The following is a 49,989-nucleotide window of genomic DNA, read 5'->3' as shown; positions in this document are numbered from 1 at the left end:
AAACGTTGGAAACGCTTGCACGCCAGATACTTAGAGACCGTTTGGAGATAATGCCTTGGCGCTCCCTAGGGGACTCGAACCCCTGTTTTCGCCGTGAGAGGGCGACGTCCTAGACCGCTAGACGAAGGGAGCAGCGCTGGCCGAGGGCGCCTATGTAGTCGGACAACCGCGCCGCCGCAACAGCTTTTTGCATCGTCCGCGCATAAAGATGCCAGACCGGCCTAAAAGCCTCCGAAAGGCCGTGCATAACCTCGAAAACCCCCAAGACTGCCTGGTCCCCGAGGATATCGACGAACGCCGGCCGGCTCTGCCCCCCACACGCAGTGCGCGGATTTCGTCCAAAGATGAACGATCGCCATCGGAAAACGATATCCGATGGCAACCATGCCCCAGGTTGCCCTTCGCCGCATGAAGCCTGATGCTGGCTCGCCCTTGGCCGGAGCAAGCTTGGCCGATGGCGGCGATCGGATAGCGGCGCACCATGGCGGAGTGGCGGATCGACATGCCGGACGACGAGGCCGAGCCCGGCCCCGGGCGCGCCTTGCCCGCGGCCGGCGGAGCCGGAGTCTCGCGATCGGCCGTAGTCTTCCTGCGTGAAACCGCGACACGCGCCCGCCTGACGCTCCGGGCCGGCCTGCGTGGATTGATCGGCATCGTCTATCCGCCGACATGCATCGCCTGCCAGGCTGCAACCGGTGAGGCGCAAGCCCTGTGCCCGGCTTGCTGGCGCGGCATCGGCTTCATCGCACGCCCCTATTGCGAGCGACTCGGCACGCCGTTTCCCGTCGATCTCGGCGCCGGCCTGCTCTCGCCGGCCGCGATCGCCGATCCACCGGTCTTCGCCCGGGCACGCGCCGTCTGCCGCTTCGACGGCACGGCGCGCGAACTCGTCCATCGCCTGAAATATGGCGACCGCGTCGAGCTTTCGCTGACGCTGGGCCGGATGATGGCGCAGGCCGGGCGCGAGCTTGCCGCCGAGGCTGACCTCATCGTGCCGGTTCCGCTGCACCGGACCCGGCTCTGGCGTCGGCGCTTCAACCAGGCTGCGGCGCTAGCCCGAACGGTCTCCCGGGAGACCGGATTGCCGCTCGTGACGACGGCCCTGACCCGGATCAGGCGGACGCGACAGCAGGTCGGGCTCACGCGTGCGCAGCGCGCCGACAATCTTCAAAGCGCGTTCCAGGTCTCCGCGGCCGCGCGCGGGCTGGTCGAAGGCCGGCGCGTCCTGCTCGTCGACGACGTGCTGACCACGGGCGCGACGGTCAATGCCGCCTCGCGCGCCCTGTTGCGGGCCGGCGCGAGCGCCGTCGACGTCCTGACTTTCGCACGGGTCGTGACGGATGGCCGGGAAGTCACTACATGAGGGACATCGCAAACAGAGACACATCCTCATGCCGCCGGTCACGATCTACACCACCTCCTGGTGCCCCTATTGCAAGGCCGCAAAGGCGCTGCTGACGCGCAAGAGCGTGGCCTTCACCGAGATCGATGTCGACGGCAAGCCGGAGCTGCGCCAGGCCATGACTGCCCGCGCCGGCGGGCGCACTTCGGTTCCGCAGATCTTCATCGGCGAGCGGCATGTCGGCGGCTCCGACGACATTCACGCCCTCGACGCCCGTGGCGAGCTCGACAAGCTCCTGGCAGCCTGAGGCGGAGCACTCCGCCCTGCCGCAGCCTCTTTCCTCTGACCCATTTGCCTTGGTGACCCCGCGCCACCATCTATGACGACATGATCCGTTACGCCCTCATCTGCGACAACGCCCACGAATTCGAGAGCTGGTTCGCCTCCTCGGCCGGCTTCGAAGATCAGGTAAGGCGCGGCTTCGTCACCTGCCCCATTTGCAACAGCGCGAAGGTCGAGCGCGCCGTCATGGCGCCCAATGTCGCGCGCACCGATCTCGGATCGAAGGCGCCGGAGCCCGCGGCGGAGGCTTCCGCTCCGGCGGCCGCGGCGCCTGCTCCGGTCGCATTGATGAGCGAGAAGGAAAAGGCCTTCCGCGAGATGGTGACCGCGCTGCACCGTCATGTCAGCGAGAATGCCGAGCATGTCGGCAAGCGCTTCGCCGACGAGGCCCTGAAGATCCATCACGGCGAGGCGGAAGAGCGCGCGATCTATGGCGAGGCGACGCCCGACGATGCCCGGATGCTCCATGAGGAAGGCGTCGATTTCCTGCCTCTGCCGCGCCTGCCGGGCTCGGGGAACTGACGCCCACCTTCATCGGTTCTGATCACGAAACCGCGCTCGCATCGACTTTCGCCGGTGCCGACATGACGGTTTTGTTAGCTCGCGCGAGGCCGCCCGGACGAAAATTTTCGGCGCGGCACCTTGGCCTTTTCCATTTTGGAACAAGGCGCTATCAGCCGGGCGTCTTCCTCGGGTAGGCGCGGCGAGGCCGTCTGCGCCCCCTCCCCCCTTCCGCCCCGGATGAACTTTCTGTTAAGGAATTCGCGGTTCCTTGCCGGCAATCCCGGTTTGCCGCCCTCGGCGATCACGGGTCCGGAACTCTGGAGGTTGCCGCATGAAGCGGACCGCGATCGCTGCGCATGGTCTTCGTTCCGGTGAGAAAATCCGGCATGGCAGCAAGGCGATCCCGCTTCTGATTGTGCTCGCGGCGCCTGTTCTCGGCGCCTGCAGCCTGTCCCCGGTCGAGACCGCCGCCACCTCCGCTGTCGCCGCTCCGGCCGCGAAGGAACCTGCCAGAGCCCGCAAACACGCCGTGGCGCTGGCCAAGGCCGATCCGCGCGAGAAGGAATGCCTCGTCCGCGCGATGTATTTCGAATCGAACCGGTCGAGCGAGTCCGGCCTGCTCGGCGTCGGCACCGTCGTGATGAACCGCGTCGAATCGGCGAAATATCCCGAGACGATCTGCGGCGTGGTCGGCGCACCCCGCCAGTTCGCCGCCGGCGTCCTGACCCGCCCGATGACCGACAAGGTCCTGCCGAAGGTCGAGGCCATCGCCGAGGATATCCTCAACGGCCGCCGCAACGAATCTGTCGGCGCCGCCAAGCATTTCCACATGGCCGGCCTGCGCTTCGGCTACAACAACATGCATTACGTGACGGTGGCGGGCGGCAACGCCTTCTATGTGAGGGGCGAGCGTCCCGAGCGCCGCCGCATCGAGGAGCCGACGATCCAGCTCGCCTCGGCCTCCACCGCCGCCATCCCGCTCACGACCGTGTCTTCGTCGGCAACGACGGCGACCTCCTTCGCCTCGGCGCCGCTCGCCTTCGCGCCCGAGGCGCCCGCGCCGCAGCGGCCGACGCTCGAGAGCCCGATCGCCACGCTGATCAAGAACGCACCGCTGCCGCCTGGTCGGCCGCTTGATCTCGACCTGCCCAAGGCTCCCTTGCGCGCCTTCGTCGCCCCGCCGAAGGACGACCGCCGCGTGGCGCTGCTGCAGGCCTCCGATATCCGTGGCAGCCTACCCTCGCGGTAAGCGTCGGCCCTTCGGGGCCTTACCCGCATCGTCAGCCTAACGTCGCACGGGACATCGCCGAAGCTCTGGCGTTATCTTCGCCGCAGTGCAACATTCAGATTGCTCTGCAATATGGGGAGACGCCATGACCGCGACGGACAAGGGCGGCCGGGAAACGGCCCAGCGCGACAAGCCGTGGATCTTCCGCACCTATGCGGGCCATTCCGACGCGGCCGAATCCAACCGGCTCTACCGGACCAATCTTGCCAAGGGCCAGACGGGCCTGTCCGTCGCCTTCGACCTGCCGACCCAGACCGGCTACGACCCCGACCACGTCCTGGCGCGCGGCGAGGTCGGCAAGGTCGGCGTGCCGATTTCCCATCTCGGCGACATGCGGGCGCTGTTCGACCAGATCCCGCTGGCGCAGATGAACACCTCGATGACGATCAACGCGACGGCGGCCTGGCTGCTCTCGCTCTATATCGCCGTCGCCGACGAGCAGGGCGCCGATCGCAAGCTCCTGCAGGGCACGACCCAGAACGACCTCGTCAAGGAATACCTATCGCGCGGCACCTATGTCTTCCCGCCGCGCCCCTCGATGCAGCTCACCACCGATATCGTCGTGTTCACGGCAAATGAATTGCCGAAATGGAATCCGACCAACGTCTGTTCCTACCACCTGCAGGAGGCCGGGGCCTCCCCGGTGCAGGAACTCTCCTTCGCGTTGGCGACGGCCATCGCCCTGCTCGATTCGATCCGCGCCCGGCCGGAGGTCTCGGCGGAGGAATTCCCCGGCACGGTCGGCCGCATCTCGTTCTTCGTGAATGCCGGGATGCGCTTCGTCACCGAGCTCTGCAAGATGCGGGCTTTCGTCGAGCTTTGGGACGAGATCACGCTCGGCCGTTATGGCATCGCCGATGAAGCGATGCGGCGCTTCCGCTATGGCGTGCAGGTCAACTCGCTGGGCCTGACGGAGCCGCAGCCGGAGAACAACGTCTACCGCATCCTGATCGAGATGCTGGCGGTCACGCTCTCCAAGAAAGCCCGCGCCCGCGCCGTGCAGCTGCCCGCCTGGAACGAGGCGCTGGGCCTGCCGCGCCCCTTCGATCAGCAATGGTCGCTGCGCATGCAGCAGGTTCTCGCCTATGAGACCGACCTGCTCGAATTCGGCGACATCTTCGACGGCTCTACCGTGGTCGATGCCAAGGTGCACGAGCTCAAGGCCGCCGCGCTGGAGGAGCTCGCCAAGATCGACGACATGGGCGGCGCGCTCGCCGCCGTCGAGAGCGGCTACATGAAGATGGCGCTGGTCGAGAACGGCGCGCGACGCATCGAGGCGATCGAGCGCGGCGAGCAGGTCGTCGTCGGCGTCAACAAGTTCACCAATAGCGAGCCCTCCCCGCTCTCGGCCGGCGACGGCGCCGTCGTGACCGTGCCGGATTCGGTCGAGACCGAAGCGATCGCCCGGCTCAAGGCCTGGCGCTCCGCCCGCGATGCCAAGGCGGCCGAGGCGGCGCTCACCGAGCTCGCGGCCAGCGCCCGCGAGAACCGCAACGTCATGCCGGCCTCGATCGCCTGCGCCAAGGCCGGCGTCACCACCGGCGAGTGGGCGCAGACCCTGCGCGAGATCTTCGGCGAGTACCGCGCCCCCACCGGCGTCGATACGACGAAGCTCGGTGATGCCACCGGTCTCGCCACGGCGAAGGCGGCCGTCGAGAGGGCGACCGAGCGCTTGGGCCGCGCGCCGCGCTTCCTCGTCGGCAAGCCCGGCCTCGACGGGCATTCGAATGGCGCCGAGCAGATCGCCGTGCGCGCCCGTGATGCCGGGATGAGCGTCAGCTATGGCGGCATCCGCCAGACGCCGGAGGAGATCGTCAGCGAGGCTCGCGAGCAGCAGGCCGACATCATCGGGCTCTCGATCCTCTCCGGCTCGCATCTGCCGCTGGTGCGCGACGTCACGGCGCGGCTGCGGGTCGCCGGCATGGATGTTCCCGTGGTGGTCGGCGGCATCATCCCACCCGATGACGAAAACGCGCTCCGCAACATGGGTGTCGCGCGGGTCTATACGCCCAAGGATTTCGCACTGGACGGCATCATCGCCGATGTCGCGGGGTTGGCGGCGAAGGGGTAGCGCTCCAAAAGGGGCGGCTGTCATCCCGCACGCGCTGCGGCGCGGAGTGCCGCTGCGCAGATGCGGGACCGTCATCAGGTAAGGCGCCCTCTCGTCACGCGGTCCCGTGTCTGCGTCGCAGCACTACGTGCCGCAACGCGCACGGGAAGACACCTTCCGAGACGCCCTCAGACCATCCCCACACTCTTCAGCTGCTGATAGGCCTTCAGGATCTCCTGAAGCGTACCCTCGCGCGAGCGGTCGCCGCCATTGGCGTCTGGATGGAAGCGCTTCACCAGTTCCTTGTAACGCGCCTTGATCGCGACGGAATCGGCGGTGTCGTCGAGGCCGAGTGTATCCAGCGCCTTGCGCGCCACGATGCCGACGCGCGATTCCGGCTGTGCCGCCTGCTGCTTGTTGCGGGCGCCGAACAGGTTGAAGGCGTCGTGCATGTCGGCGCTGGCCTCGCCGTTCGCCCTGCGGCCGCGCTGCGACATCCGCGCCGCCTTGGAATTGACGCCGAGCTTCCAGGTCGGCCGATGGCCGATCTCTTCCTGCTTCGCGTAGGCGGCCAGCGCATCGTCGTCCATGCCGGCGAAATAATTGTAGGTCGCGTTATAGGCCTTCACATGCTCCATGCAGAACAGGAAGAACTGGCCCTCGCGGCCGCGCCCCTTCGGCGCACGGAACTCGCCCGTGCGCGCGCAGCCCGGATGGCTGCAACGCGGCGCATCGCTCTCGGCCGGCGCTTCCGCCTCGGAAGCTCCGATCCTGATGCTGTCGAAAAGGCGCGAGTTGATGTTCATCGTCGACGGGTTATGAAACGCAGGGCTCAGGGCGGCAAGTGCGATGCAGCGCATCGCCGAACCGACAGAACAATCATGGCAACGGTGGCGCGATCATGACCGCAATCAGTGAAAGAATCACGCACAAGCTGACCGCGGCCTTTGCGCCACAGGCGCTCAGGGTCATCGATGAATCGCACCAGCATCAGGGCCATGGCGGCTGGCGCGAGGGCGGCGAGACTCATTTCAGGGTCGATATCGTGTCGGAAGCCTTCGTCGGCAAGAGCCGGCTCGAACGCCACCGCCTCGTCAACGCGGCTCTGGCACAGGAACTGGCCGACCGCGTCCACGCCCTGGCGATCGCGGCAAAGGCTCCGGGTGAGGCGTAAATCCCTCTAGCGCTTCGGCCGGGCCGGCGACAGCGCGTAGATCGCGACCGAGGCCAGCAGCAGCGCGGCGAAGGCCCAGTGCAGGTTGGCGAAGGTCTTGGCCGCATCGAGCCCTGCGGCACGCTGCTCGGCGATGAACCAGCCGGAGGCCGACTGAACCGCCGCCGCCCCGGCGATGAAGAGGAAGTTCACGAAGGTCATGCCGCGCCCGATCAGATGCTCGGGGAAGAACTGCCGCGCATGCGCCATCAGGATGGCGTAAGTGAAGCCCGCCGCGCCGACGAGCGAGAACAGCGCCACCGCGGTCAGATGCGATTGCTGCCCGCTCAGCGCCAGTGCGACGAAGCCGAGCGCCGTCAGCAGGGTCCCCCAGGTGACGATCGTCTTGGCCCGGCCGGTGCGGCTTTCGAGCCAGCCATAGACGAAGGCGCCGACGATCATCGCAGCCGCCATGATCGAGGCCGCATGGCCGGCCGCGACCGGATCGAAGCCATGGACCTGCGTCATGAACGGCCCGATCCAGAGCCCGCGCGCTGTGGCGACGATGGCATAGCCCGTGATGGTCAAGGGCGCGAGCAGCCAGAGCGGCTTCAGGGCGAGGATGCTGGCGAGCCCCTGCAGCAGCCCCTCGTCGGGCGTGGCGGAAGCCGGTCGCGGCGGCGGGTCGCGCACCAGCGCCACCGCCAGCACGGTCGCGACGAGGAAGCCCACCGCCATCGCCATCATCGCGCCGCGCCAGCCGAAATGTCCGGCGGCGATGGCGAGTGGCGCGGCGCCCGCGATATTGCCGAGCGAGCCCAGCGCGATGAAGAGCGAGGTGAGCAGACCGAAGCGCTGCGGCGCGGCATTGCGCGCGAACAGGAACAGCGAGGACATGAACACCGGCGAGCAGCCGATGCCGATCAGCGCCATAGCAAAACCGGCGGTCGCGGCGCTGCCGGCCTGTGTCAGCAGGAAGGCGCCGACGGTGCCGATCGCCATCGCGAAGGCCACCGTCCGGCGCGGCCCGAGCCGGTCCAGCGCCCAGCCGACCGGGAACTGCGCCAGCGCGAAGGCAATGAACCAGGCGGCGCCGAGCAGGCCGAAGGCGGCCGGGCCGATGCCGAGATCGGCCATGACAGGCCCGGCGATCACGCTCAGGAAGGAGCGGTAGAAGATCGAGAGGACATAGGCCGGCAGCAGCGCAATGAAGACGATCACGTCGGGAGTTCCGCTTCTGCCGGCTGGTAGGAGGCTTACTTGATGCGCTCGAGCACGGAGACGTAGTTGGCGACCGCCGCTCCGCCCATGTTGAAGATGCCGCCAAGGCGCGGGCTGTCGAGCTGCATACCCTCCGGCGCCTCGCCGGTGAGCTGCATGGCCGAGAGCACATGCATGGAGACGCCGGTCGCGCCGATCGGATGACCTTTGGCCTTGAGGCCGCCGGAGACGTTGACCGGCAGCTTGCCGTCCTTCTGCGTCCAGCCTTCCTTGATGGCCCGCGCCCCGTCGCCTTCCTTGGTCAGGCCCATCGCCTCGTATTCGATCAGCTCGGCAACGGTGAAGCAGTCATGCGTCTCGACGAAGGAGAGATCGTCAAGCGTGACGCCGGCATTGGCCAGCGCCTTCTTCCAGGCCAGCGCGCCGCCCTCGAATTTCAGGATGTCGCGCTTCGACATCGGCAGGAAATCCTGGACATGGGCCATGCCGCGGAAGCCGACGGCGCGGCGCATACGCAGCGCCGTCTCCTCGTCGGCCAGCACCAGCGCGGCGGCGCCGTCCGAGACCAGCGAGCAGTCGGTCCGCTTCAGCGTGCCGGCGACATAGGGGTTCTTCTCGCTCTCCTCGCGGCAGAAGGCATAGCCGAGATCCTTGCGCATCTGCGCATAGGGGTTGGCGACGCCGTTCTTGTGGTTCTTCGCCGCGATCATCGCGAGCGCATCGGACTGGTCGCCATGACGCTGGAAATAAGCGGCCGCGATCTTGCCGAAGACGCCGGCGAAGCCGCCCTGAACCTCGCTGTCCTCCGGCAGGTAGGAAGCCTTGAGCAGGTTCTTGCCGATCTCGGGGCCAGGCGTCTTGGTCATCTGCTCGACGCCGACGACGAGCACCACCTTGGCGTCACCCGCCTTGATCGCGCGCACGCCCTGATGCACGGCGGCCGAGCCGGTGGCGCAGGCGTTCTCGACGCGGGTGGTCGGCTTGAAGCGCAGCGCCGGGTCGGCCTGCAGCACCAGCGATGCCGTGAAGTCCTGGGCGGAGAAGCCGGCGTTGTAATGGCCGAGCACGATCTCGTCGACATCGTCGGCGGTGATGCCGGCATCGACAAGGGCCTCGACCGCCACCCGCACGATCAGGCTTTCGACGGTCTCGGCATCCTGCTTGCCGAACGGTGTATGGGCCCAGCCAACGATCGCAGCGCTCATGGCGAAATCTCCCTTACTGTGCAGTTACACGTTATTTTGTCAGCCCGGAGCCATCGGGCAAGCCGGTATCCGCGCATGGTGGCCGTGCACGGATCGGCTGGCGGGCTTCTGCCTCCAGAACTAGCCGGCCCGCCCGCTCATCGCAACGCCAGCGAGAGCAGCAGCCCGACGCCGCCGACGATCATCGCCATGCCCAGCATCTCGCGCCGGCTGGTGCCCTCCGCGAATAGTTTGCGCGAAGCGATCTGCGCCAGCGGCACCTCGATCAGCGCCAGCGTGCGGACATTGGCCGCCGTCGTCAGCGAGAAGCCGATGAACCAGAACTGGGAGGCGGCCGCGCCGAGGAAACCGGCCGAGAGCGAGCGGCGCCAGCTCTTCAGGCTGAGGATGAGCGCCTGTCGGTCGGCGACGAGCATGTAGACGACCAGCAGAATGGTCTGGAGCCCGAGGCCGAGCACGAGAATGGTCGAGGCACGGATCAGGAATGAGCCCTCCGGCAGGGCCTGGATGCCGCCACGGAAGCCGATTGCCGACAACGCGAAGAAGGCGCCGGAGACGATGCCGAACACAGCGGGCCGCAGGCCGGCCCGGGTCAGCTTCTCGCCGGGCTTCCACGACACGACGATCACGCCTGCCGTCGCGATGGCGATCGCCAGGAACTTCATCGGCGTCAGCGCGTCGCCGAGCAGCAAGGCTCCGAACAGCGCGACCTGCACCGGCTCGGTCTTGGTATAGGCTGTGGTCACCGCGAAGGAGCGCTCGCGCATCGCCGCCAACATCAGCGCGGTGGCCGCGATCTGCGTCAGCGCGCCCCAGAGCGTGTAGCCGAGCGAAGCCATGCCTATCTCTGGCGGCAGGCGTTGCAGCCCGAGGCAGGCCAGCGCCAGGAACAGCATCGCGAAGGGCAGGCCGAAGAGGAAGCGCACCTGCGTCGCGCCGACCACGCCGATGATGTCGGTCAGCGAGCGCTGCGCCAGATTGCGCGCGGTCTGCAAGAGCGAGGCGGCGATGGTCGCCGGTATCCAGAGAAGGCCGAAAGCCACGCGACAAGCCTCGGGAAAGCAAGAGAACCCGTCGCTTGTGGACCGGCTGCGGCAGCTAGGCAAATCGCTCCGCAAGGGGTAGGTATGCATTCACGGGCGGGCGATTGTGGCGGCCGTCTCGAAATTGCCGCATGCGTCGCGTTGAACCCTGCGCCGTCGCTATCCGCAAGACGCTACCCGCCCGCTTCGAGCAAGACAGGTTCAGACCCGCCCGATGATCGCTTCCCGCCTCGCAGCCGCCCTCGCCCTCGGCGCCGTCCTGACGGGGCCGGCCCACGCCGGAACGAGCCTCGTCGTCGATGCCTCCAGCGGCGCCGTGCTCTCGAGCGAGAATGCGAACCAGGCCTGGCGCCCGGCCTCCACGACCAAGATGATGACGATCTATCTCGCGCTGAAGGCGGTGCGGGAAGGACGGCTCGGCCTGGAGACGGCGATTCCGGTCTCGAAGCTCGCCGCGAGCCAGCCGCGCGTGAAGGTCTATGCAAGGCCGGGCCAGGAGATCACGCTCGACAACGCCCTGCGCATCATGATGGTGAAGTCGGCCAACGACATCGCCTATGTCGTGGCCGAGGGCGTCGGCGGCGATGTCCCGACCTTCGTCGCCATGATGAATGCGGAAGCGCAACGCCTCGGCATGCGCGACACCCGCTTCGCCAATCCCAATGGCTGGGACCATCCCGACCAGCAGACCAGCGCCCGCGATCTCGCCGTACTCGCCATGGCGCTGATGCATGATTTCTCACAGTACTCCGATTACTGGGGCACCTCGGCCGTACAGCTCGGCAAGCAGGTGATGCAAAACACCAACGGACTGGTCGGGCGCTATTCCGGCGTCAGTGGCATGAAGACGGGCTTCACCTGCGCCTCCGGCTTCAACGTCGTCGCTACCGCAAGCCGCGGCGGGCGCACGCTGATCGCCGTCGTGCTCGGTTCGACCTCGGGCACCGACCGGACGGTGAGAGCAGCCCAGCTCCTCGATGACGGCTTTGCCGCCTGGGGCGGCACCGGCTACAGCGTCGCCTCGATGCCGCCGAGCGGCACCCGCGCGCCCAATATCTGCGACGATGTCCGCCGTCGCGGCGGCGGCGTCGCTCTCGCGGATGATGCCGACATTTCCGGCCCGATCGCAGCCGGCATGTCCACCGGCGACGCCAATTCCCCCGATGGCGGGCGCTTCGCGATCTTCAACGCCCAGTCCGCCCCGCAATCGTCCGGCTCCGTCGCAACCCGCTCGCCGCGCGGGCGTGTCGTGCTCGGCCCTCGCGCCGAGGCCGTTCCGATGCAGGTCTCCTTCGGCCGTAGCCCCGGCTCGGCCTCGGCCCCGCTCGCGGCCAACGCCACGGCGCAGCCGAGTTCGCGCGTCGCGCGCGGCACCCCGACCATCGAGCCGGAAGCCCCGGTCGCCGCCGGCCTCGTCGTGCCCTCGACCCGCCGCACCGCCTCGAACAATGGCGCGATCCCGCGCGGCGCCACCGCCTTCGCGCCGGCGAGCGCGCCGGTCCAGCCCTCGACCGAGGCCTTCGAGGGTGGCCCGCTGCGCCTCCAGGGCTCGGTGCAGTCCGGTGCGGCCAATGCCGCGAGCCTGCGCCCCGGCGCGGCCGCAGGCATCAAGCCGGCCACGCGCACTGCGAAGCCCGAGAAGGCGCAGGCCGCCAAGGTCCAACCGGCAAAGACCCAGCCGGCGAAGGCGCAGCCGCTCAAGACCCCGCCGGCTCGTACGGTGCCAGCGAAGCCCAAGCCCTCCCAGGCTGCCGTGAAGCCGCCGGCGGCCAAGCCCGCCGCCGGAGCCAAGGCCAAGCCCGCCAACGACGCCTGAGGCCTGGTTGGACCTGAGGAGCCCTGACCGGGACCGAACCGGCGAACGCCAGGGCCTCGTCCTCGCGCTCGCCTCGGCCGCTGCTTTCGGCACCAATATCGTCAGCGCCCAAATCGCCGGGCAGGCGGGTCTCAGCGGCCCGCTCCTCGTCTTCTACCGCGTCCTGCTGATGCTCGCCCTCGCCGGCGGCGCCGCTCTCATCTGGCGCGCCTCGCTCGCCCTGAAGCGCGGCGAGCGGCAGCCGGTCCTGCTCTTCGGCCTGGCGACGGCGCTGGTCGGCATCGCCTATCTCTCCTCGGTCGCCTTCATTCCCGTCTCGGTCGCCGCGGTGGTGTTCTACACCTTCCCGGTCCTGATCGTGCTGGCCGAGCCCATCCTGACCCCGGCCCCGTTGCGGGCCGACAGGCTGGCGGGCGCGCTCGCAGCCTTCCTCGGCATCGCCCTCGTCGTCGGCCCCGACCTGCACGGGCTCGATCCGCGCGGCCTCGCGCTCGCCATGCTCGCAAGCGTCAGTGCCGCCGCGCAATTCTTCGCCGCGGCGCGCTGCGCTGAGACGCCGACCCTGCCCAAGCTGTTCTGGTCGCATGTCGTCATCCTGCCGGTGACCGCGCTGGTGCTGCTCGCCACAGGCGGCTTCCTGCCGCCCCAGACCTTCCTGCTCGCGCCGATCGCAGTCGCCATCACCTATGGCGGCTATATCGTCGGCTTCCTCTTCCAGATTCTCGCGCTCGCCCGCGTCGCGCCCGGCCCTGCCGGCCTCGCCTTCTGCGCCGAGCCGGTCTTCGCCGTCATCATCGCCGCCTTCGTGCTCGCCGAGCGGCTGGGCCCGCTGCAATATGCCGGCTGCGCCCTTGTCATCGCGGCCATCGCCACTAATGTAATACTAGAACAAACGAGGCGGAGCGTCGTGCCTGCCTAGATCGTCACGCGCCCTGCCGGGCGCGCAGAAGACGATCTTTCCCACTGATGGGACATCGGATTGACCCGATGTCCTCGAGGCTTTGCGACCCATGACCGGCGATCCCGCCCGCCCCCTCCCCGTCCCGCTCACCCTGCTCACCGGCTTCCTCGGCGCCGGCAAGACCACCTTGCTGAACCGCCTGCTGAAGGACCCGGCGCTGGCCGGGACGCTCGTGCTCGTCAACGAGTTCGGCGAGATCGGCCTCGACCATCTGATGATCGAGGGCGTCGAGGAGAATATGATCCTCCTCGAATCCGGCTGTCTGTGCTGCACCATCCGCGACGACCTCATCGTCACGCTGGAGGATTTGCTGCGCGGCCGCGACAACGGCCGCATCGCCCCCTTCTCGCGCCTCGTCATCGAGACGACCGGCCTCACCGACCCCGCGCCGATCCTCAACGTCCTGATCAACCATCCTTATCTCGCCATGCGCTTCCGGCTCGACGGCGTCGTCACGCTGGTCGATGCCGTCAACGGCATGGCGACGCTTGACGCCCATGAAGAGGCCCGCCGACAGGTCGTCGCCGCCGACCGGCTGGTCCTGACCAAGGCCGAACTCGCCGCGCCGGATGATGTCGCCGCCCTGCGGCAGCGCCTCGACGGCCTCAATCCAGGCATCGCCATCCTGCCGCCGGACGCACCCGCCGCCGAGCTGATCGGCGCCGGCCTCTACGATCTCGCCAAGCAGCCGCAGGCGTTGCGCCTCTGGCTGGCCGAAGACGCGTTGCCTGGCCACCATCACCATGGGCACGATCACCACCACGGCGATCATCACCACCATCACGGGCACGATCACGCCCATGGCCAGGACCCGCATGACGTCAACCGCCACGACACCTCGATCCGCGCCTTCGTCCTGACGGCGGAACAGCCGGTCGCCCGCACCACCTTCGAGCTGTTCTGGACCCTTCTGCGCTCGATCCACGGCCCGCGCCTGCTACGGCTGAAGGGGTTGGTCGATATCGCCGGCGAACCCCGTCGCCCCCTGCTCGTTCATGCCGTCCAGCAGATCCTGCATCCGCCGATCCAGCTCGACGCCTGGCCGGATGCCGATCACCGCTCCCGCCTCGTCCTGATCGTCAGGGATATCGAGGAGGACACCGTCCGCAAGCTCTGGTCGGCCTTCCTCGGGCAGGCCGCCACGCAGCCCCAGACCGCCTGAGTACCGGCCCGTTTCTTGAACCTGACCCGGCGAGAGGCAAGGCACGCCAACCTGCCTTGCCGTTCCGGCACAGCAATGCGCCAGAACGATCCAGGAAGGGTACGGGCGGATGAGCACGATCAGAGCTCTGGCGGCGACCGAAGGCAGCGCGACGGCAACCCTGCCAAACCTGCCACTGCCTCGCCCGGATGCAGCGATCTATAGCGAATTGCGCGCGCTCAGTGCCTGCGATGCCATCCGCCACGAATGGGCCGACCTCGCAAGCCGCGCGCTCGAGGCCAATCCCTGCCTCGAGCCGGGCTTCGCGCTTGCCGCCGCGCAGCACCTCATCTCCTTCCGCGATGCCGAATTGATGCTGCTCTGGCAGGGCGATCCGAGCTCGGAACGCCGCCACCTCGTCGGGCTCGTTCCTTGCCGGACGCGCCGCCATATCTTCGCGGCCGACACGCTGGAAGGTTTCGCCGATCCGCGCCTGCTGAACGGCACGCCGCTGCTCGACAGCACCTTCGCCGCCCCCGCCCTCGCCGCCTTCCTGCGCGACTGGCGTCGGTGCGGCCATGCCAGCGACGCCTTTTCCCTGTCGGGAATCGATCCTGCCGGCGCCTTTGCCGCCACGCTCGCGCGCGTCGCCGACGGCCAGGGCGTGGCGGTTGGCTGGCAGCCCGTCGTTGGACGCCGGCTCGAGCTTCCGCCCACCGCCCGCATCGCCACCTCCGACGAAGCCTTGCGGGACAAGGGCCGCCTGATCCTCGCCGAGGCCACAAACCAGGCCGACCGGCGCGACGCCGTCGAGATCCTGCTGGCGATCGAAGCCTCCGGATCGCGCGGCCGGGCCGGCAAGGCGACGCTGCAGGACACCCGCGAGGTCGGCTTCCTGCGCAGCATGAGCCGCGATCTCGGCCGGCAGAAGCTCTGCCGCGTCGCCGTTCTGGTGCTGGACGACCGGCCGATCGCCGCCGCGCTCACGCTCGGAAAGGGCACCTCCTGCTGGCTCTATCACGGCGTCGGCGACGAGGCCCATGCCGCGCTGGAGCCCCTGCCGATGCTGCTCGCCATGATGCGCAAGGCGCAGCCCTCGCGGCAGATCCTGCTGCCCGGCGGCCTGCCGCTCTTCGGCGCCCGTGAGGAGGCCTTCGGCACGATCCGCCTCACGCGACGCCGGGCGCAAGGCTCGCGTCGGCCGGTCGATCTTGCGGCCCGGATGCGCGAGAGGATCGTGCGCTCGCTGTTCAGGCCTCGGCCCGCAGCAGTCGACGGATGATCTTGCCGGTCGTCGTCAGCGGCAGCTCGTCACGGAAGGCGATCTCGCGCGGATATTCATGGGCCGAAAGCCGCGCCCGCACGAAGCCCTGAAGCTCGGAGACCAGGGCCTGCGAGCCACCATGGCCGGGCTTCAGCACGACGAAAGCCTTGACGATCTCGGTGCGCAGCGGGTCGGGCTTGCCGACGGCCGCCGCCAGCGCCACGGCCGGATGGCGCAGCAGGCAATGCTCGATCTCGCCGGGCCCAATGCGATAGCCCGAGGAGGTGATGACGTCGTCGTCGCGGCCGATGAAGCGGACATAGCCCTCCTCGTCCTGCACGCCTTCGTCGCCGGTCGTCATCCAGTCGCCGACAAACTTGGCCGCCGTCGCCTCCGGGTTGCGCCAGTATTCCAGGAACATCACCGGATCGGGCCGACGCACGGCGATCTGGCCCTCCTCGCCGGCGGCGCAGACCGTGCCGTCCGGCCGGATGATCGCGACCTCATGGCCGGGCACCGCCCTGCCGATCGTGCCCGGGCGGCTGACACCGATCGCAGCGCTGGAGGCGAGCACGAGATTGCACTCGGTCTGGCCATAGGCCTCGTTGATCGTGAGTCCGAGCGCCTCGCGCCCCCATTCCAGCGTCTCGGCGCCGAGCGCCTCGCCCGCCGCCGCGACCGTGCGCAGGTTCAGGCGCCAGCGCCCCTGCGGGCTGCCGGCGCCGCGCATCATCCGGAGCGCCGTCGGCGGCACGAAGGCATTGCGGATGCCGAGATCCTGGATCAGCCGGTAGGCCTCCTCGGGCTCGAAGCGGGTCACCGGCCGCGCCACCACCGCGACGCCGAAATGCAGTGCCGGCAGCAGCATGTTGAGCAGCCCGCCCGCCCAGGCCCAGTCGGCCGGCGTCCAGGCGAGATCGCCCGGCCGCGGCATGAATTCATGCGGCATCTGCACGCCCGGCAGGTGGCCGGGCAGAACGCGGTGGCCATGCAGCGCGCCCTTCGGATTGCCTGTTGTCCCCGAGGTGTAGATCATCAGTGCCGGATCTTCCGGCGTGGTCTCAACCGGGGTGAAATCCGGGCTGCCTTCCGCCAGCAGCGCGTCCCACCCTTCCACCACGCCATCGGCACCGTCGGTCGAGATACGCAGAGCCAGCTCCGGCAGCGGCTGAGTGATCTGGCCGAGCTTCGCCAGCCCGCCGGCATTGGTCACGACGACCTTGGCGGCCGAGTCGGTCAGGCGATAGGCCAAGGCATCGACCCCGAACAAGGCCGCCAGCGGCACGGCGATCGCGCCGAGCTTGTAGGCGGCGAGATGCGCGGTCAGCACCGCCCGCCCCTGCGGCAGGAGGATGGCGATGCGGTCGCCCCGGCCGACGCCACGCGCGCGCAAGGCACTCGCCAGCCGGTTCGAATGCTCGCGCAGCCAGCCGAAGCTGACCGGGCTCACCTGCCAGTCCGTGGAGACCTCGATGATGGCCGGACGGTCAGGTGCGATAGCGGCCCAACGGTCGCAGACGTCGACGGCGATGTTGTAGCGATCCGGGATGCGCCAGCGGAAACTCTCGCGTAGCGCGGCATAATCGGGCAGGTCTGGCAGGATCAAAATCGACGTCCGGTGGGAGGCGCGGCACGATAGGCAGGCCGCCCCCCTCTGTCACCCGCATCTTGCGTATCATCTCCCAGCGTAACGATGCGCTCAGAACATGCGTTCGCTGGCCGGTGGAAGATAGGCGTCGGTAAAGGCATCGCCGGCCCGCACCTTGTCACGGAACGCGCCCGCCGAAGCGAGCTGGCCCAGCGCCTGCCCCCAGCGCTCGCTGTCGATCCCGCCAAGCCCGTGTGCGCGCACATAGGGCGTCAGCACATTCCGCTCGATCACCGCGGCGAGCTTGTCGCGTTCGACCTCGAGCTGAGCGCTTTCGTTACGGCGCAGGACCAGCTGCGCGCCGGCACCCGGATTGACGGCGGCGTCGCGGATGCCGCGCATGACGGCGCGCACCAGCCCGCGCACGGCATCGGGCTTGCTCGCGATCAGCTTGCCGGACACGATCACCGCGCTGCCATAGAGCAGCAATCCGTGCTCGGCCATTTCCATCAGCACGATGTCGTCGCCGGGCACGCCGCGCGCCCGGAGCGAGACGGCGGTGGAGGAGCCGAAGGCGAAGAGCGCGTCGATCTCGCCCGAGGCCAGCATCGGCTCGCGCACCGGCACGCCGATGGTCTCGATCCGGATCTTGCTGTCGTCGATCTTGTTGAGGCTCTTGAAGAGCGGCCATTGCGCAAAACTGGCATCGATGCTGGCCGTGCCGAGCTTGCGGCCTTCGAGGCTCGTCGGCGCGGTGGTGATCCCCCGGCTCTTGCGGCCGATCAGGGCGTATCCCGGCCGGTCATGCACGATCATCACCGCCGTGAGATCGGAACTCGGATTCTCGTCGCGGAAACGGATCAGCGCATTGATATCGCCGAAGCCGGCATCCTGCGTTCCCGACGCCAGCCTCTGGAGCATGGCACGCGCGCCATTGCCCGGCTCGATCACGACATCGAGCCCTTCGGCACCGAAATAGCCTTTGTCCTGCGCCGTCAGGAACGGCGCCGCCAGCGCATCGAAACGGCGGTCCAGCGCAAAGCGAACGGCGGTGTTTCCCTCGGCGCGAGCCACCCTGCCCCCGGCGAAACAGGCGGCCAAGCCCCCCATCGCCAGTTGTCCGAACCCGCGCCGACACGGCATTAGGGAACGAGAGGGCGAAGCGATCGGCATATCTAGCCTCCGGGCGCCTTGCTGGCTGGAACACGGCACATCCGTGCGTTCCGTCTTCCTGACATCATAAGATGTTGAAATGCCGTCAACATGACGGAAGTTCCATTACAAATTCGGGCTTCTTTCGATCTTGCCTTGCCCTGTCACGATGGATTGCGCCAGCTTCGCAGCCGCGACGCCCCTGCACCTCCCACGAATGAAGGAGGAGCCGGGAAGCCCCTCCTTCATTGACGCCGCCGCGTGAAAACGCTGTCAGGCGGCGCGATAGCGCGCCAGCCAATGCGCGTAGGGCGCAGGCAAAGTCGCCCAGGCCGGGTTCTCGACACCGAGCGCCTGTGCCGCCGCATAGGGCCAGTGCGGATCGGCGAGCAGCGGCCGGCCCAGCGTCACCAGATCGACCTTGCCTTCGCGCACCAGCGCGTCGGCCTGTTCGGGCTTGCTGATATACCAGCTGGTCGAAGCCGGCAGGCCACTCTCGCGACGCACCCGCTCGGCGACTGGGCCCAGGAAAGCCGGCCCCCACGGGATCTTCGCCTCGGTGGTCGAGAAGCCGACGCTGACATCGATGAAATCGAGTCCCTCGGCCTTGAAGCGCTTCACCAGTTCGATCGACTCGGCGAGCGTCTCCTCGTCGCGCCCGTCATACTCGATCACGCCGAGCCGGGCGGAGAGCGGCCGGTTCTCGGGCCAGACCTTGCGGACGGCCGCCAGCGTCTCGATCAGGAAGCGGCTCCGGTTCTCGAAGCTGCCGCCATAGGCATCGTCGCGCTTGTTGGCATGCGGCGACAGGAAGCTCTGCGCGAGATAGCCATGGGCGAAATGCAGCTTCAGCCACTGGATGCCGATAGCGCGGGCGCGCTCGGCCGCGGCGACGAAATCGCCGCGCACGCGCTCGATATCCGTCGCGGTCATAGCACGCGGCACACGCCCGAGCCCGCCGCCATACGCCACCGCCGACGGCGCGATCGTTTCCCAGCCGCGCTCGTCATTGGCCGGGATATGGTCGTCGCCTTCCCAGGGCAGGTTGGCGCTGGCCTTGCGCCCGGCATGGCCGATCTGGATGCCGGTGACGGCGCCGGCCTTGCGCATCTCGGCGACGATCGGTGCCAGCGCTTCCGCCTGCCCGTCATTCCACAGCCCGAGGCAGCCGGGGGTGATCCGGCCTTCTGGCGAGACACCGGTCGCCTCGATCACGACGAGGCCGGTGCCGCCGCGCGCGAGCCCGGCGAGATGTGCCCGGTGCCACTCGTTGGCGACGCCATCCTGCGCCATGTACTGACACATCGGCGAGGCGACGATGCGGTTGCGAAGGGTGACGCCCTTAAGGCTGAAAGGCTCGAACAGGCCAGGCATGATGCGGCTCCGCGCAGTGGATTTCTATATTTCGATAGTTCGATATTTTTCGAATTTTGGCAAGCTAAAAACCCTGTGATAGACTGCGTTCATGCGCCATGCCCGCCTGCCCGCCTCCGAAGAAATCGCGCTCGAAGACGTCTTCCACGCGCTGAGCGACCCGTTCCGGCTCGAAGTCGTGCGCCGGCTGGCGGTCGAGGGCGAGCAAAGCTGTCAGGCTCTCGAGGGCGACCGGCCGAAATCCAGCGTCTCCCACCATTTCCGCGTGCTGCGCGAGGCCGGGCTGATCCGCACCCGCAACGAAGGCGTGACCCGCATGAACGCCCTGCGTCGTGACGATATCGAGCAGCGCTTCCCCGGCCTGCTCGCCTGCGTCGTTCCCAAATCGAGCGAATGATCCGCGCCCGGTTCCGCTCAGCGTGCCGCCAGCCTATGCTCGCGCCATGAGCCTCCCCTACCGCCCCAATGTCGGCATCGCCCTGTTCAATGCGCAGGGCCACGTCTTCGCTGGCCGCTCGCACAGCGCCGGCCCCGAGATCGTCCTGCCCGGCTTCGACTGGCAAATGCCGCAGGGCGGCATAGACCCGGACGAGGACATCGTCGCCGCCGCCCGCCGCGAGCTGGAGGAGGAGACCGGCGTGACGCAGGCAGAGTTGCTTGCCGTGACCGACGCGTGGTGGAGCTACGACTTCCCGCCCTATGACGGGCCCTGGCACAAGCTCGCCGCCTTCCGCGGCCAGCGCCAGCGCTGGGTCGCTTTCCGCTTCACCGGCAGCGAGAGCGCGATGGATATCGGCAAGCCCAATGGCGACGAACCGCCGGAATTCAGCGAATGGCGCTGGTGCCTGCTCGCCGAGATGCCGGGCCTGGTCGTGCCGTTCAAGCGCCCGGTCTACCAGAAGGTGGCACAGGCCTTCGCCGCTTTCGCGGCGACCTGAGCTCTGCTTGTCATTCCGGACAAGCCGCGAAGCGGCGCAGATCCGGAATCCACCCAAGGGCGCGACACCCAGTCGTGGTTTCCGGGTCTCCGCTTCGCTCCGCCCGGAATGACAAGATACGCATTCAGAAACAAAAAAGGGCCGCTCACGCGGCCCTTTTTGCATTCCGAAGCTCAGGCGCGAATTACGCCGCCTTACGCTGCTCGAAAACGTGCTTGAACTCCTGCAGCTGCACCAGCGTGTCCTGCAGGCGCTTCTTCTCGTCATCGTTATGCGAACCGGCGAGACGGGTCTCGGCGGTCAGGATTTCGGCATCGAGCACGGCGGTGTCGACGTCCTCTATGAAGCGGCCCTGCTCGGCCAGGATCGTCGTCGACGTCTGGTTGACCTCGACGAGGCCGCCATTGATGAAGAATTCCTTGCCGTTGCTCTCGGTCGTCTGGACGAAGACGATACCGGCCTTGAGCGTCGCGACGAGCGGCGCATGGCCTGCGAGCACGGTCATCTCGCCCTCGACTGAGGGGATGATGACGCTGACGACGTCGCCCGAGAACAGGATGCGCTCCGGCGAGACGAGTTCGAACTTGAAGGTGGCCATCGCCTGTCTTTTCCTCCGACGTCACCCCGTTCGCCGGACGACGCCGGGGGCCATGCCAGATGTGTCAACAATCCATGCTGGGCATGGTTCCGGGCGGCCGGAGCCGCCCGAAAAGAAGGATACGCGAAGCTTACGCGGCCTCGGCGGCCAGGCGCTGCGCCTTCTCGACGGCTTCGTCGATCGAGCCGACCATGTAGAAGGCCGCTTCCGGCAGGTGGTCGTACTTGCCCTCGACCAGACCCTTGAAGCCCTTGATCGTGTCCTCGAGCGGGACGAGCTTGCCGGGCGAGCCGGTGAAGACTTCCGCGACGAAGAACGGCTGCGACATGAAGCGCTCGATCTTGCGGGCGCGCGCCACGGTCAGCTTGTCGTCTTCCGAGAGCTCGTCCATGCCCAGGATCGCGATGATGTCCTGCAGCGACTTGTAGCGCTGGAGGGTCTGCTGCACCGCGGTGGCGACAGCGTAGTGCTCCTCGCCGACGATGTCGGCCGAGAGCATGCGCGAGGTGGAGTCGAGCGGGTCGACCGCCGGGTAGATGCCCTTTTCCGCGATCGAACGCGACAGCACGGTACGGGCGTCCAAGTGAGCGAACGAGGTCGCGGGCGCCGGGTCGGTCAGGTCGTCCGCGGGGACGTAGATCGCCTGCACCGAGGTGATCGAGCCCTTGTTCGTGGTGGTGATGCGCTCCTGCAGGTTGCCCATGTCGGTGGCGAGCGTCGGCTGATAGCCCACCGCCGACGGAATGCGGCCGAGCAGCGCGGACACTTCCGAGCCGGCCTGCGTGAAGCGGAAGATGTTGTCGACGAAGAACAGAACGTCCTGGCCCTTGTCGCGGAAGTCCTCGGCGATGGTCAGGCCGGCGAGAGCGACGCGCATGCGGGCGCCCGGGGGCTCGTTCATCTGGCCATAGACCAGGGCGCACTTGGAGCCAGCGGTCGAACCGTTGTTCTCCTTGGGGTTCTTGTTGACGTTGGACTCGATCATCTCGTGATAGAGATCGTTGCCCTCACGGGTGCGCTCGCCGACGCCGGCGAACACGGAGTAACCGCCGTGGGCCTTCGCGACGTTGTTGATCAGCTCCATGATCAGCACAGTTTTGCCGACGCCGGCGCCGCCGAACAGGCCGACCTTGCCGCCCTTGGCGTAAGGCGCCAGCAGGTCGACGACCTTGATGCCGGTGACGAGGATCTGGGCCTCGGTCGACTGCTCGGAATAGGCCGGGGCCGGCTGGTGGATGCCGCGGGTGGCGGAGGTCTTGATCGGGCCGGCTTCGTCGACCGGCTCGCCGATGACGTTCATGATGCGGCCGAGCGTCTCGTCGCCGACCGGAACCGCGATCGGGGCGCCGGTATCGGTGACCGACTGGCCGCGGACCAGACCTTCGGTCGAGTCCATCGCGATGGTGCGGACGGTGTTCTCGCCGAGATGCTGGGCGACCTCGAGGACGAGGCGGTTGCCGAGATTGTCGGTCTCGAGCGCGTTCAGGATCTCCGGCAGGGCGCCGTCGAACTGCACGTCGACGACGGCGCCGATGACCTGGGCAACGCGGCCGGTGCCGGTGTTGGCGGGCTTCTCGGCGGTCTTCTTGGTGGTCTTGGTAGCGGCTTTGGCCATGGCGGAACCTCGGGACTAGCGCATTCGGATGTGACGGCAGCCGGCGGCTTGCGCCACCGGCGAAGATTAGGCGGTTAGAGCGCTTCCGCGCCGGAGATGATCTCGATCAGTTCCTTCGTGATCATCGCCTGACGCGAGCGGTTGTAGATCTGCGTCTGCTTCTTGATCATCTCGCCGGCGTTGCGCGTGGCGGAGTCCATCGCAGACATGCGCGCGCCCTGTTCGGAAGCGGCATTCTCGAGCAGCCCGCGCAGGACCTGAACGGTCAGGTTGCGCGGCAGCAGCGCTTCCAGGATCTCGCTCTCGTCCGGCTCGTAATCGTAGACCGCGTCGGTCTGCTTCGTCCCTTCCGGAATCTCGGCCGGGATGATGCGCTGCGCGGTCGGGATCTGGGCGATCACCGAGCGGAAGCGCGAGAAGAACAGCGTCGCGACGTCGAACTCGCCATTGCCGAAGCGGGCCAGCACGTTCTGGGCGATCGCCTCGGCATTGACGAAGCCGACCTGCTTGAACTCGCGCAGGTCGATGAACTCGATGATATCCGCAGCGAACTGGCGACGCAGGATATCGTAGCCCTTCTTGCCGACGCAGATGATCTTGACCGTCTTGCCCTCGGCCTTCAGCGCATTCGCCTTGTCGCGGGCGAGGCGCGCGATCGAGGAGTTGAAGGCGCCGCACAGGCCGCGCTCGGCGGTCAGCACCAGCAGCAGATGCACCTTGTCGGAACCCGTGCCGGCGATCAGGCGCGGGGCGCTCGAACCGGACACGCCGGAAGCGAGGTTCGACAGCACCGTCTCCATGCGCTCGGCATAGGGACGCGCGGCCTCGGCGGCCGTCTGCGCCCGGCGCAGCTTCGCAGCCGCGACCATCTGCATGGCCTTGGTGATCTTCTGCGTCGACTTCACCGAAGCGATGCGATTGCGTAGGTCCTTAAGGGACGGCATCCGATCTTGATCCCCTACTCGTCAGCCGCAACGGACGCGGCAACGAAGCAATCCAGAGAAGCAGCGCGGCGGAGCTCAGGGCTCGGCCGCGCCGATAATGATGATCAGGCGAAGGACTTCGCGAAACCCGCGACGATGTCCTTGAGCTTGGCGGCGTTGGCGTCCGACAGATCCTTCGACGAGCCGATCTCGTTCAGCATGTCGGCATGCTTGCCGCGGACCAGCGCGAGCAGACCGTCCTCGAAGGCGCGAACCTTGCTGACCGGCAGCGCGTCGAGATAGCCGTTCACGCCGGCATAGATCACGACGACCTGCTCTTCCATCTTCAGCGGCGAGAACTGCGGCTGCTTCAGGAGCTCGGTCAGGCGGGCGCCGCGGTTGAGCAGGCGCTGCGTGACCGCGTCGAGGTCCGAACCGAACTGGGCGAAGGCGGCCATCTCGCGATACTGGGCGAGCTCACCCTTGATCTTGCCGGCGACCTTCTTGGTGGCCTTGGTCTGCGCCGAAGAGCCGACGCGCGACACCGAGAGGCCGACGTTCACCGCCGGGCGGATGCCCTGGTAGAACAGGTCCGTCTCCAGGAAGATCTGACCGTCGGTGATCGAGATCACGTTGGTCGGGATGTAGGCGGACACGTCGTTCGCCTGCGTCTCGATGACCGGCAGCGCCGTCAGCGAGCCGAGGCCGGCGTCCTCGCCCATCTTCGCCGCGCGCTCGAGCAGGCGGGAGTGGAGATAGAACACGTCGCCCGGATAGGCCTCGCGGCCCGGCGGGCGGCGCAGCAGCAGCGACATCTGGCGGTAGGCAACGGCCTGCTTGGAAAGGTCGTCATAGATGATGACGGCGTGCATGCCGTTATCGCGGAAGAACTCGCCCATCGAGCAGCCGGCGAACGGCGCCAGGAACTGCATCGGGGCCGGGTCGGAGGCGGTGGCCGCCACGACGATCGAGTACTCCAGCGCGCCGCGCTCCTCGAGCACCTTCACCAGCTGGGCGACGGTCGAGCGCTTCTGGCCGACGGCGACGTAGACGCAGTAGAGCTTCTGGCTCTCAGGGGCGCCTTCGACGTTCAGCGGCTTCTGGTTCAGGATCGTGTCGAGCGCCACGGCGGTCTTGCCGGTCTGGCGGTCGCCGATGATCAGCTCGCGCTGGCCGCGGCCGATCGGGATCAGGGCGTCGACCGCCTTGAGGCCGGTCGCCATCGGCTCGTGCACCGACTTGCGCGGGATGATGCCGGGCGCCTTGACGTCGACGCGGGCGCGGGCCTTGGCCTTGATCGGGCCCTTGCCGTCGATCGGGTTGCCGAGAGCGTCGACGACGCGGCCGAGCAGCTCCTTGCCGACGGGAACGTCGACGATGGCGCCGGTGCGCTTGACCGTCTGGCCTTCCTTGATGTCGCGGTCGGAACCGAAGATCACGACGCCGACATTGTCGCTCTCGAGGTTGAGCGCCATGCCGCGCACGCCGGACTCGAACTCGACCATCTCACCGGCCTGGACCTTGTCGAGGCCGTAGACGCGGGCGATGCCGTCGCCGACGGAGAGAACCTGGCCGACTTCGGTCACCGAAGCTTCCGAGCCGAAGTTCGAAATCTGGGCCTTCAGGATGGCGGAGATTTCAGCGGGGCGGATGTCCATCAGCCGACCTCTTTCATGGCAAGACGAATTGAATTGAGTTTGGTTTTCAGCGACGCGTCGACCATGCGGGAGCCCATCTTGACGATGAGCCCGCCGATCAGGGCCGGATCGATCTTGATGGATACGTCGACATCCTTGCCGGCGACGCCCTTCAGCGCCGCACGGATCTCGTCGACGCGCTTGGCCGTGGGCTCTTCGGCGACCGTCACCTCGGCGGAGACGATGCCCTTGGCCTCGGCGACCAGACGCTTGTAACCGGTGATCATGCCCGGCAGCGCGAAGAGGCGGCGCTTGCTGGCGACGAAGCCGATGAAATTGGCAGCGATGCCGGTGATGCCGGCCTTCTCGAGCACGGCCTTGATCGCCGCGACCTGCTCCTCGGCCGTGAAGGCCGGGCTCTGGATCAGGCGGTTCAGATCCTCGCTCTCGGCGAGCAGGCCGTTGAAGCTATCCAGAGCGGCCGCGACGGTGTCGATCGCACCCGCCTCCTCAGCCAGCTCGAACAAAGCGGTGGCATAGCGCTGAGCTACGCCCGACACCAATGTCCCCTGCGATCCGCCTTCAGCCACGCTTCCCGTCTCTCGTTTCAAGGGACCACACCAGCGACCTTCCTGACGAAGGTGGAGTGTATGCTCCCGACACTGCGAGTATCATAGGCGCAAAGCCGGCAAGACGACTTCGCGACCGAAATGTGGCGGTGCACTAGCATGCGGTTCCGGGCCGCGCAATCGCTGATTGCCCTTCATAAGCGGCGATTTTGCCGCGCCTTTCAGCTCTTCAAAGGAAGCTTTGCGGATCGACATCGACCGCGACCCGGACCGAGCCCTTGGGCCGGGGCGCCCGCTTCAGCCAGCCGCGCAGGTAATCCTGCAGATTGGTCTCACGCGCCGTCTTGACGATCAGGCGCATGCGATGGCGCCCGCGCAGCACCGCCAAGGGCGCTTCCGCCGGCCCCAGCACCATGATTCCGTCGCTTGCCTCGGCACAGCGCGCCAGCGCCCTGGCATGGCTTTCGGCCTCCGCCTGGCTGTTGGCGGAAACGATCAGCGCCGCCAGGCGCCCGAAGGGCGGCAGGCCCGCAGCCTCCCGCGAGGCCTCCTCTGCGGCATAAAACCGCTCCGGATCGCCCGAGATCAGGGCCTTCAGCACGGGATGCTCGGGGTCATGCGTCTGAAGCAGGGCGCGGCCGGGCTTCTCGCCCCGCCCTGCGCGGCCGGTAACCTGCCTGAGCGCCTGAAACGTCCGCTCCGCCGCACGCGGATCGCCGGAGGTCAGGCCGAGATCGGCGTCGATCACGCCGACCAGCGTCATTCCCGGGAAATTATGGCCCTTGGCGACGAGCTGTGTGCCGATGACGATGTCGAATTCGCCGTCGGCCACGGCCATGAGCTCCGTCTTCAGCCTTTCCGTGCCGCCTGGAAAATCGCTGGAGAGCACGATCGAACGCGCCTGTGGAAAAAGCGTCGCGACCTCCTCGGCCAGCCGCTCCACGCCCGGTCCGCAGGCGACGAGGCTCTCAGGCTTGTGGCAGGCCGGGCATTCATGCGGCCGGCGCTCGACATGCCCGCAATGATGGCAGACCAGCGCCCGCCGGAAGCGATGGTCGACCAGCCAGGCCGAGCAGTTCGGGCATTGGAAGCGATGGCCGCAATCCCGGCAGAGCGTCAGCGGCGCATAGCCACGTCGGTTGAGGAAGAGCAGCGACTGCTCCTTCGCCTCCAGATTGGCCTCGACCGCCTTGATCAACGCGCCCGAGAGCCAGCGCCCGCGCTCCGGCTTGTCGCGGCGCAGATCGACGAGGCCGAGCTGCGGCAACTCGCGCCCGCCGAAACGCTCCGGCAGCCTGAGATGGGCGTAGCGCCCGCGCTCGGCATTGACCCGCGTCTCCAAGGACGGCGTCGCGGAAGCGAGAACCACCGGCGCGTTCTCGATGCGCCCCCGCACCACCGCCATGTCGCGCGCATGATAGGAGACGCCGTCCTCCTGCTTGTAGGCGCTCTCGTGCTCCTCATCGACGACGATGAGGCCGAGATCGCTATAGGGCAGGAACAGGGCCGACCGCGCGCCGGCCACGACCTTCGCCTCCCCGCTCGCGATTGCCGCCTGCAGGCGCTCGCGCTTGCGGCCGGTCACGGCCGAATGCCACAAGCCCGGCCTGACGCCGAAACGGGCCTCGAAACGGTCGATGAACTGCGCGGTCAGCGCGATTTCCGGCATCAGGATCAGGCTCTGGCGGCCGAGCCGGATCGCCTCCGCCACCGCCTCGAAATAGACTTCGGTCTTGCCGGAGCCGGTAACGCCTTCGAGCAGCGAGACGCCGAAGACCTTCGCCTGCACCGACTTGACCAGCGCCTGCGCCACCTCCGCCTGCCCTTCCGAAAGTTCCGGCACAGCATGGTCGGGATCGGGCAAAGCCGCGATCGCCTCGCGCGGCAGTGGCTCGACGATGAAGGTGCCGGCATCGACGAGGGAATCGATCACGGCCGCGCTGACCGATGCGGCTTCCGCGAGCGCCGATTTCGCGATCAGCAACCCGCCCTCGGCCGCTGCGATGGCACGCGCCCGTGCCGGGGTCATGCGGCCGGGCGGCGCTCCGGCAAGCCGGACGCCGAGCTTCGGCCGCTCGAGCGTATCGTCCGGTTGCCGGCGCAGCGCCAGCGCCAGCACCGAGCCCTTCGGCGCCAGCGTGTACCAGGCCACCCAGTCGACGAGCTTGCGCAGCGCCGGATCGAGCGGCGGCATGTCGTATTTCTCGGTGACCTTCTTGAGATTGCCGCCGCGTCCGCTGCCGACATCCCAGACCACGCCGACGGTCTCGCGCGGCCCCAGCGGCACCTGCACGACATCGCCCGGCTTCAGCACGAGCCCGGCCGGCACGGCATAGCTATAGGCCTGGTCGAGCCCGAGCGGGATCAGCACGTCGACCGTGCCGGCCTGCTCCATCTCTTCCGAATCGTCGATCAGATCGAACTGCGCCATCGTCACAAATATTGCTGTGTCATCCCGGGCGACCGGAGGGAGACCCGGGATCCATGCCGGAACGGTTCAGGCATGGATCCCGGATCGGCGCCGCTGACGCGGCTTGTCCGGGATGACGGCGTGTTTCGTCCCCGTATCTAGCATCGATTCGGCTGCTGTTAAGGCGGGAGCGTCATGCTTTCGCGATGACCGATTTCGAACCCTTCCGGCGCGACTGGCTCAGCCACCTCTCCGCCGAGCGGCGCCTCTCGCCGAAGACGCTGGAGGCCTATGCGCGCGATCTCGGCCAATTCCACGCGTTCCTGACCGAACATCTCGGCGGCACACCCTCGCTTTCCGATATCGCCGCACTCAAGCCCGTCGACCTGCGCGCCTTCCTTGGCCAGCGCCGCCGTGACAATGTCGGCAACCGCACGCTGATGCGTCAGCTCGCGGCGCTCCGCTCCTTCGCTCGCTTCGGCGAGCGCCAGGGCAGGCTCACCGCCGCCGCCTTCGCCGCAACGCGCGGCCCGCGCCTCGGCAAATCCCTGCCGCGCCCGCTCGAACCCTCGGCCGCCCGCGCCGTTACTCAGGCCGATACCCGTGCCGGCGAAGAGCGCGAACAATGGATCCTCGCCCGCGACGCCGCCGTGCTCGGCCTGCTCTATGGCAGCGGCCTGCGCATCTCGGAGGCGCTTTCGCTTGCCCGCACGCAGGCGCCGCTTCAGGCTGGCGACACGCTGACTGTCATCGGCAAAGGCAGCAAGACCCGGATGGTGCCGGTGCTCCCCGTCGTGATCACGGCGATCGCCGAATACCTCAAGCTCTGCCCCTGGCGCCTGCCGCCGGAAGGCCCGCTTTTCGTCGGTGCCAAGGGCGGGCCGCTCTCGCCGCGCATCATCCAGCTTGCGGTCGAGGGCTTGCGCGGCGCGCTCGGCCTGCCGTCCTCGGCCACGCCGCATTCCCTGCGCCATTCCTTCGCGACGCATCTGCTCGGGCGCGGCGGCGATCTGCGCGCCATCCAGGAGCTGCTCGGCCACGCCTCGCTCTCGACGACGCAACTCTATACCCGCATCGACTCAGCCCGGCTGATGGCGGCCTATGACGCCGCCCATCCGCGCGCCGGGCGCTAGACCCGCATCGCCCTCTTGCTGCCCAAACGGAAAGCCTTAAACAGCGCCGCCACCATGGCCTTGCGAGGTGATTCGTGTCCGATTCCGTCGAAACGCCCCAGGGCGGCAACAAGCGCGTCGCGCTGCTGATCGCGCTGCTTGCGCTCACGCTCGCCTTCTCCGAGATCGGCGGCAAGAATGCCGAGCAGGAGGCCGTCGCCAAGAATATCGAGGCCTCCAATCTCTGGGCCTTCTTCCAGGCCAAGACGATCCGCGGCACGACCGTGCGCACCGCCGCCGAGGCGCTGGAAGTCGAGCTTGCCGGCGTCACCGACGAGGCCGCCCGGCAGCGCCTGACCAAGCGCATCGAGAGCTGGAAGCAGACCGTCGCGCGCTATGATTCCGAGCCGGAGACCAATGAAGGGCGCAAGGAGCTTGCCGCCCGCGCCAAGGCGGCCGAGGCGCAGCGCGACATCGCCGCCGCCCGCGACGACAAGTTCGACATCGCCTCAGGCCTGATCCAGATCGCGATCGTGATTTCATCCGCCGCGATCATCACCGGCGTCGGCCTCCTCGCCGCGACCGGTGGCCTGCTCGGCATCGCCGGCATCGCGCTGATGGCGCTCGCCCAGTTCGCACCGACTGCGTTGTTCTGACGGCTTTACCGGGCACGGCGCAGGCGCGGATCGACCGCGTCGCGCAGTCCGTCGCCCAGCAGGTTGAAGCCCAGCACGGTGAGAGCGATAGCGGCGCCCGGAAAGATCGCGAGCCAGGGCTGCGCCGCCATGAAGGTCTGTGCCTCGTTGAGCATCCGCCCCCAGGACGGGTTCGGCGGCTGCGTGCCGAGCCCGAGATAGGACAGTCCTGCCTCGGCCAGCACCGCAAGCGCGAACTGGATCGTCGCCTGCACCACCAGGATGCCGGCGATGTTGGGCAGGACATGGCGCAGCGTGATCTGCCGGTTGTTGAGCCCCGCCGCCCGCGCCGCCTGGATGAAGTCCTGCGCCCAGACCTGCAGGGCCGCCCCGCGCGCGAGCCGCGCGAAATAGGGCAGGTTCAGCACGGCGATGGCGACGACGGCATTGAGCATGCCGGGGCCGACGATCGCGGTCATCATGATCGCGGTCAGCACGGCCGGGAAGGCATGGGTAAAGTCGGCTGTGCGCATGATCGCATGGTCGAGAAGGCCGTCGCGCCGAACCGAGGCTGCGAGCCCCAGCGTGGTCCCGACGACCATGCCGATGCCGACCGCACCCAGGCCGACCGCCAGCGAATTGCGCGCGCCGACCATGATCATCGAGAACACGTCGCGACCGAACTGGTCGGTGCCGAACCAGTTGGCGGCCGACGGCCCCTTCAGCCGGTTCAGGATCATCATCTGCGTCGGCTGGTAGGGCGTCCAGACGTAAGAAATCAGCGCCGCCGCGACGACGAGCGCAGCCAGCACCACGCCGATCACGAAGGAGGGCGCGAGCCACCAGTGCCGCTTGCCGCCCGAAGCCTTGTCCTGGACCGCGCTCATGATTGCCTCAGGCGCGGGTCGATCAGCCCATAGAGCAGTTCGACCGCGAAATTGATCAGGATCGCGAGCCCCGCGAAGAGCATGACGAGATCCTTGACCACGATCAGGTCGTGCTGGGCGATGGCCTGGAAGACGAGCCGCCCCAGCCCCGGCAGCGCGAAGACGTTCTCGATGATGATCGCGCCGGCGATCAGCACCGAGAATTGAAGGCCGAGGATGGTGACGACCGGGATCAGCGCGTTGCGCAGGGCGTGCCGGCGCATCGTCGTGCCTTCGCTCAGTCCCTTGGCGCGGGCCGTGCGGACGAAATCCTCCTGCAGCGTGTCGAGCATCGAGGAGCGCGTCACTCGCGCGATGATCGCGGCCTGCGGCAGGGCGAGCGCCAATGCCGGCATCAGGAGGGCTTTCAGCGACACGCCTATTCCCGCCTGCCAACCCGGAAAGCCGCCGGCCGGCAGCCAGCCGAGCCCGACCGCGAAGACGAGCACGAGCAGGAGGCCGAACCAGAAATTCGGGATGGCGAGCCCGGCCTGCGCGAAGGCCATCACGCCGGCATCGGCCAGCTGGCCATGGCGCGAAGCCGCGAGCATGCCGAGCGGGATGCCGATCGCCGTTGCCAAAGCGATCGCCATCAGCGCGAGCGGCAAGGTCACTGCCATACGCTCCGTGATGAGCTGCAGCACCGGCACGCGATAGGTGTAGCTCTGGCCGAGATCGCCGGTGACGAGCCCCCCCAGCCAGATGAAGAAACGCAGCACCGCCGGCTTGTCGAGCCCCATCTCGGTGCGCAACGCGGCCAGCGCCTCGGGCGCGGCATTGAGGCCGAGCGTCACCGCTGCCGGGTCGCCCGGCAGGATCTCGAGCACGACGAAGATCACCAGCGCCGCCGCGAGCAGGGTCAGGCCCAGCGCGACGAGCCGGCGCAGGATGTAGCCGATCACACCCTGCCCCTACCCACCTTGTCATCCCGGACAAGCGGCGAAGCCGCGCCGATCCGGGATCCATGCCGGAGCGATTCCGAGAAAGGTTCAGGCATGGATCCCGGGTCTCCCTGCGGTCGCCCGGGATGACCCGGTTGAAGCCATGAGGCTAGGTTCACCGCCAACGCAGTTCCGCCAGCGGCGTCACCGGCAGCGGCCAGTCGGTCCACATCCCCTCCAGCGCGGCGTTCGCCACCGTGATCTTGGGCAGGATGAAGAGGAAGCCGTTGACCGCGTCCTGAGCCAGCTTGCGCTGCGCCTGCTTGTAGAGCTCGTTGCGCTCGCCTTCCGGCAGGGTCACCGCGATCTTGGCGATCAGCGCCTTGAAGTCCGGGTCCTTGTACTGGAAGTAGTAGCCGTCGCGGGCATAGATATCGATGTCGAGCGGCTCGGTATGGGCGATGATGCTGAGATCGTAATCCTTGTTGCGGAAGACGCGCTCCAGCCATTGTGGGAATTCCAGCGGCTCGATCGCCGCGTTGATGCCGACCTGCGAGAGCAGCGCCGCGACGATCTCGCCGGAGCGGCGGGCATAGGATGGCGGCGGCAACTTCAGCGTGCAGTTGAAGCCGTTCGGGAAGCCGGCCTCCTTGAGCAGCGCCTTGGCCTTGGCGGGGTCGTAAGGGTAGGTGCCCGTCAGGTCGACATAGGCCGGATGCAGCGGCGAGAAATGGCTGCCGATCAGGTTGACGTCGAAGCCGTAGACGCCGAGCGCGATGGTCTTGCGGTCGAGCGCATGGGCGATCGCCTGCCTCACCTTCAGATTGTCGAACGGTGGCTTGGCATTGTTGATGCCGAGCACCGTCTCGCCCTCGGTTCCGCCGATCGTGACCTTGAGCTTGGCATCGGCCTTGAGCTGCGGCACGGCCTCCGGCGCCGAGAGATTGGTATGGGCGTCGACGTCGCCCGCCCTGAGCGCCGCGACCTGCGCCTGCGGGTCGGACATGAAGCGGAAGGTCGCCTTGGCCAGCGCCGGCTTCTCGCCCCAATAGCTGTCGTTGCGCGCGAGTTCGAGCCGGTCGCCACGGTTCCAGCGTACGAACTTGAACGGGCCGGTGCCGACCGGATTGGTCTTGTTGTTGGCGGCGGTTGCCGGCGCGACGATCACCGCATCGCCCCAGGCGAGGCCGAAGAGGAAATTCGCGGTCGGCTGCTTGAGCTTGATCACCACGGTCGCCGGGTCCGGCGTCGTGATCTCCGCGATAGGCGTGAAGAGCTGGCGCTGGGCGTTGGTCGAGTCGGCTGCAACCGCGCGCTCGAACGAGAACTTCACCTGCTCGGCGGTGAAGGGCGTGTCGTCGTGGAACTTCGCGCCCTGCCGCAGCTTGAAGCGGTAGGTGATATTGTCGTCGGCGATCTGCCAGCTCTCGGCAAGGCAGGGCTGCAGCTTGCCGGTCCGGTCGATCTTGACCAGACCCTCGAAGATGTTCTGCAGCGTCACCTCGCGGATCGCCTGCGCGGCGCCGGATGTCGGATCGAGCGTCGGCGGCTCCAGCGTCTGGGCGATGGTCACGCTGTCCTTCGCCTGGGCCAGCGCGACGACGGGAAGCTGCGCCGCCAGCGCTGCCAGTCCCGCCCCTGCCAGGAGTTCACGCCGCGTCGTCATATCCATCGCTCCGGTGCCGTTGCGGCGCGAGGATGACGCGGGAAACCCGGGAAACGCAAGCCCGCTTCCAACGCAATCCCCGTTGGGTAAGAAAGGGCATCTGGCGCACTAGTATACCAGGCAATTGACCCCTGCCTCAGCCGGCTCTAGAGATCGATGCGACCGATGGAGATGCCCATGCTGCTGCACGACGATCGCCTCTTTCCCGCCGATCCGGTGACGCGCGGCATCGCGCGCCGGCTCTTCGCCACGGTTCGCGACCTGCCGATCATCTCGCCGCACGGCCACACCGATCCGCGCTGGTATGCCGAGGACAATGCCTTTCCCGATCCGGCGACCCTTTTCGTCAAGCCGGACCACTATATCTTCCGCATGCTCTATTCGCAGGGCGTCCGACTGGAGCAACTCGGCATCAACAGAAAGGATGGCGGCGAGGTCGAGACCGACCCGCGCAAGATCTGGAAGCTCTTCGCCGACCACTGGCACCTGTTCCGGGGCACGCCGACGCGGCTCTGGTTCGAGCACGCGACCTCGACCGTCTTCGGCATCAACGAGCGCCTGACGCCGGAGAATGCCGACAAGATCTACGACAGGATCGCCGCCAAGCTGGAAGAGCCGGAGCTGCGCCCCCGCGCCCTGTTCAAGCGCTTCAACATCGAGGCGATCAGCACGACCGAAGGCGCGCTCGACGATCTGCGCTGGCACGATAGGGTCCGCGAGTCCGGCTGGGACGGCAAGGTCGTCACGGCTTATCGGCCCGACAGCGTCGTCGATCCGGAGTTCGAGGGCTTCGCCGACAATCTCGAAAAGTTCGGCGAGCTGACGGGCGAGGACATCGGTTCCTGGACCGGCTATCTCGCGGCCCATCGCAAGCGGCGCGCCTATTTCAAGGAACGTGGCGCCACCTCCTCCGATCATGGCCACGCCACGGCCCGCACCGCCAATCTCTCGGATGCGGAGGCCGAGAAGCTCTACGCCAAGATCCTGAAGGGCAAGGTCTCGGCCAAGGACGCCGACCTGTTCCGCGGCCAGATGCTGACCGAGATGGCCAAGATGAGCCTCGATGACGGGCTCGTGCTGCAAATCCATCCGGGCTCCCACCGCAACCACAACGCGGCGCTGTTCGAGCATTTCGGCCGCGACATGGGCTGCGATATCCCGACGCAGACCAATTACGTGGAAGCGCTGAAGCCGCTGCTCGACGCTGTGGGCAACGAGCCGGGCCTCACCGTCATCGCCTTCACCCTCGACGAAACCGCCTATTCGCGCGAACTCGCACCGCTGGCCGGTCACTACCCGGCGCTGCGGCTCGGGCCGGGCTGGTGGTTCCTCGATGCTCCCGAAGCGATGCTGCGCTTCCGCGAGCTGACGACCGAGACGGCGGGCTTCTACAACACCGTCGGCTTCAACGACGACACCCGCGCCTATCTCTCGATTCCCGCCCGTCACGACGTCGCCCGCCGGGTCGACTGCGCCTATCTCGCCAAGCTCGTTGCCGAGCACCGGCTGGAGGAGGATGAGGCGGCCGAGGTCGCCTATGACCTCGCCTATCGCCTCGCCAAGGAGGCCTACAAGCTGTGACCCGCCTCTCCGCTGCCACGCTCGCCGGCCTGCCGTCCTCGGTCCGCCGTCCGGCCTATGATCGCACCGCGCTGAAAGCCGGCATCGTCCATCTCGGCCTCGGCGCCTTCGCCCGTGGCCACCTCGCCGAATACACCGAGGACGCGCTGGAGCATCGCTTCGGCGCCTGGGGAATTACCGGCGCCAGCCTCCAGCGCCCCGACCAGCGCGACCGGCTGAAGCCGCAGGACGGGCTCTACACGCTGCTCAAGCTCGCCCCGACCGGGCCGGAACTGCGCGTCATCGGCTCGGTGCTCGACGTCCTCGTCGCGCCGGAAAGCCCTTCGGCTCTGATCGCGCGGCTCGCCGCCCCCGAGACCCGCATCGTCTCACTCACCGTCACCGAGAAGGGCTATTGCCACGATCCCGCGACCGGCACGCTCAAGGCCGATCATCCCGATATCGTCCACGACCTCGCCAATCCGCAGGCACCGCGCTCGGCGGTAGGTATCCTCGTCGCCGGGCTGAAGGCGCGTCGCGATATGGGCTTGGGCCCCTTCACCGCGCTCTGCTGCGACAACCTCCCCTCCAACGGCCATGTCCTGCGCGGTCTCGTCCGCGATTTCGCGGCGCTCACCGATGACAAGCTCGCCGCCTGGATCGAGGCCAATGGCGCCTTCCCGGCGACGATGGTCGACCGCATCGTGCCGGCCACGACCGACGCCGATATCGCCGAAGTCGCCCGGCTGATCGGTGTGGAGGATGCCGCCCCCGTCATCGGCGAGCCCTTCCGGCAATGGGCGATCGAGGATGTCTTCGCCAACGGCCGCCCGGATTGGCACGACGTCGGCGCCCAGATGGTCTCCGAGGTCGCACCCTTCGAGTTCATGAAGCTGCGCATGCTCAACGGCGCCCATTCCTCGCTCGCCTATCTCGGCTATCTCGCCGGGCACGAAACGGTCGCCGAGGCCAGCGGCGATCCCGTCCTCGCCCGCTTCCTTGAGCGCCTTTGGGCCGAGATCATCCCGACCGTGCCGGCCCCGCAAGGCGTCGTGCTCTCGGATTATGCCAAGGCCCTGCTCATCCGCTTCCAGAATCCGGCGATCCGCCACCGCACCTGGCAGATCGCCATGGACGGTTCGCAGAAGCTGCCGCAGCGCCTGCTCGGCACGATCCGCGAGCGCTTGAAAGCCGGCGCCGGAATCGACCATCTCGCACTCGGCGTCGCCGCCTGGATGCGCTACGTCACCGGCATCGACGAGAAGGGCGGCGCCATCGACGTCCGCGACCCGCTTGTCGCGGAGCTGAAGCGCCGCGCCGAGGCCGCCGGACGCGACGCCAAGGTCTTGGTCGAAGCCCTCACCGGCATCGAGGCGATCTTCGGGACCGACCTGCCTGGCGACCTTCGGTTTACAAAACCGGTGACCGCTCACCTCGCCTCGCTCTTCGAGAAGGGCGCAAAGGCGACGGCGTCGAGCCTGGGCTGAACGTCTAGCGTCATGCTCGCCCTTGTGGCGAGCATCCACGTCTTGGACACGACCTTCGACCAGCGAAGACGTGGATGGTCGGGACAGGCCCGACCAAGACGTCGAGCATGGCCGCATGCGGGCGCCAAGCCCCTTGATCCCCGCCCTCATCCCACGCCACATAGGCGCGATGCTTCGTGCGCTCACTCTTGCGATCTCGTTCCTCACCGCCGCCACGGCCCTGGCGCAGGAGCCGCCGCGCATCGCCATCCCCAATCTCTGGGACCCGCGCATCCGGCTCGATCGACCGGAGCCCGGCCCGCCGCGCGTCGTGCGCTTCCTCGCCGATGACGATTATCCGCCCTTCCATTTCGCCGGGCCGGACGGGGCGTTGACCGGCTTCTCGGTCGAGCTCGCCCGCGCCACCTGCGAGAAGCTGGCCTGGACCTGCACCATCCAGCCGCGCCGCTTCGATACGCTCGCCGACTCGCTGGCAGAAGGCCGCGGCGACGTGCTGGCCGCTGCGATGAACCTGACGCCGGCCCTGCGCGAGCGCTTCGCCGCGAGCCACCTCTATTTCCGAGCTCCGGCCCGCTTCATCACCACGCGCGGCAATGTCCGCGCCGCGCTTGACGGCACGGCTCTTCAGGGACGGCGCGTCGCGGTGGTCTCCGGCACGGCACATCAGGCCTTCCTCGAACGGCTCATGCCCTTCGTGCAGCGCCGCGAGAGCGCCAATCTGAATGCCGCGATCGCTGCGCTCCGCAGCGGTGAGGCGGAATATGTCTTCGGCGACGGGGTGGCCTTGTCGCTGGCGCTCGCCGGCAGCGGCGGCGAGTTCGCCTTCTCGGGAGGCCCCTATCTCGAAAGCCGCTATTTCGGCGAGGGCGTCGCCTTCCTGCTGCGCAAGGACGATCCCGCCCTGAAGCGCGCCATCGACTACGCACTGCAGGGCCTCTGGGACGACGGAACCTATGCCCGCCTCTATCTGCGCTTCTTCCCGGTCAGCCCGTATTGACCGAACCACACCTTTGTCATTCCGGGGCGCGCCGCAGGCGTGAGCCCGGAATGACAAAGCGGGCTGATATCAGGGCGCGTTGCTGGCCAGCGCCTGCTTCGCCACCGCCGCGAGCCAGCCGGACGCCGCCGGCAGGATTTCGTCGTTGAAGTTGTAGCGGTCGTTATGCAGGTCGCCGCCATTCACCGACGGGCCGTTGCCCATCCAGATATAGCAGCCGGGGCGCTTCTCCAGGAAATAGGCGAAATCCTCGCCGGTCGTGCTCGCCTTCATGTCGCGCCGAACGGGCAGGCCGGCGGCCTCGCCGGCAGCGGCTGCCATATCCTCTTCCGCCAGCGTGTTGATCGTGGCGCTGCCATAGGTGAACTCGACCGCTGCCGTCATCTCGAAGGTCGCGGCGATGTTCTCGCCGATACCCTTGAGACGCGAGAGCAGGCGGTCACGCACGGCCGGCACGAAGGTGCGGAACGTGCCCTCGATGAAGACATTGGTCGGAATCTGGTTGGAGGCGAGCCCGCCATGGACCTGGCCGATCGAGACCACCGCCGATTCCATCGGGTCGACATTGCGTGAGACGATCGTCTGCAGCGCCACGATCAGATGCCCCATCGCCACGATCGGGTCATGGGTCTGCTCCGGCAGCGCCGCATGGCCGGCCTTGCCGGTCAGCGTGATCTTGAAGCGTCCGGGCTCGGACATCACCGGCCCGCGATGCACGGCGACGGTGCCGGCCGCGAGTCCCGGCCAGTTATGCAGCGCGAAGACGCGCTCCATCGGGAAGCGCTCCAGCACGCCGTCCTCCAGCATCGCGAGCGCGCCGCCCGTGCCCTCTTCCGCCGGCTGGAAGACGAACTGCACCGTGCCGCTCCAGCCGTCATCGGCCTTGAGCAGCGCCGCCGCGCCGAGCAGCGAGGTGGTGTGGCCGTCATGACCGCAGGCATGCATGACATTCGGCGTCTTGGACTTGTAGGGGAGATCGTTGACCTCCTGGATCGGCAGCGCGTCCATGTCGGCACGCAGGCCAACGGTCCGCTCGGAGGCGCCCTTCGTCAGCGTAGCGACCACACCGTAGCCGCCGACATTGGCGACGAAGGGCACGCCGAGCTCGGTCAGCTTCTCCTGCACGAAGGCACTGGTCATCTTCTCGTGGCGCCCGAGTTCGGGATGGGCGTGGAGATGTCGTCGCCAGGCGGTCAGCTTGTCGAGCAGGTCGCGGTCCAAGACGGGCATCCTTTCGAAAGGCGTGGTCAGATACGAAAGCGCCCAGACTACCCCGCACGGCGGGCACGACAACCGTCGAAAACAGAAGGCCGTCATTCCGGACAAGCCGCGTCAGCGGCGCCGATCCGGAATCCATCGTAGAGCACTGCCCCCTCCGATGGATTCCGGATCTTCGCTTCGCTCCGCCCGGAATGACGACAGAGTTTCATTGACTGTGCCCTTCGCAATCTGCGAAAGCCCAACGCCCGTTGCGATGTCCGCAACGCCGTAGACGCGGAGAGGATACCCGCCCAAATGCCCGCCTTCGACGCAGCCCTCGTTGACGCCGCCCAGCGTTCGGCCTCCTGGCCGTTCGAGGAGGCGCGCAAGCTCGTGGCCCGCATCGAGAAATCCGGCAAGAAATCGGTGATCTTCGAAACCGGCTATGGCCCCTCGGGCCTGCCGCATATCGGCACCTTCGGCGAGGTCGCGCGCACCTCGATGGTCCGCCACGCCTTCCAGGTGCTGACCGGCAACACGATCCCGACCCGGCTCGTCGCCTTCTCCGACGACATGGACGGCCTGCGCAAGGTGCCGGACAACGTGCCGAACAAGGAACTGCTCGCTGCCAACATCGGCAAGCCGCTGACCGAGGTGCCGGACCCGTTCGGCACGCATGACTCGTTCGGCCGTCACAACAACGCGCGGCTCTGCGCCTTCCTCGACAGCTTCGGCTTCGACTACGAGTTCAAGTCCTCGACCGACTCGTACCGTGCCGGCGAGTTCGACGCGACGCTGCTCAAGATGCTCGCCCGCTACGACGCCATGATGAAGATCATGCTGCCGACGCTGCGCGAGGAGCGGGCCGCGACCTATTCGCCCTTCCTGCCGATCCACCCGAAGACGCGCATCGTCATGCAGGTGCCGATCGACGAGGTCGATGTCGAGGCCGGTACCATCGCCTGGACCGATCCCGACACGAAGGAGCGCCTCGTCTCGCCGGTCACCGGCGGCCATGTAAAGCTGCAATGGAAGCCGGACTGGGCGATGCGCTGGGTCGCGCTCGGCGTCGATTACGAAATGGCCGGCAAGGACCTGATCGACTCGGTCAAGGTCTCCTCGCAGATCGCCCGCGCCCTCGACGGCACGCCGCCGGAGGGCTTCAACTACGAGCTCTTCCTGGACGAGCAGGGCCAGAAGATCTCGAAGTCGAAGGGCAACGGTCTGACCATCGAGGACTGGCTGACCTATGGCCCGCCGGAGAGCCTGGCGCTCTACATGTTCCAGCGCCCGCGCGAGGCTAAAAAGCTCCACTTCGACGTGATCCCGCGCGCGGTCGACGAATACCTCCAGTTCCTCGGCGGCTACGAGAAGCAGGACTGGAAGAACCGCCTCGGCAACCCGGTCTGGCACATTCATGCCGGCAATCCTCCGGCGCCGGAGGTCATCGCCTCGGGCGAGGGCGACAACACGGTCCGTACGCAGGTCACCTTCGGCCTGCTGATGAACCTCGTGGCCGTCGCGAATTCCGAGGACAAGGCCGTGCTCTGGGGCTTCCTCCAGCGCTATGCGCCGGGCATGTCGCCGGAAACCCATCCGCGCCTCGACGCGCTGGTCGGCTACGCGATCGCCTATTTCCGCGATTTCGTGAAGCCGGCGAAAAACTATCGCCCGGCCGACGAGGTCGAGCGTGACGCCTTCACCAAGCTCGACGCCGCCTTGGCCGCGCTGCCGGCCGATCCGACGCCGGAGATGGTGCAGGACACGGCGCTGGACGTCGCCCGCGCCATCCCGCGCTACCAGAACCTCACCGCCAAGAACGCGACGCCGGAGCGTCCGGGCGTCTCCGGCGACTGGTGGAAGGCGATCTACCAGGTGATGTTCGGTGAGGATCAAGGCCCGCGCTTCGGCTCCTTCGCCGCGATCTACGGCCTGCCCAATACCCGCGCCCTGATCGCCAAAGCGCTGGCCGGTGATCTGGTCAAGGACCACGCCGCCTTCCTGGCGGCACGCAAAGCCGACTGACGAGCTGACGGAGCCTGCCATGACCATTCCCGACGACGCGCTCGCGGCGCTGGCGGAGGTGGTCGGCTCCGGCAGCCTGCGCAGTGGCGAGGCGATCCCCGCCCGCAACCGCAAGGATGCCTCCAGGACGAAAGAGCGCCTGCCGGCCCTCCTCGTCATGCCCAGGACAACCGAGGAGGTCGCCGCGGTGCTGGCGGTCTGCTCGCGGTTCTCGCTGCCCGTCGTCGTCCAGGGCGGCATGACGGGCCTGGCCGGCGGCGCCGCGCCGCAAGCCGGCGAGATCGCGCTCTCGCTCGAGAAGATGACCGGCGTCGAGGAGATCGACCCGGTGACGCGGACGATGACCGTGCTCGCCGGCACGCCGCTCGCGGTCGTGCAGGAGAACGCCGCCGCCGCCGGCTTCCTCTATGGCGTCGATCTCGGTGCGCGCGGGACCTGCACCATCGGCGGCAATGTCGCGACCAATGCCGGCGGCGTGCAGGTGCTGCGCTACGGCATGACGCGGCGCAATGTGCTCGGCCTCGAAGCGGTGATGGCCGACGGCCGCATCGTCAGCCATCTCAAGAAGGTGGTGAAGAACAATGCCGGCTATGACTGGACGCAGCTCTTCATCGGCAGCGAGGGTACGCTCGGCGTCGTCACCCGCGTGCTGCTCGCCCTGCAGCCTGCGGTGACCGGCACGCAGACCGCACTCTGTGCCGCCGGCAGTGTCGCCAATGCGCTCGCGGCGCTCAACCGCCTCGAAGCCCGGCTCGGCGGCGGCCTGCTCGCCTTCGAGGCGATGTGGTCGGAATACATGAAGGCCGCGATTGAAAAAGTTGGCCTGCCCGCTCCCTTTGCCGAGCAGCCGGAAGTCGTGCTCGTCATCGAGGCCGCGATGGGTCCGGGTAGCGCGGGCGAGGAAACCTTCGCGGAAGCGCTTGCCGAGCTGGCGGAGGAAGGCCTGCTGGACGATGCCCTGATCGCACAATCAGGCCGCGACCGGCAGCGTTTCTGGGCCTATCGCGAGGCGAATTACGAGTTCTACCGCGAGCTGCCGACCGGCGTGCATTTCGACGTCAGCATCCCCCTGGGCGCGATGGCGGATGCGATCGCCTTGCTGCGCCAACGGGTCAAGGCCCGCAGCAACACGGCCATTCCCATCGTCTTCGGCCATCTCGCCGACAGCAACCTGCATCTCTCGATCCACGACCAGACGGGGGATCTCTCCGGCTTTGCCGACATCGTCTACGAGCTGGTCCGCGAGAAGCAGGGCAGCATCTCCGCCGAACACGGCGTCGGCGTGCTGAAGCGGCCCTATCTCGGCATGAGTCGCTCGGATGCAGAGCTCGCGCTGATGACGACGCTGAAGCGGACGCTCGACCCCGGCAACATCCTCAATCGCGGGCGCATCCTGCCGGCTTGAGCTATGGCGCCGAGCCGTTGGCTCTGCCAGACTCACGCGCCGTGAAGGATCGGGGCGCGGAGCATGATCGACGAGATGACGCCTGACCAAGCCATCGAACGTGCGATCCGCGCGCGCCGCGCCATCCGCGCCTTCCGGCCCGATCCGGTCGAGCCCGCTCTCGTCCGCCGCCTGATCGATCTCGCCGCGCAGGCGCCCTCGGGCACCAACATGCAGCCCTGGAAACTCCGGGTGATCGGCCCTCAGTCGCGGGCGCGGCTGGAGACGGCGCTGCTCGCAGCGCTCGATGCCGGCGGGCGCCCCGGCGTCGAGGAATACCGCTACTATCCCGCGCAGTTCCGCGAGCCCTATCTGGCGCGCCGCCGCAAGGTCGGCTGGGACCTCTACAGCCTGCTCGGCGTGGTCAAGGGCGATACCGAGGGCATGAAGCGCCAGACGGCCGCGAACCTGCGATTCTTCGATGCGCCGGTCGCGCTGATGCTGACCATCGACCGCGATCTGGAGATCGGTTCCTGGCTCGATCTCGGCATGTTCATCCAGACCCTGCTGATCGCCGCCCAGGGCCATGGCCTCGATTCCTGCCCGCAGGCGATCTTCGCGCAGTTCCACCCGATCGTGCGGCGCGAGCTCGCAATCCCCGAGGACGAGGTCGTGGTCTGTGGCATCGCCATCGGCAAGGCCGATCCCGATGCCCCGGCCAACCGCCTCGTGCCCGAGCGCGAGCCGGTCGAGGGCTTCACGACCTGGCTGGATTGAGCGGCGCTCAAAAACGAGGCCATTCGCGGAATCTCTTCCGGTCAGCACCCCCGGTTGTCATTCCGGGGCTTCGCGCAGCGAAGAACCCGGAACCCACGACCGGATGATACCTTCGATGCCTGATAGCCAGCCGCTCACCCCGTCGTGGGTTCCGGGTTCACGCCTGCGGCGTGCCCCGGAATGACAGTGGTCGTGCCAAGTCGCTGCGATCAGGCGGTAACAGCGCCTAGGCGCCGGTCTGCGCCGCGGTATCCTTCCGGAACAGCTTCACCACCGGCCCGACCAGCCAGTGCATCGCGACGATGGTGAGGCCGCCGACGATCACCCCGAACACGGCTGCGAGCGCCGCCCCGGCCAGCCATTCGCCGGCACCGACCAGTGCTGCCGGCAAAGCGCGCCCTGCCGCGACCGCGAGGTCATGGACGCCATGCCCGAGACCGCTGAGGCCATATTCTTCCAGCCCGTGGATGATGATGCCGCCGCCGACCCAGAGCATCGCGGCCGTGCCGACCACGCCGAGCAGATTGAGGAAATGCGGCATGGCGACGACGAGGCCACGTCCGAAAGGCTGCGTCAGCCACGAAAGCGCACGGTCGAGCGCCCCCGCCTCGCCCGGCTCTAACCGCCGCAGGCCGAGCAGGCTCGCCGCTGGCCGCCGGTTCGCGGCGAGCGCCATGCCGGCATCGTCGGCCTTCACGATCAGCGCGACGACGCCATAGACCGCGACGGTGATGCCGATGCCGACGATGGCGAGCACCGCCGCCTTCATCCGGAAGGACTGGTCGGCGACGCCTGCCAGCGTGATCGCCATGATCTCGGCCGACAGGATGAAATCCGTCTTCACCGCGCCCGCGATCTTCTGCTGTTCGAGCGCGGTCGGGTCGCCAACCGCCTCACCGGCCTTGCCTTCGCCATGGGCGCCATGCGGCAAGACCAGTTCGAGAAGCTTCTCGGCGCCTTCGAAGCAGAGGAAGACGCCGCCCGCCATCAGGAGCGGCGTGATCGCCCAAGGCGCGATCAGCGCAAGGATCAGCGCGCCCGGCAGCAGGATGAGGAGCTTGTTGCGCAGCGAGCCCAGCGCGATCCGCCAGATAATCGGCAGTTCGCGGGCCGCCGTGAAACCGACGGCATAGCGCGGCGTCACCGCCGCGTCGTCGATGACGACGCCCGCAGCTTTCGTCCCGGCCTTGCCGGCCTGCGCCACGACATCGTCGACGGAGGACGCCGCGATCTTGGCGATGCCGGCAACGTCGTCCAGCAGCGCGAACAAACCCGAAGCCAAGCGGCTCCCTCCCTATGACTTCGCTGCAACCAAACTAGCTTGCGCTGCGTGAAAAGGGAAAGGCGCCGTCATTCCGGACAAGCCGCAACAGCGGCGCCGATCCGGAATGACGCGTGGGGATGGGGCTCCTCTACCCTTTCAGGCTGGCGAAACCCTTGCCCTCAGTCGCGAGACGCCTGAGTAGCGGCGCCGGCTCCAGCGCCTTGTCGCCGCTCTCGGCAGCCTGCGCCTCCAGCCGCTTCACGATGACGTCGAGCCCGACACTGTCGGCCCAGAACATCGGCCCGCCGCGCCAGGCCGGCCAGTTATAGCCGTTGATCCAGACGATATCGATGTCGCCCGGCCGCGCCGCGATACCCTCTTCCAGGATGCGCGCGCCCTCATTGACCATCGGGTCGAGCAGTCGCGCCAGGATTTCGTCCTGCGTGAAGGCCCGCCGGGTCACGCCCTGCTCAGCCGAGATGCGGGCGATCAGCGCCTCGACCTCGGGGCAGCGCTGTCCGGCGCGCGCGCCCTGCGGATAGAGATAGTAGCCGCGCCCGGTCTTCTGGCCGAACCAGCCGGCCTCGCAGATCGCATCGGCCACGGCGGCCTTGAGGCCGCGTGCCTTGCGCGAGCGCCAGCCGATATCGTTGCCGGCGAGATCGGCCATGGCGAAGGGACCCATCTTGAAGCCGAAGCCGACCAGCGCGGCATCGACCTCATGCGGCAACGCGCCAGCGACCAGCAGGCGCTCGGCGGCGCGGGTGCGCTGCTCCAGCATGCGATTGCCGACGAACCCGAAGCCGTTGCCGACCACGACTGGAACCTTGCCGAGCTTCCGACCGAGCGCGACGGCGGTCGCAATCGCATCGTCGGCCGCCCCCTTCGGGCGAACGATCTCCAAGAGCTTCATGACATTGGCCGGGCTGAAGAAATGCATGCCGATCACGTCCTGCGGGCGCTTCGTCGCCGTCGCGATCGTGGGCACGTCGAGATAGGAGGTGTTGCTGGCAAGGATCGCGCCGGGCTTCGCCACCTTGTCGAGCTCGCCGAAGATCTGCTGCTTGACGCCCATTTCCTCGAACGCCGCCTCGACGACGATATCGGCTCCCGTTGCAGCCGCGAGGCCGACCGCCGGCTTGATCAGCGCCATGCGGCCGGCCTTGGCCTCCGGCGTCAGGGACCCCCTGGAAACCGAGATATCGTAGATCGCGCCGATGCGGTTGATGCCGTTGTCGAGCGCAGCCTTGGCCGTCTCGATCAGGGTCACCGGGATGCCGGCATTGGCAAAGCACATCGCGATGCCGCCGCCCATCGTGCCGGCGCCGATCACGGCGGCGCTGGCGATTTCCCGCGGCTTCACCTCCGGGCCGATGCCAGGCACCTTCGCAATCTCGCGCTCGGCGAAGAAGACATGGCGCAGAGCCTTCGAGCGCTCGTCGACGAGCAGCGACAGGAAGAGCCTGCGCTCGACAGCGGCTCCCTCGGCGAAAGAAAGCGTGAAGCTCGCGCGCACGGCCTCGACCAAAGCCGGCACGTTCGGCATGCCCTCGGCCTTCTTCACCGCATCCTTCGCCAGGACCTCGAAGGCCTCGCGATCGGCCTCGGTCAATTCGCCGGTCGTCTCGCTCGTGACCGGGCAGCGCCCTTCCGCGGCCATCCCTTCGGCCAGCCGGATCGCGGCGGCCACGAGATCGCTGGAGACGACCTCGTCGAGGAGCCCGTATTCGAGTGCTTTGCCGGCCGAAATCGGCTCGCCCGAGAGCATCATCGGGAAGGCCTTGGCCGCCCCGATCAGACGCGGCAGGCGCTGGGTGCCGCCGGCGCCGGGTATGAGCCCGAGCTTGATCTCGGGCAGGCCGAGCTTCGCCGCCGGCAGCGCGACGCGCCCGTGGCAGGCGAGCGCGACCTCCAGCCCGCCGCCCAGCGCCACGCCCTGGATCGCCGCGACGACCGGCTTGTTCGAGCCCTCGATCGCGTCGAGCACATCCGGCAGGTTGGGCGGAGCCGGCGGCTTACCGAACTCGCTGATATCGGCGCCAGCAATGAAGGCCTTGCCGGCGGAGGCGATCACGATCGCGATCACGGCAGCATCGGCATTGGCCTGCTTGATAGCGCTCGCCAGCCCTTCGCGGACGGCGGCGCCCAACGCATTCACCGGCGGATTGTCGATGGTGGCGATCGCGACCTTGCCGCGCACCTCGAGCTGAACCTTCGTCATCGACGTCTCCGCAATCCCTGTCCTGCGCCCGACTCGCAAGCCAAGGCAGTGAAGGCGCTATAGCATCGGACCGAAAAGTGGATTCCACTTTTCGGTCCGATGCGATGCCAAATTGATAGATCATCGTTATCGCGTCCAGCAGGACGCGCGATGATCTCGGCAGGCAAGGGAGAATCCGCACCGCGCGATGTCAAGCGCCAGGCGGCAACGAAAGGCGCATCCGGCCTCGCTTGACCCCCGGCGAAGGCCCATGCGATCCCGGCACGGCAATCAGGGAGCGGACCGATGAGCGAAGTGCTGAGCGAAACCGTCGCGGCCGGCGTGGTGCAGATCACCATGAACCGGCCGGAGCGCAAGAACGCGCTCGACCGCGCGAGCTATGCCGGCTTGATCGCCGCGATCGCCGCCGCCGAGGCCGACGCCTCGATCCGCGCGATCCTGCTGACGGGCGCCGGCGGCACCTTCACCAGCGGCAACGACATCAAGGATTTCGCCATGGCCGCCGCGGCGGGCGAAGGCCCGCGCGTCGCCATCGATTTTCTCGAGGCGATCTCGACCGCGAGGAAGCCGATCGTCGCGGCGGTCGAGGGCTTCGCGGTCGGCATCGGCACGACGATGCTGCTGCATTGCGACCTCGCCTTCGCCGCCCGCTCGGCGACCTTCCGCCTGCCCTTCGTCACGCTCGGCCTCTGCCCCGAGGGCGGATCGAGCTATCTGCTGCCGCTGGTCGCGGGCTCGAAGAAGGCCGCTGAACTGCTGATGCTGGGCGAGGCCTTCAATGCCGAGACCGCTGCCGCAGCCGGCCTCGTCAACGCCGTCACTGAGGACGGCACGGCGCTGGAAGCCGGTCTCGCCAAGGCGAAGGCGCTTGCCGCGCTGCCGCCGGAATCGCTCGCCCTGACCAAGATGCTGCTGAAGCGTGGCTCGGCCCAGGCCGTGGCCGAGACCATCGCGACCGAAGCCCGCCATTTCGGCGAGCGCCTGAAGTCGCCGGAAGCCATGGCCGCCTTCATGGCCTTCCTGAAGAAATGAGGAGTGGCGGCCCTCAGGCCGCCACCACCCGGCGTCGGCTCTTCAGCCAGTCGCGCGTCCAGGCGAAGACCGGCCAGAGCAGCGCGGCGAAGGTCATCGCCGCCAGCACGGACGAGACCGGCCTGTCGAAGAAGGGCAGCGCTGACCCGTCGGACTTGATCAGCGAGGTCACGAAATTCTGCTCCACCATCGTGCCCATGACGATGCCGAGCACCATCGCCGCGACCGGATAGCCGTTCTTCTCCATCACGAAGCCGAATACGCCGAAGAAAGCGACGCACCAGACCGCGAACAGGTTGTTGCCCGCCGTGGCGAAGGCGCCGACCGCGCAGAAGATCATGATCACCGGCATCACCGCCGAGCGCGGCGCCCCGACCACCTTGCTCGCCAGCCGGATCATGATGATGCCGAAGGGGATCATGATGATGTTGCCGAGGATGAAGATGATGTAGAGCGCGTACATGCTCTCGGCCTGGCTGGTGAACAGCGTCGGCCCGGGATTCAGCCCCTTCATGTAGAGCACCCCGATCGCGATCGCGGTGATCGTGTCGCCGGGGATACCGAAGAGCAGCGCCGGCACCCAGCCTGAGGCGAGCGAGGCGTTGTTGGAGGCGCCGGCCTCGATCAGCCCTTCCGGATGGCCCGTACCGAACTTCTCCGGCGTCTTCGAGAAGCGCTTGGCCATGGCGTAGCTGACCCAGGCCGCCATGTCGGCCCCGGCGCCGGGCAGCACGCCGATGATGATGCCGACGATGTTCCCGCGTGTCTGCTGCTTCGGATATTTCTTGGTCAGCGCCCACTGGCCCTTCAGGATCGAGCCCAGCTTGCGGTTCTTGATCTTCGGCGGGTCGCGCTCGGTCAGCGAGCGCATCACCTCGGCCAGCGCGAAGACGCCGACCAGCGCCGGGATGACCTCGATGCCGCCCAGCAGGTTGGTAGAGCCGAAGGTGAAGCGCGGCACGCCGCCGGGGTTGTCGATGCCGATGCAGGTGATCAGCAGGCCGAGCAGCATCGCCGCGATCGCCTTGATCGGCGATGACCGCGCCACCAGCGTCGAGCACATCAGGCCGAGCATCGCGAGCCAGAAATTCTCGTAGGTCGAGAAGGACAAGGCCATCTCTGCGAGCAGCGGCGCGATCAGCATCAGCGAGAGCGTGCCGGCGATGCCGCCCAGCGCCGAGAACCACAGGCAGATGCCGAGCGCCGTCTCCGCCTGGCCCTTGCGCGTCATCGCATAGGCTTCGTCGGTATAGGCGGCCGAAGCCGGCGTGCCGGGGATGCGCAAGAGGCAGCCCGGAATGTCGCCGGAGAAGATCGCCATGGCGGAAGCCGTGATGATCGTCGCGATCGCTGCGATCGGCGAGAGGTAGAAGGTGACCGGCACGAGCAGCGCCGTCGCCATGGTGGCGGAAAGGCCGGGCAGCGCGCCGACCGTCAGCCCGTAAAACGCGGACGCCACAATGGCGATCATCACGTCGAATTGGAAAACCAGCCCGAAGGCCTTGATGACGGTATCCATCGTCAGGCCTCGCTCACCAGGGGAAGGGCAGAATGCCGCCGGGCAAAGGCACGCGCAGCAGCTTCAGGAAGATCAGGTTGATCGCGAAGGGCGCGATGATCGCGAGCGGCACCGCAAGCTTCGGCTTGGCGCCGAAGGCCAGACTGCAGAGCAGCACCATGATCGCCGTCGTCGGCAGGAAGCCCAGCGTTTCCGAGGCGAGCGCATAGAAGGCGAGCAAGGCCGGCGGCAGCAAGGCCAGCCAGTTGCGCCAGGCCGGTACCGGCGCGAGTTCCTCCGGCGTCGCATGGCTCGCGACATCGGCCTCGGCGACCTCCTCGAAATGGCGGCCGATCCCGAAGACGATCAGGCCGCCGCAGAGCGCAAGCCCGGCGCCGACGACCATCGGAAAGGCGGAAGGGCCGACCTGCTGGCCAGGCACCGGCGGCAGTTTCGAGCCGTAGAAGAAAGCGACGGCTCCAAGCGCGGCAATCGCTGAGCCGGTAATACGATCTGACAACAACATGCTGGAGCGTCTCGCAACTCGCGCTTTCAGGCATTTGCACGGAACCACGCCGTCATCCCGGGCTTGACCCGGGATCCATGCCGGAGCGCTTCCGATCAAGGTTCAGGCATGGGTCCCGGGTCTCCCTTCGGTCGCCCGGGACGACTTGCGCGTGTAGCTCAGCCCTTGGCGAGGCCTGCCGCCTTCATGGCGGAGGCCATGGAGGTGTCGCTCGCGGCCATGAAGTCGGCGAAGCCCTTGCCGTCCGCGAACTTCATCCCGAAGCCGCGGGAATTCATGAAGTCCTGGTAGTCCTTCGAATCGAAGGCCTTCTTCAGCGCCGCCGTCAGCTTGGCCGCGATCTCGGGCGGCAGGCCCTTCGGCGCGCCGATGCCGCGCCAGGCACCGATCGAGTAGTTGATGCCGAGCGTCTCGTTGAGCGTGGGCACGTCCTTGAACTGCGGGTTGCGCGCGCTCGCCATGATCGCCAGCGATTTGGCCTTGCCCGCGTCGATCATCGCCCGCGCCTCAGGCACCGAACAGGTCACGATATCGATGCCACCGGCCGCCAGATCCTGCATGCCGGGCGCCGCGCCGTTCGACGGCACCCAGGCGACATGATCGGGCTTCAGGCCCATCGCCACGAGCCAGCCGATGAGGGCGAGATGCCAGATGCCGCCCTGGC

The 49,989-nt window shown here is 67.6% G+C and carries 43 protein-coding genes and 1 tRNA gene (1 of these 44 running past the window's edge); 21 read left to right on the top strand and 23 right to left on the bottom strand.

Going from position 1 to position 49,989, the window contains the following annotated elements; all coding sequences use genetic code 11:
- Nucleotides 1-56: 56 nt before the first annotated feature.
- Nucleotides 57-132, bottom strand: a tRNA-Glu gene (locus tag ACODTJ_RS18380).
- 349 nt (nucleotides 133-481) lie between these two features.
- On the opposite strand from ACODTJ_RS18380, the gene ACODTJ_RS18375 reads away from it, so the two are divergent.
- The 5 genes from ACODTJ_RS18375 (at nucleotide 482) to ACODTJ_RS18355 (ending at nucleotide 5,547) form a co-directional block, all read left to right on the top strand.
- Complete coding sequence (locus ACODTJ_RS18375) at nucleotides 482-1,363, top strand: ComF family protein (protein ID WP_454655295.1); 882 nt, start codon at nucleotides 482-484, stop codon at nucleotides 1,361-1,363.
- Nucleotides 1,364-1,391: 28 nt separating this feature from the next.
- Complete coding sequence (gene grxC / locus ACODTJ_RS18370; protein ID WP_454655293.1) at nucleotides 1,392-1,649, top strand: glutaredoxin 3; 258 nt, start codon at nucleotides 1,392-1,394, stop codon at nucleotides 1,647-1,649.
- A gap of 80 nt (nucleotides 1,650-1,729) precedes the next feature.
- Nucleotides 1,730-2,206: a DUF1178 family protein gene (locus ACODTJ_RS18365; RefSeq protein WP_454655292.1), complete on the top strand. Its 477-nt coding sequence runs from the start codon at nucleotides 1,730-1,732 to the stop codon at nucleotides 2,204-2,206.
- Between the two features lie 313 nt (nucleotides 2,207-2,519).
- Nucleotides 2,520-3,437 carry a cell wall hydrolase gene (locus ACODTJ_RS18360; protein WP_488849566.1) on the top strand — a complete coding sequence of 306 codons (918 nt, stop codon included), beginning with the start codon at nucleotides 2,520-2,522 and terminating at the stop codon, nucleotides 3,435-3,437.
- Nucleotides 3,438-3,561: 124 nt separating this feature from the next.
- Nucleotides 3,562-5,547: a methylmalonyl-CoA mutase family protein gene (locus ACODTJ_RS18355; RefSeq protein WP_454655289.1), complete on the top strand. Its 1,986-nt coding sequence runs from the start codon at nucleotides 3,562-3,564 to the stop codon at nucleotides 5,545-5,547.
- A gap of 167 nt (nucleotides 5,548-5,714) precedes the next feature.
- Here ACODTJ_RS18355 and ACODTJ_RS18350 read toward each other — a convergent pair whose 3' ends face one another.
- Complete coding sequence (locus ACODTJ_RS18350) at nucleotides 5,715-6,332, bottom strand: DnaJ domain-containing protein (protein ID WP_454655288.1); 618 nt, start codon at nucleotides 6,330-6,332, stop codon at nucleotides 5,715-5,717.
- Between the two features lie 95 nt (nucleotides 6,333-6,427).
- Between ACODTJ_RS18350 and ACODTJ_RS18345 the strand changes: the two genes are divergently transcribed.
- Entirely contained in the window at nucleotides 6,428-6,700 is a 273-nt protein-coding gene (locus ACODTJ_RS18345; protein ID WP_454655286.1) for a BolA family protein, read from the top strand.
- A 6-nt stretch (nucleotides 6,701-6,706) separates the two neighbouring features.
- On the opposite strand, the gene ACODTJ_RS18340 is transcribed toward ACODTJ_RS18345, so the two are convergent.
- The 3 genes from ACODTJ_RS18340 to ACODTJ_RS18330 form a co-directional block, all read right to left on the bottom strand.
- A complete protein-coding gene (locus ACODTJ_RS18340) occupies nucleotides 6,707-7,900 on the bottom strand; it encodes an MFS transporter (RefSeq protein WP_454655285.1) in 1,194 nt (397 codons plus the stop codon).
- A 35-nt stretch (nucleotides 7,901-7,935) separates the two neighbouring features.
- Entirely contained in the window at nucleotides 7,936-9,105 is a 1,170-nt protein-coding gene (locus tag ACODTJ_RS18335) for an acetyl-CoA acetyltransferase (RefSeq protein WP_488849565.1), read from the bottom strand.
- Nucleotides 9,106-9,242: 137 nt separating this feature from the next.
- Entirely contained in the window at nucleotides 9,243-10,148 is a 906-nt protein-coding gene (locus tag ACODTJ_RS18330; protein ID WP_454655283.1) for an EamA family transporter, read from the bottom strand.
- A gap of 214 nt (nucleotides 10,149-10,362) precedes the next feature.
- Here ACODTJ_RS18330 and ACODTJ_RS18325 point away from each other — a divergent pair, with 214 nt between their 5' ends.
- From ACODTJ_RS18325 to ACODTJ_RS18310, 4 genes are all read left to right on the top strand, one after another.
- Nucleotides 10,363-11,964, top strand: a complete 1,602-nt coding sequence (locus ACODTJ_RS18325) for a D-alanyl-D-alanine carboxypeptidase family protein (protein ID WP_488849564.1) — start codon at nucleotides 10,363-10,365, stop codon at nucleotides 11,962-11,964.
- A 7-nt stretch (nucleotides 11,965-11,971) separates the two neighbouring features.
- On the top strand, nucleotides 11,972-12,883 hold the full coding sequence (locus ACODTJ_RS18320; RefSeq protein WP_454655279.1) for a DMT family transporter: 912 nt from the start codon (nucleotides 11,972-11,974) through the stop codon (nucleotides 12,881-12,883).
- Between the two features lie 91 nt (nucleotides 12,884-12,974).
- Entirely contained in the window at nucleotides 12,975-14,087 is a 1,113-nt protein-coding gene (locus ACODTJ_RS18315; RefSeq protein ID WP_488849563.1) for a CobW family GTP-binding protein, read from the top strand.
- Between the two features lie 109 nt (nucleotides 14,088-14,196).
- The gene (locus tag ACODTJ_RS18310) at nucleotides 14,197-15,348 is read left to right on the top strand and encodes a GNAT family N-acetyltransferase (RefSeq protein ID WP_454655276.1); all 1,152 of its coding nucleotides are present in this window, start codon (nucleotides 14,197-14,199) and stop codon (nucleotides 15,346-15,348) included.
- On the opposite strand, the gene ACODTJ_RS18305 is transcribed toward ACODTJ_RS18310, so the two are convergent.
- From ACODTJ_RS18305 to ACODTJ_RS18295, 3 genes are all read right to left on the bottom strand, one after another.
- The gene (locus ACODTJ_RS18305) at nucleotides 15,317-16,933 is read right to left on the bottom strand and encodes an AMP-binding protein (protein WP_488849568.1); all 1,617 of its coding nucleotides are present in this window, start codon (nucleotides 16,931-16,933) and stop codon (nucleotides 15,317-15,319) included. The two genes, ACODTJ_RS18310 and ACODTJ_RS18305, sit on opposite strands and share 32 nt — an antisense overlap.
- Before the next feature lie 96 nt (nucleotides 16,934-17,029).
- Nucleotides 17,030-17,992 (bottom strand): ABC transporter substrate-binding protein, encoded by a 963-nt coding sequence (locus ACODTJ_RS18300; RefSeq protein ID WP_454655274.1) that lies wholly within the window; start codon nucleotides 17,990-17,992, stop codon nucleotides 17,030-17,032.
- A gap of 351 nt (nucleotides 17,993-18,343) precedes the next feature.
- Nucleotides 18,344-19,444, bottom strand: coding sequence for an NADH:flavin oxidoreductase/NADH oxidase (locus tag ACODTJ_RS18295; protein ID WP_454655272.1), 1,101 nt, complete (start codon nucleotides 19,442-19,444; stop codon nucleotides 18,344-18,346).
- 91 nt (nucleotides 19,445-19,535) lie between these two features.
- Between ACODTJ_RS18295 and ACODTJ_RS18290 the strand changes: the two genes are divergently transcribed.
- Both ACODTJ_RS18290 and ACODTJ_RS18285 read left to right on the top strand, forming a co-directional pair.
- A complete protein-coding gene (locus ACODTJ_RS18290) occupies nucleotides 19,536-19,841 on the top strand; it encodes an ArsR/SmtB family transcription factor (RefSeq protein ID WP_454655270.1) in 306 nt (101 codons plus the stop codon).
- Nucleotides 19,842-19,887: 46 nt separating this feature from the next.
- Nucleotides 19,888-20,382 carry an RNA pyrophosphohydrolase gene (locus ACODTJ_RS18285; RefSeq protein ID WP_454655269.1) on the top strand — a complete coding sequence of 165 codons (495 nt, stop codon included), beginning with the start codon at nucleotides 19,888-19,890 and terminating at the stop codon, nucleotides 20,380-20,382.
- A 184-nt stretch (nucleotides 20,383-20,566) separates the two neighbouring features.
- On the opposite strand, the gene ACODTJ_RS18280 is transcribed toward ACODTJ_RS18285, so the two are convergent.
- The 6 genes from ACODTJ_RS18280 to ACODTJ_RS18255 form a co-directional block, all read right to left on the bottom strand.
- Nucleotides 20,567-20,980, bottom strand: a complete 414-nt coding sequence (locus tag ACODTJ_RS18280; protein WP_454655267.1) for a F0F1 ATP synthase subunit epsilon — start codon at nucleotides 20,978-20,980, stop codon at nucleotides 20,567-20,569.
- Between the two features lie 130 nt (nucleotides 20,981-21,110).
- On the bottom strand, nucleotides 21,111-22,595 hold the full coding sequence (gene atpD, locus ACODTJ_RS18275) for a F0F1 ATP synthase subunit beta (RefSeq protein WP_454655265.1): 1,485 nt from the start codon (nucleotides 22,593-22,595) through the stop codon (nucleotides 21,111-21,113).
- A 74-nt stretch (nucleotides 22,596-22,669) separates the two neighbouring features.
- On the bottom strand, nucleotides 22,670-23,539 hold the full coding sequence (locus ACODTJ_RS18270; RefSeq protein ID WP_454655263.1) for a F0F1 ATP synthase subunit gamma: 870 nt from the start codon (nucleotides 23,537-23,539) through the stop codon (nucleotides 22,670-22,672).
- A 104-nt stretch (nucleotides 23,540-23,643) separates the two neighbouring features.
- Nucleotides 23,644-25,176 carry a F0F1 ATP synthase subunit alpha gene (gene atpA / locus ACODTJ_RS18265; protein ID WP_454655262.1) on the bottom strand — a complete coding sequence of 511 codons (1,533 nt, stop codon included), beginning with the start codon at nucleotides 25,174-25,176 and terminating at the stop codon, nucleotides 23,644-23,646.
- Nucleotides 25,176-25,745, bottom strand: a complete 570-nt coding sequence (locus tag ACODTJ_RS18260; RefSeq protein ID WP_454655260.1) for a F0F1 ATP synthase subunit delta — start codon at nucleotides 25,743-25,745, stop codon at nucleotides 25,176-25,178. The genes atpA and ACODTJ_RS18260 overlap by 1 nt, the downstream gene beginning before the upstream one ends.
- Before the next feature lie 208 nt (nucleotides 25,746-25,953).
- Nucleotides 25,954-28,155, bottom strand: a complete 2,202-nt coding sequence (locus ACODTJ_RS18255) for a primosomal protein N' (protein WP_454655258.1) — start codon at nucleotides 28,153-28,155, stop codon at nucleotides 25,954-25,956.
- A gap of 185 nt (nucleotides 28,156-28,340) precedes the next feature.
- Here ACODTJ_RS18255 and ACODTJ_RS18250 point away from each other — a divergent pair, with 185 nt between their 5' ends.
- Together ACODTJ_RS18250 and ACODTJ_RS18245 are read left to right on the top strand one after the other, a co-directional pair.
- Nucleotides 28,341-29,267, top strand: coding sequence for a tyrosine recombinase XerC (locus ACODTJ_RS18250; protein WP_454655257.1), 927 nt, complete (start codon nucleotides 28,341-28,343; stop codon nucleotides 29,265-29,267).
- 74 nt (nucleotides 29,268-29,341) lie between these two features.
- Nucleotides 29,342-29,902: a DUF4337 domain-containing protein gene (locus ACODTJ_RS18245; RefSeq protein ID WP_454655255.1), complete on the top strand. Its 561-nt coding sequence runs from the start codon at nucleotides 29,342-29,344 to the stop codon at nucleotides 29,900-29,902.
- A 5-nt stretch (nucleotides 29,903-29,907) separates the two neighbouring features.
- Here ACODTJ_RS18245 and ACODTJ_RS18240 read toward each other — a convergent pair whose 3' ends face one another.
- From ACODTJ_RS18240 to ACODTJ_RS18230, 3 genes are all read right to left on the bottom strand, one after another.
- Nucleotides 29,908-30,768 (bottom strand): ABC transporter permease, encoded by an 861-nt coding sequence (locus ACODTJ_RS18240; RefSeq protein WP_454655254.1) that lies wholly within the window; start codon nucleotides 30,766-30,768, stop codon nucleotides 29,908-29,910.
- Nucleotides 30,765-31,709, bottom strand: a complete 945-nt coding sequence (locus ACODTJ_RS18235) for an ABC transporter permease (protein ID WP_454655253.1) — start codon at nucleotides 31,707-31,709, stop codon at nucleotides 30,765-30,767. Before ACODTJ_RS18235 ends, ACODTJ_RS18240 begins: the two co-directional genes overlap by 4 nt.
- Before the next feature lie 154 nt (nucleotides 31,710-31,863).
- Nucleotides 31,864-33,354: an ABC transporter substrate-binding protein gene (locus tag ACODTJ_RS18230; RefSeq protein ID WP_454655251.1), complete on the bottom strand. Its 1,491-nt coding sequence runs from the start codon at nucleotides 33,352-33,354 to the stop codon at nucleotides 31,864-31,866.
- 177 nt (nucleotides 33,355-33,531) lie between these two features.
- Here ACODTJ_RS18230 and uxaC point away from each other — a divergent pair, with 177 nt between their 5' ends.
- The 3 genes from uxaC (at nucleotide 33,532) to ACODTJ_RS18215 (ending at nucleotide 37,398) form a co-directional block, all read left to right on the top strand.
- Nucleotides 33,532-34,935 (top strand): glucuronate isomerase, encoded by a 1,404-nt coding sequence (gene uxaC / locus ACODTJ_RS18225; RefSeq protein ID WP_454655249.1) that lies wholly within the window; start codon nucleotides 33,532-33,534, stop codon nucleotides 34,933-34,935.
- Entirely contained in the window at nucleotides 34,932-36,401 is a 1,470-nt protein-coding gene (locus tag ACODTJ_RS18220; protein WP_488849562.1) for a mannitol dehydrogenase family protein, read from the top strand. Before uxaC ends, ACODTJ_RS18220 begins: the two co-directional genes overlap by 4 nt.
- Before the next feature lie 169 nt (nucleotides 36,402-36,570).
- The gene (locus ACODTJ_RS18215) at nucleotides 36,571-37,398 is read left to right on the top strand and encodes a transporter substrate-binding domain-containing protein (protein WP_454655245.1); all 828 of its coding nucleotides are present in this window, start codon (nucleotides 36,571-36,573) and stop codon (nucleotides 37,396-37,398) included.
- Nucleotides 37,399-37,467: 69 nt separating this feature from the next.
- On the opposite strand, the gene ACODTJ_RS18210 is transcribed toward ACODTJ_RS18215, so the two are convergent.
- A complete protein-coding gene (locus ACODTJ_RS18210; RefSeq protein WP_454655244.1) occupies nucleotides 37,468-38,619 on the bottom strand; it encodes an amidohydrolase in 1,152 nt (383 codons plus the stop codon).
- A 294-nt stretch (nucleotides 38,620-38,913) separates the two neighbouring features.
- Here ACODTJ_RS18210 and ACODTJ_RS18205 point away from each other — a divergent pair, with 294 nt between their 5' ends.
- The 3 genes from ACODTJ_RS18205 (at nucleotide 38,914) to ACODTJ_RS18195 (ending at nucleotide 42,784) form a co-directional block, all read left to right on the top strand.
- Entirely contained in the window at nucleotides 38,914-40,623 is a 1,710-nt protein-coding gene (locus ACODTJ_RS18205) for a lysine--tRNA ligase (RefSeq protein ID WP_454655243.1), read from the top strand.
- A 19-nt stretch (nucleotides 40,624-40,642) separates the two neighbouring features.
- The gene (locus ACODTJ_RS18200; RefSeq protein ID WP_454655242.1) at nucleotides 40,643-42,028 is read left to right on the top strand and encodes an FAD-binding oxidoreductase; all 1,386 of its coding nucleotides are present in this window, start codon (nucleotides 40,643-40,645) and stop codon (nucleotides 42,026-42,028) included.
- 75 nt (nucleotides 42,029-42,103) lie between these two features.
- Complete coding sequence (locus ACODTJ_RS18195; RefSeq protein ID WP_454655241.1) at nucleotides 42,104-42,784, top strand: nitroreductase; 681 nt, start codon at nucleotides 42,104-42,106, stop codon at nucleotides 42,782-42,784.
- A gap of 226 nt (nucleotides 42,785-43,010) precedes the next feature.
- On the opposite strand, the gene ACODTJ_RS18190 is transcribed toward ACODTJ_RS18195, so the two are convergent.
- Together ACODTJ_RS18190 and ACODTJ_RS18185 are read right to left on the bottom strand one after the other, a co-directional pair.
- Nucleotides 43,011-44,066 carry a DUF808 domain-containing protein gene (locus ACODTJ_RS18190; protein WP_454655239.1) on the bottom strand — a complete coding sequence of 352 codons (1,056 nt, stop codon included), beginning with the start codon at nucleotides 44,064-44,066 and terminating at the stop codon, nucleotides 43,011-43,013.
- Nucleotides 44,067-44,196: 130 nt separating this feature from the next.
- Nucleotides 44,197-46,269, bottom strand: coding sequence for a 3-hydroxyacyl-CoA dehydrogenase NAD-binding domain-containing protein (locus ACODTJ_RS18185; protein WP_488849561.1), 2,073 nt, complete (start codon nucleotides 46,267-46,269; stop codon nucleotides 44,197-44,199).
- Nucleotides 46,270-46,554: 285 nt separating this feature from the next.
- Here ACODTJ_RS18185 and ACODTJ_RS18180 point away from each other — a divergent pair, with 285 nt between their 5' ends.
- Complete coding sequence (locus ACODTJ_RS18180) at nucleotides 46,555-47,301, top strand: enoyl-CoA hydratase-related protein (RefSeq protein ID WP_454655235.1); 747 nt, start codon at nucleotides 46,555-46,557, stop codon at nucleotides 47,299-47,301.
- A gap of 13 nt (nucleotides 47,302-47,314) precedes the next feature.
- On the opposite strand, the gene ACODTJ_RS18175 is transcribed toward ACODTJ_RS18180, so the two are convergent.
- From ACODTJ_RS18175 to ACODTJ_RS18165, 3 genes are all read right to left on the bottom strand, one after another.
- Nucleotides 47,315-48,820, bottom strand: coding sequence for a tripartite tricarboxylate transporter permease (locus ACODTJ_RS18175; RefSeq protein ID WP_488849560.1), 1,506 nt, complete (start codon nucleotides 48,818-48,820; stop codon nucleotides 47,315-47,317).
- A gap of 13 nt (nucleotides 48,821-48,833) precedes the next feature.
- Nucleotides 48,834-49,325 carry a tripartite tricarboxylate transporter TctB family protein gene (locus ACODTJ_RS18170; RefSeq protein ID WP_454655233.1) on the bottom strand — a complete coding sequence of 164 codons (492 nt, stop codon included), beginning with the start codon at nucleotides 49,323-49,325 and terminating at the stop codon, nucleotides 48,834-48,836.
- A 158-nt stretch (nucleotides 49,326-49,483) separates the two neighbouring features.
- A protein-coding gene (locus ACODTJ_RS18165; protein WP_454655232.1) for a tripartite tricarboxylate transporter substrate binding protein crosses the window boundary here: on the bottom strand, nucleotides 49,484-49,989 show its 3' portion. 487 nt of this gene lie beyond the right edge of the window; the window shows 506 of its 993 coding nt (coding positions 488-993); the start codon falls outside the window, past its right edge; the stop codon is at nucleotides 49,484-49,486.

This window comes from Allobosea sp. FG18, assembly GCF_057809495.1.
The sequence above is the reverse complement of the archived record's forward strand: the minus strand, read 5'-3'. Positions and strand labels throughout refer to the sequence as shown.

What these genes read in the sequence shown, in the direction of transcription:
- ACODTJ_RS18375 (WP_454655295.1), top strand. Translation starts at nt 482, where the DNA reads ATGGCGGAGTGGCGGATCGACATGCCGGACGACGAGGCCGAGCCCGGC.
- grxC (WP_454655293.1), top strand. Translation starts at nt 1,392, where the DNA reads ATGCCGCCGGTCACGATCTACACCACCTCCTGGTGCCCCTATTGCAAG.
- ACODTJ_RS18365 (WP_454655292.1), top strand. Translation starts at nt 1,730, where the DNA reads ATGATCCGTTACGCCCTCATCTGCGACAACGCCCACGAATTCGAGAGC.
- ACODTJ_RS18360 (WP_488849566.1), top strand. Translation starts at nt 2,520, where the DNA reads ATGAAGCGGACCGCGATCGCTGCGCATGGTCTTCGTTCCGGTGAGAAA.
- ACODTJ_RS18355 (WP_454655289.1), top strand. Translation starts at nt 3,562, where the DNA reads ATGACCGCGACGGACAAGGGCGGCCGGGAAACGGCCCAGCGCGACAAG.
- ACODTJ_RS18350 (WP_454655288.1), bottom strand. Translation starts at nt 6,332, where the DNA reads ATGAACATCAACTCGCGCCTTTTCGACAGCATCAGGATCGGAGCTTCC.
- ACODTJ_RS18345 (WP_454655286.1), top strand. Translation starts at nt 6,428, where the DNA reads ATGACCGCAATCAGTGAAAGAATCACGCACAAGCTGACCGCGGCCTTT.
- ACODTJ_RS18335 (WP_488849565.1), bottom strand. Translation starts at nt 9,105, where the DNA reads ATGAGCGCTGCGATCGTTGGCTGGGCCCATACACCGTTCGGCAAGCAG.
- ACODTJ_RS18325 (WP_488849564.1), top strand. Translation starts at nt 10,363, where the DNA reads ATGATCGCTTCCCGCCTCGCAGCCGCCCTCGCCCTCGGCGCCGTCCTG.
- ACODTJ_RS18315 (WP_488849563.1), top strand. Translation starts at nt 12,975, where the DNA reads ATGACCGGCGATCCCGCCCGCCCCCTCCCCGTCCCGCTCACCCTGCTC.
- ACODTJ_RS18310 (WP_454655276.1), top strand. Translation starts at nt 14,197, where the DNA reads ATGAGCACGATCAGAGCTCTGGCGGCGACCGAAGGCAGCGCGACGGCA.
- ACODTJ_RS18295 (WP_454655272.1), bottom strand. Translation starts at nt 19,444, where the DNA reads ATGCCTGGCCTGTTCGAGCCTTTCAGCCTTAAGGGCGTCACCCTTCGC.
- ACODTJ_RS18290 (WP_454655270.1), top strand. Translation starts at nt 19,536, where the DNA reads ATGCGCCATGCCCGCCTGCCCGCCTCCGAAGAAATCGCGCTCGAAGAC.
- ACODTJ_RS18285 (WP_454655269.1), top strand. Translation starts at nt 19,888, where the DNA reads ATGAGCCTCCCCTACCGCCCCAATGTCGGCATCGCCCTGTTCAATGCG.
- ACODTJ_RS18280 (WP_454655267.1), bottom strand. Translation starts at nt 20,980, where the DNA reads ATGGCCACCTTCAAGTTCGAACTCGTCTCGCCGGAGCGCATCCTGTTC.
- atpD (WP_454655265.1), bottom strand. Translation starts at nt 22,595, where the DNA reads ATGGCCAAAGCCGCTACCAAGACCACCAAGAAGACCGCCGAGAAGCCC.
- ACODTJ_RS18270 (WP_454655263.1), bottom strand. Translation starts at nt 23,539, where the DNA reads ATGCCGTCCCTTAAGGACCTACGCAATCGCATCGCTTCGGTGAAGTCG.
- atpA (WP_454655262.1), bottom strand. Translation starts at nt 25,176, where the DNA reads ATGGACATCCGCCCCGCTGAAATCTCCGCCATCCTGAAGGCCCAGATT.
- ACODTJ_RS18255 (WP_454655258.1), bottom strand. Translation starts at nt 28,155, where the DNA reads ATGGCGCAGTTCGATCTGATCGACGATTCGGAAGAGATGGAGCAGGCC.
- ACODTJ_RS18250 (WP_454655257.1), top strand. Translation starts at nt 28,341, where the DNA reads ATGACCGATTTCGAACCCTTCCGGCGCGACTGGCTCAGCCACCTCTCC.
- ACODTJ_RS18240 (WP_454655254.1), bottom strand. Translation starts at nt 30,768, where the DNA reads ATGAGCGCGGTCCAGGACAAGGCTTCGGGCGGCAAGCGGCACTGGTGG.
- ACODTJ_RS18230 (WP_454655251.1), bottom strand. Translation starts at nt 33,354, where the DNA reads ATGACGACGCGGCGTGAACTCCTGGCAGGGGCGGGACTGGCAGCGCTG.
- uxaC (WP_454655249.1), top strand. Translation starts at nt 33,532, where the DNA reads ATGCTGCTGCACGACGATCGCCTCTTTCCCGCCGATCCGGTGACGCGC.
- ACODTJ_RS18215 (WP_454655245.1), top strand. Translation starts at nt 36,571, where the DNA reads ATGCTTCGTGCGCTCACTCTTGCGATCTCGTTCCTCACCGCCGCCACG.
- ACODTJ_RS18205 (WP_454655243.1), top strand. Translation starts at nt 38,914, where the DNA reads ATGCCCGCCTTCGACGCAGCCCTCGTTGACGCCGCCCAGCGTTCGGCC.
- ACODTJ_RS18200 (WP_454655242.1), top strand. Translation starts at nt 40,643, where the DNA reads ATGACCATTCCCGACGACGCGCTCGCGGCGCTGGCGGAGGTGGTCGGC.
- ACODTJ_RS18195 (WP_454655241.1), top strand. Translation starts at nt 42,104, where the DNA reads ATGACGCCTGACCAAGCCATCGAACGTGCGATCCGCGCGCGCCGCGCC.
- ACODTJ_RS18185 (WP_488849561.1), bottom strand. Translation starts at nt 46,269, where the DNA reads ATGACGAAGGTTCAGCTCGAGGTGCGCGGCAAGGTCGCGATCGCCACC.
- ACODTJ_RS18180 (WP_454655235.1), top strand. Translation starts at nt 46,555, where the DNA reads ATGAGCGAAGTGCTGAGCGAAACCGTCGCGGCCGGCGTGGTGCAGATC.
- ACODTJ_RS18175 (WP_488849560.1), bottom strand. Translation starts at nt 48,820, where the DNA reads ATGGATACCGTCATCAAGGCCTTCGGGCTGGTTTTCCAATTCGACGTG.
- ACODTJ_RS18170 (WP_454655233.1), bottom strand. Translation starts at nt 49,325, where the DNA reads ATGTTGTTGTCAGATCGTATTACCGGCTCAGCGATTGCCGCGCTTGGA.